The sequence below is a fragment of the Streptomyces sp. NPDC005303 genome (assembly GCF_040607335.1).
In the GTDB taxonomy this organism is placed as follows: domain Bacteria; phylum Actinomycetota; class Actinomycetes; order Streptomycetales; family Streptomycetaceae; genus Streptomyces.
This window is the reverse complement of the sequence record NZ_JBEXGM010000024.1, coordinates 1-55,303: the sequence shown is the minus strand read 5'-3', so window position 1 is coordinate 55,303 and position 55,303 is coordinate 1. Positions and strand designations below refer to the sequence as shown.

Sequence of the window (55,303 nt, the reverse complement as noted above, 5' to 3'; positions counted from 1 at the left end):
AAGGAGGAAGCCGCGGCGCGTGCAGTGGTCGATCTGGCGCGGAACCCGGGCCTCGGCCAGGCGGTCAAAGACGCCGCGTCGAAACAACTCGACCAGGACGTGCGGATCGCCGGAGAGATCCTTGCCATCGCGAGAGACGTGCTCGCGACCCACGAGGAGGCCGAGGCGAAGGTCAGCAGGGCCAAGGATCTCGCCGCCATCGCCAGGGCGGGAGGAAGGGCCCCGGCACTCTCCGAGATGAGAGAATTGATCGATCTCCTGGACATCACGGTGGAGCCTCTGGGCGAGGTACGGAAGCGCTCCGGCGTCGCATGCAAAGTGACGGAGTGGCATGAGCGCACCGGTACCCCGGTTCCTGCCGCGGTGTTCGAGTCGGAGTGGGACGCCGTAGAAGAGCTGGTAGGCGACTTCTTCGGGTATCGCCCCTTTGTGCGTGGCGCTGTTGATCTGCGGACACAGCTCAACGGCATTCTTCATCGGCTACGCACAGGGTGTCTTTGGGACGAACTTCCCGAACGTTACGGGCCATGGGCAGCGGTCAAGGATCGTCAGAACGCATGGTTCAGGAGGGGCTTCTGGCCCACTCTGATGCTTCGCCTCAACCGCCTTGGCGGAGGTACACCTGTCAGGCGTGAGCTGCGGGTTCCTCCTCTTCAGGTGTCCAGGCGCGGCTTGGGTGCGGGTTAAACATGACGCGCCCTCAAGTCTGTGATCTTCACGTGATCTACGCGGCATTAACTTGTGACAAGTGATCGAATCCCTATACGTTCACGGACCAGCGCGGTGCCCCGCAGTACCCACCGCGCGGGTACTTGCTGTCTCGGGAAAGGTCCCTCCATGCTCTCCGGGAACGGTCGTCACCGTCGCCCCCGTCAGGCTCCGGCTCTCCTCGTAGCGGCCGGTGTGACGGGATCAGCCATCGCGATCCCACTGCTCGGAGCGACCGGGGCGAGCGCCGCCACCGGCACCACCTGGGACCGTGTCGCGGAGTGCGAGAGCGGCGGTTCCTGGAGTGAGAACGACGGCAACGGCTACTACGGCGGCCTCCAGATGTCCCAGGAGAACTGGGAGAAGTACGGCGGCCTCGAATACGCCGAGACGGCCGACCTGGCCAGCCGCAACCAGCAGATAGCCGTGGCCGAGAAGCTCCTCGCGGACCAGGGCATCGCCGCGTGGCCGACCTGTGGTCTGCTCGGCGGTCTCAGCAAGGACTCGAGCTCGGCGGACGTCGACACGGGCGTGGGGAGCGGTACCCCCTCGACCTCGGCGTCCGGTTCGTCGAACTCGTCCGGCTCGTCGGGTTCGTCCGGCTCCTCCAACTCGTCGGACTCCGGGGATTCTTCCGGCGGTCTGCTCGACGCGCTGGACGGTTCGTCCGCGACGCCTTCGCCGTCGGCCACCCCCTCCAGTGGCGATTCCGCCAAGCCGGACAAAAAGAACTCTTCGGAATCCAAGGACTCCGCCGCAAAGGACGCACAGCCTTCCGACAGCTCACCCGTCGTGAGCCCAGAAGAGGACGAAGCGGACAAGTCGTGGCAGGAGGGCGGCTCTTCGGCCCTCGTGGACGTCGGCGCCCTCGGCTCCGGCAAGCACCGCGGTGGCAGTGCCGAGGAGGTTGCGACGAAGAGCACGGCCTCCGCCCCGGCCGGCCGGCACGCCGCCGCGACCTACGTCGTCCGGGAAGGTGACTCTCTCGTCTCCATCGCCGACTCCCTTGGCCTCGACGGCGGATGGCGCGCCCTCTACGCCGAGAACAAGGACCGCATCGGGGCCGACCCGAGCAACATCGTCGCCGGTCAGACGCCGACACAGGGGCTGAATAGGGCTGAAAAGCCCAGAAAAACAGCGGGAGTTCACGTCACACTTCACACCGAATGTCCACTTTGGTGAAAGTGTGGGATGAGTCTCAGAAGCCCTGATCGTCTTTGAAATTCCGCCGAGCGCGTGTCTACGGTCGTCACCGCTCGGCAACCCGAGCCCCGTCTGTCGCAACGCCGAATCCTGCCAGCGGCCGTACGGGAACAGTCGTCGCGTCAAGCGCCGTAGGCAGGAGCGGGGGACCCAGGTAAGTGCCGGGCCCAGCAGTTCACGCTGGACCGGCTTGGGGTTAAGTCGCGCACCGCGAGGTGGGCGACCGGGCAACTCAACCGGCCCGAACCCGACAGCTCACCTCGCAGGCGTCGGTGAGGGGATCCACCATGCTGTTTTCCGGCAAGGGCAAGCACCGTCGTCCGTCCAAGGCCACCCGGGCCGCCGCGCTCGCCGGTGTCACCGGTGTCGCCATCGCCGCCCCGCTGATGGCGGCCGGCAACGCCTCCGCCGCCACCGCCTCCGAGTGGGACGCCGTCGCCCAGTGCGAGTCCGGCGGCAACTGGTCCATCAACACCGGCAACGGCTACTACGGCGGCCTGCAGTTCTCGGCCTCCACCTGGGCCGCGTACGGCGGTACGCAGTACGCCGCGCAGGCCAACCAGGCCAGCAAGTCGCAGCAGATCTCCGTCGCCGAGAAGGTCCTCGCCTCCCAGGGCAAGGGCGCCTGGCCGGTCTGCGGCACGGGCCTGTCCAGCGCCTCCTACAACGGCGGCAGCAGCTCGTCCTCCTCCGGCTCCTCGAACTCGGGCACCAGCACCCGTTCGACCGACGAGCAGAGCGCCTCCCGCTCCTCCGAGCGTCCGGCCGCCAAGAAGACCGTCACCACCCCGACCGGCAAGAAGGTCAAGAAGGGCGACGGCGAGTACAAGGTCGTCAAGGGTGACACCCTCAGCTCGATCGCCGAGAAGCACAAGGTCAAGGGCGGCTGGCAGAAGCTGTTCAAGCTGAACAAGGACATCATCGACGATGCCGACTTCATCTTCCCGGGCCAGCAGCTCCACCTGAAGTAAGACCCAGCTGAACCACAGGGCCCTCACAGCCGTGTCCTTCAGGATGAAGGCCTCGTGAGGGTCACCCCCCGTCCCCACGGGCTCCCCGCTCCGGTGCGTGTTCCCCCGTACGCACCGGGGCGGGGTTTTTTCTTGCCCTGCTGTCGGGACGTCTTTGTTCAGTTCAGAAACAATTTACTCTCGGTTCTGTCCATGGGTCGGTCCACACGGTGGCCGATCCCCCGGAGCCGGTTAGGCTCGGACTCGCAGAACCCACCGCGGTCCCGGCGGACCGTGTCACATCCCAAGAAGGAGATGCTCGTGCCGTCCATCGACGTCGTCGTAGCCCGGGAAATCCTGGACTCCCGAGGCAACCCCACGGTCGAGGTCGAGGTCGGCCTCGACGACGGCAGCACCGGTCGTGCCGCCGTCCCCTCCGGCGCCTCCACGGGCGCCTTCGAGGCCATCGAGCTTCGCGACGGTGACCCGAACCGCTACCAGGGCAAGGGTGTCGAGAAGGCCGTCCTGGCCGTCATCGAGCAGATCGGCCCGGAGCTGGTCGGCTACGACGCCACCGAGCAGCGCCTGATCGACCAGGCGATGTTCGACCTGGACGCCACCGACAACAAGGGCTCGCTCGGCGCCAACGCCATCCTCGGCGTCTCCCTGGCCGTCGCCCACGCCGCCTCCGAGGCCAGCGACCTCCCGCTCTTCCGCTACCTGGGCGGTCCGAACGCGCACCTGCTGCCGGTGCCGATGATGAACATCCTGAACGGCGGCTCGCACGCCGACTCCAACGTGGACATCCAGGAGTTCATGATCGCCCCGATCGGCGCGGAGTCCTTCTCCGAGGCGCTGCGCTGGGGCACCGAGGTCTACCACACCCTCAAGAAGGTCCTGAAGAGCAAGGGCCTGTCCACCGGCCTCGGCGACGAGGGCGGCTTCGCGCCGAACCTGGAGTCCAACCGCGCCGCCCTGGACCTCATCCTCGAGGCGATCAAGGAAGCCGGTTACATCCCCGGCGAGCAGGTCGCCCTGGCGCTCGACGTCGCCGCCTCCGAGTTCTACAAGGACGGCAAGTACCAGTTCGAGGGCAAGGACCGCTCCGCCGCCGAGATGACGGAGTACTACGAGGAGCTCGTGGCGGCCTACCCGCTCGTCTCCATCGAGGACCCGCTGTTCGAGGACGACTGGGCCGGCTGGAAGGTCCTCACCGACAAGCTGGGCGACAAGGTCCAGATCGTCGGCGACGACCTGTTCGTCACCAACCCCGAGCGCCTGGCCCGCGGCATCGAGGACGGCGCCGCCAACGCGCTGCTCGTCAAGGTGAACCAGATCGGCTCGCTCACCGAGACCCTCGACGCCGTCGAGCTCGCCCAGCGCAGCGGCTTCAAGTGCATGATGTCCCACCGCTCCGGCGAGACCGAGGACGTCACCATCGCCGACCTGGCCGTCGCCACCAACTGCGGCCAGATCAAGACCGGCGCCCCGGCCCGCTCCGAGCGTGTCGCCAAGTACAACCAGCTGCTGCGCATCGAGGAGATCCTCGACGACGCCGCGGTGTACGCGGGCCGCTCGGCCTTCCCCCGCTTCAAGGGCTGACCTCACCAGGTCAATCCTCAGCCAGTCGTACGTACGTCCCCGTACCGGTCCCGTACCGTGTGCGGGGACGTACGCACGTAGAAGGGGAGGCGGAGAGCCGATGGCCGTGAAGGACCGGGACCGTTTCTCCACCGCGACCAGGATCAGAATCCTCGGTGAGCAGACCGCGGCCCGTGTCTACCGCTCCCAGAGCAAACGGCAGGCCCGCCGCTCCCGGCTGACCGGGCGGGCCGCGCTGCTCGCCCTGGTGCTGTGCACCCTGGTGGTGGCGCTGGCGTACCCGATAAGGCAGTACGTCTCCCAGCGTGCCGAGATCGCCGATCTCCAGCGGGAGAAGGCGCGGGCCGCCGAGCGGGTCGAGAAGCTGCGCGACCTCAAGGCGCGCTGGCAGGACGACGCCTACGCTGAGCAGCAGATCCGGCAGCGGCTGCACTATGTGATGCCGGGGGAGACGGGCTTCATCGTCGTCGACCCGGACGCGGCGAAGCGGTCCCGTACCGATCTCGGGGCCGCCGACCGCCCCTGGTACTCCAACGTCTGGGACGGCGTCGACAAGTCCGACGCCTCCGACCAGTGAGACCGTGAGACCTAGAGAAAGACAGGCATGGAAACGCCCCCGCCGACCACCCCGCGCACCGAGCCCACCGACGCCGACGTCGAGGCCTTCAAGCAGCAGCTCGGGCGGCCGCCGCGCGGACTGCGCGCGATCGCGCACCGCTGCCCCTGCGGACAGCCGGACGTGGTGGAGACGGCCCCTCGCCTCCCCGACGGCACGCCCTTCCCGACGACGTACTACCTGACGTGCCCGCGCGCCGCCTCGGCGATCGGCACGCTGGAGGCGAACGGCGTCATGAAGGAGATGACGGAGCGGCTCCAGACTGATCCGGAGCTCGCGAAGGCGTACCGGGCCGCGCACGAGGACTACCTCGCCCGCCGGGACGCCATCGAGGTCCTGGAGGGCTTCCCGAGCGCGGGAGGTATGCCGGACCGGGTGAAGTGCCTGCACGTCCTGGTCGGCCACTCGCTGGCCGCCGGACCGGGCGTCAACCCGCTGGGCGACGAGGCGATCGCGATGCTGCCGGAGTGGTGGCGCAAGGGCGCCTGTGTGACCCTCGCCGGGACCGAGGAGAACGACCAGTGACCCGCGTCGCCGCCATCGACTGCGGTACGAACTCCATCCGCCTCCTCGTGGCGGACTGCGACCCGGCGACCGGCGAACTGGTCGACCTGGACCGGCGTATGACCATCGTGCGGCTCGGGCAGGGCGTCGACCGGACCGGGCGGCTCGCGCCCGAGGCGCTGGAGCGAACCTTCGCGGCCTGCCGGGAGTACGCGGCGGTCGTCAAGGAGCACGGCGCCGAACGGCTGCGGTTCGTCGCCACCTCCGCCTCCCGGGACGCCGAGAACCGGGACGAGTTCGTGCGCGGCGTCATGGACATCCTCGGAGTGGAGCCCGAGGTCATCTCCGGGGACCAGGAGGCCGAGTTCTCCTTCACCGGGGCGACCAGGGAACTCACCGGCAGCGACCACCTCGCCAAGCCGTATCTCGTGGTGGACATCGGCGGCGGTTCGACGGAGTTCGTCGTGGGCGACGACCATGTGCGCGCCGCACGCTCCGTGGATGTGGGGTGTGTGCGGATGACCGAGCGGCACCTGGTGCGGGACGGGGCCGTCAGCGACCCGCCCACCGACGCCCAGATCGCCGCGATGCGGGCCGACATCGAGGCCGCCCTCGACCTCGCCGAGGAGACCGTGCCGCTGCGCGAGGCGCGCACCCTGGTGGGTCTCGCCGGGTCCGTCACCACCGTCTCGGCGATCGCGCAGGAGCTGCCGGAGTACGACTCGCAGGCCATCCACCACTCCCGGGTCTCCCACGACCGCGTTCGCGAGATCACCGACTGGCTGCTGCGCTCCACCCACGCCGAGCGCGCGGCCGTGCCCTCCATGCATCCGGGGCGGGTGGACGTGATCGGGGCCGGGGCCCTCGTCCTGCTCACGATCATGGAACGGATCGGTGCCGAGGAGGTCGTCGTGAGCGAGCACGACATCCTCGACGGCATCGCGTGGTCCATCGCGTAGGCCCTGCGGGCACCTCTGCTGAGCAGGTAGAACAACGTATGAGCGCGTCCGGGGGGCCCTTCGGGGCCCCTCTTCGACGTGGCGCCGAGAAACTTCGTGAAGTTCTTCACAAGGAATTTGGTCCGGCCGGACGACGAATGTGCTCCGGTTGACCCTTCCGGGGGCTCAACACCCGTGTGAACACGTTCAAAACGGTGAGTTGCGGACCTCGGGCGAGGGGTGGGGGAGGTGGCTGCGAGGACCCCTCACAGGGCGGCTTTCGGCGCAGAGAGGCAGCTCACGCGGCATTGACAACGGGTCGCCTTACACGCTGGTTCCCGTTCCGCGCCATGACTTGGATCACGCGAGTCGCGGAGGATAACACACACCTTCCAAGAGCTTGTGAAGGGGCGCACGAGCGACCCCCCTGGGGCAGGTGGATACTCGATGCCATGAGCACCACGGAGCGTCCCAGGATCCTCGTAGTAGGCGGTGGGTACGTAGGCCTGTACGCAGCTCGGCGCATTCTCAAGAAGATGCGCTACGGCGAGGCGACCGTCACGGTCGTCGACCCCCGGTCGTACATGACCTACCAGCCCTTCCTCCCCGAAACCGCCGCCGGCAACATCTCCCCGCGCCACGTCGTCGTCCCGCTGCGACGCGTGCTGCCGAAGGCGGAGGTGCTCACCGGCCGGGTCACCACCATCGACCAGGACCGCAAGGTCGCCACGATCGCCCCGCTGGTCGGCGAGGCGTACGAGCTGCCCTTCGACTACCTGGTGATCGCGCTCGGCGCGGTCTCCCGCACCTTCCCGATCCCCGGCCTCGCCGAGCAGGGCATCGGCATGAAGGGCGTCGAGGAGGCCATCGGCCTGCGCAACCACGTGCTGGAGCAGCTCGACAAGGCCGACTCCACGAAGGACGAGGAGATCCGCCGCAAGGCGCTCACCTTCGTCTTCGTCGGCGGCGGTTTCGCGGGTGCGGAGACCATCGGCGAGGTCGAGGACATGGCCCGCGACGCGGCCAAGTACTACACCAACGTCTCGCGCGAGGACATGCGGTTCATCCTCGTCGACGCCGCCGACAAGATCCTTCCCGAGGTCGGCCCCAAGCTGGGCGCCTACGGCAAGGAGCACCTGGAGAGCCGGGGCGTGGAGATCTACCTCTCCACCTCGATGGACTCCTGCGTCGACGGCCACGTGGTCCTCAAGAACGGCCTGGAGGTCGACTCCAGCACCGTCGTGTGGACCGCCGGCGTCAAGCCGAACCCGGTCCTCTCGCGCTACGGCCTTCCGCTGGGCCCGCGCGGTCACGTGGACACCGCCCCGACCCTCCAGGTCCAGGGCACCGACTACATCTGGGCCGCCGGCGACAACGCCCAGGTCCCGGACGTCGCCGCCCGCAAGGCCGGGGTCGAGAACGCCTGGTGCCCGCCGAACGCCCAGCACGCGCTGCGCCAGGCTCGGGTCCTCGGTGACAACGTGATCTCCGGGATGCGGGGCTTCCCGCAGAAGGAGTACAGCCACTCCAACAAGGGTGCTGTCGCGGGTCTCGGCCTGCACAAGGGCGTGGCGATGATCGTCATGGGCAAGATGAAGATCAAGCTCAAGGGCCGTCTCGCCTGGTACATGCACCGCGGCTACCACGGTCTGGCCATGCCGACCTGGAACCGCAAGATCCGCGTCTTCGCCGACTGGACCCTCGGCATGTTCCTCAAGCGCGAGGTCGTCTCCCTCGGCGCCATGGAGAACCCGCGCGAGGAGTTCTACGAGGCCGCGCGTCCCGTGCCGGCCGCCGAGCCGAAGAAGACCGAGGCGAAGGCCTCCTGACCCGCTCCGGTCACCTGACCGGCTCCGGTCGTCATCCGACCGGTTCCGGTCGCTGATCCACCCCGAAGGACCTCCCGCCATCCGTGGTGCGGGAGGTCCTTCGGCGTTCCCGCACCCGGCGGGTGTACATGGTTGCTACATGTGTTTTGCTCAGCCGTAACCCGACGAAGGGACTGCTCACCGGCATGCCGCTGTTTACCACGGTGGACAATTCCGGGATCCTCGTCACGGAGGTGTGCGTCATGGCAGATGCCGCGCTGCGGCTCAGGGACCTCTTCGCACAGTTGCTGGGAGTTCCGCTACCGGTGCGGATCCGGGCCTGGGACGGCTCGGAGGCCGGGCCGCCCGACGCGCCCGCGCTGGTCGTGCGCAACCGGCGTGCCGTGCGCCGGCTGCTGTTCAAGCCGGGCGAACTGGGGCTGGCCCGCGCCTGGGTCGCGGGAGACCTGGACATCGACGGCGACCTCTACACCGCCCTCGACCTGATCTCGGGGCTCGTCTGGGAGCGCGGCGAGGACGACAGGACCCTGTTCCAGGCCCTGCGCGAACCCGGGGTGCGCTCCGCCGTACGCGGACTCGTCGCCCTCGCGGGGCCGCCGCTGCCGCCCGCCCCGCCGCCCGAGGAGGTCCGCCGGGTCCGCGGCCATCTGCACACCAGACGCAGCGACAAGCGAGCCATCAGCCACCACTACGACGTCGGCAACGGCTTCTACGAGATCGTCCTCGGTCCGGCGATGGTGTACTCCTGCGCCTACTGGCAGGCCCCCGAACCCGAGGGCACCCTGGAGCACGCCCAGCGCGACAAGCTCGACCTCGTCTGCCGCAAGCTCGGCCTGACGGCCGGGCAGCGGCTCCTCGACGTCGGTTGCGGCTGGGGCTCGATGGCCATCCACGCCGCGCGCGAGTACGGCGTGAGCGTCGTCGGCATCACCCTCTCCCAGGAGCAGGCGGCCTACGCCCGCAAGCGCGTCGCCGACGCGGGGCTCACCGACCGTGTCGAGATCCGGGTGCAGGACTACCGGGACGTCACCGACGGGCCGTACGACGCCGTCTCCTCCATCGGCATGGCCGAACATGTCGGCGGCGAGCGGTACCTGGAGTACGCCGAGGCCCTGTCGGGGCTCCTGAGGCCCGGCGGGCGGCTGCTCAACCACCAGATCGCCCGGCGCCCGCAGCGCGACGAGTCGGCGTACCACCTCGACGGGTTCATCGACGCCTATGTCTTCCCCGACGGCGAACTGGCCCCCCTCGGCACCACCGTGACCATGCTGGAGCGGGCCGGGTTCGAGGTGCGGGACGTCGAGTCGATCCGCGAGCACTACGCCCACACCCTGCGCCGCTGGGTCACCAACCTGGAGGCCCAGTGGCAGCGCGCGGTGCGGATCGCGGGCCCCGGGCGGGCCCGCGTGTGGCTGCTGTACATGGCCGCCTGCGCCCTCGCCTTCGAACGCAACCGCATCGGCGTCAACCAGGTCCTCGCCGTCAGGACCCCCGAATCCGGCGCCTCCGGGCTGCCGTTGCGCGCCCGCACCTGGAACTGAGCGGCAACAGGGGCCCGTTGCTCGGCAACGGGCCCCGACTGTCGTACGACTGAGCGGACTTGCTCGGTGCTACTCGGTGCTACTCGGCCTTGATCGCCGCCAGCATGTTCATGCGGGCCGCCCGGCGGGCCGGCCACAGCGCGGCCAGGATGCCGACCGTCGCCGCCAGCAGCAGGAACACCGCCATCCGGGCCCAGGGCAGGACGAGTTCGTACGTCGCCATCTTCGTGCCGAGGAGCTCACCGGCCGCCCAGCCGAAGAAGACGCCCAGGCCGATGCCGAGGACTCCTCCGAACAGGGAGATGACCAGGGACTCCAGACGGACCATCCGCTTGATGCCCTTGCGGTCCAGTCCGATCGCGCGGAGCATGCCGATCTCCTGGGAGCGCTCGAACACCGACATGGCCAGGGTGTTGATGACCCCGAGGACCGCGACGATCACCGCCATGGCCAGCAGGCCGTAGAGCATGTTCAGCATCAGCGTGAACATCTGCGCGATGGACTCCGAGAGGTCCTTCTTGTCCTGGACCTTGATGGCCGGATTGGTGCCGAGGGCCTTCTCCAGCCTGTCCTTGGTCGCGTCCGAGGCGCCGTCGGACGTCTTCAGCATGACCTGCATGTCGGACAGCTCGCTCAGGTGCGGGTCGAGAGTCGCGGTGTCGAGCATGATGCCGTTGATCAGGTCGTTGCCCTCGTAGACCCCGGCGACCGTGAGCCGCTGCGCCTTGCCGTCCTCGAAGTGCGCGGTGAAGGCCGAACCGGCCTTCCAGCCACGGGACTTGGCGGTGTCCTTGTCCACCACGACCCGCGTGCCGCCGACCTCGAAGGTGCCGCTGTCGACCTTCAGGTCGGTCAGCTTCCCGATCGCCGGGCCGTTGACGCCGGTCAGGTACTCGGTCTGGCCGTCGATGCGGGAGGGCGCGTTGCGCAGCGGGCTGACGGCGGTGACGTCGTCGACCTTCGCCAGTTTCCTCTCGACGTCCGGCGAGAGCTCGTTGCCGTTCGCCATGGAGACGACGTAGTCCGCCTTGACGGCCGCCGACGCCATCTTGTCGATCGACTTCTGGAGACTGCCCGCCATCACCGTCATGCCGGTGATCAGGGTGAGGCCGATCATCAGCGCGGAGGCGGTGGCGGCCGTACGGCGCGGGTTGCGCACCGAGTTCTGGCGGGCCAGCTTCCCGGAGACGCCGAAGACCCGCAGGAGGGGGGCCGCCGCCGCGATCAGCGGACGGGACAGGAGGGGGGTGAGGATGAACACGCCGATGATCAGCAGGACCGCGCCCAGGCCCATCGGGGCCTGGCCGTCCGAGCCGTCCATGGTCGTGGCCGCCAGGATGACGGCGACACCCGCCCCGCTGAACAGCGCGCCCAGCGTGTTGCGCAGCACCAGCGACCTGGTCGTCGCCTTCGCGTGCACGCTGCTCATCGCCGCGACCGGCGGGATCTTCGCCGCCCTGCGGCCCGGCAGCCAGGCTGCCAGCATGGTGATCAGGACACCGACCGCGAGGGCCACGCCGACCGTGCCCGGCGTGATGATCAGCGGCCCGTCCGGGACGGTCGCGCCGAGCGTGCCCATGAGGGACCTGAGCCCGGCACCGATGCCGATACCGGCCACGAGACCCGTCACGGCGGCGACCAGGCCGACCACGAACGCCTCGACCAGCACCGACCGCGTGACCTGCCTGCGGGACGCACCGACGGCCCTGAGCAGCGCCAGCTCCTTGGTGCGCTGGGCGACCAGCATGGTGAAGGTGTTGGCGATGATGAAGGTGCCGACGAACAGCGCGATGCCGGCGAAGACCAGCAGCCCCTGCTTCAGTCCGCTCATCGAGGCCGAGATCATCTCGGCCTGCTCGTCGGCGAGTTCCTTGCCGGTCTCGGTCTCCACCAGGTGTGCGGGCAGGGCCTTGTCCAGCGCGGCCCGCAGCGCGGTCTGGGAGGTGCCGGAGGCCGCCTTCACGTCGATCTCGTCGTACGTCCCCGGCTTGCCGAACAGCTTCTGGGCGGTGGCCGTGTCGAACAGCGCGAGGCTGCCGCCGGCCGCGACATTGCCGTCGTCGGTGGTGAAGATCCCGGTGACGACGGGCTTCAGGACCGGGCCGTCGACCGAGAGGCGCACGGTGTCGCCGACCTTGTAGCCGGCCCGCTTCGCGGTCTCGGAGTCGATGGCGACCTGGTTCGCACCGTGCGGCGCGGCGCCCTCGGCGAGCGGGTACCGGGGGTCCTTGGTCCCGTAGTAGTTGCCGCCCTGCGACTGGAAGCCGCCGCCGATGAGCTTGCCGTCCTTGTCGGCGATGGCGGTGAAGCCGTTGACGACGCCGATGGCGTTCGAGGCGCCCTGGACCCTGGCGCTCTTGTCGAGCAGAGCCTGGGTCAGCTCGTGGCGCTTGCCGATCGTGTTGCCCTTGTCCTCGTCCCAAGTGGCGGTGACGGCGACGTCGACCTGGCCGAAGCCCTTGGCCGAACTCTTCTGGTAGGCCTCGGAGATGGTGTTGGTGAAGACCAGCGTGCCGGACACGAACGCCACACCGAGCATCACGGCGAGCACGGTCATGAGCAGTCTGGCCTTGTGCGCGAGTACGTTGCGCAGGGCGGTGCGGAACATCAGGAGGTACGGCCCTTCGCGTCGGACTCGGGGGTCTGGGGGTTTCCCCCAGGAAGGAGGCGCATGAAGTCGAGGACGTTCTCGGCCGTGGGCTTGTACAACTCGTCCACGATCCGCCCGTCCGCGAGGAAGACCACCCGGTCCGCGTACGCCGCGGCCACCGGGTCGTGGGTCACCATGACGACCGTCTGCCCCAGCTCCCGTACGGAGTTGCGAAGGAAGCCCAGGACCTCGGCGCCGGAGCGTGAGTCGAGGTTTCCGGTCGGCTCGTCACCGAAGATGATGTCGGGCTTGGACGCGAGGGCCCGGGCGACGGCGACGCGCTGCTGCTGGCCGCCGGAGAGCTGGGCGGGGCGGTGGCTGAGCCGGTCCCGCAGCCCGACCATCCGGATGACCGAGTCCAGCCACTCCTGGTCCGGCTTGCGGCCCGCGATGTCCATCGGGAGGGTGATGTTCTCCAGGGCCGTCAGGGTCGGCAGCAGGTTGAACGCCTGGAAGATGAAGCCGATCTTGTCCCGCCGCAGCTTGGTCAGCTGCTTGTCCTTCAGGGAGCCCAGCTCGGTGTCGCCGATGCGCACCGAACCGGAGGAGAAGGTGTCGAGGCCGGCCACGCAGTGCATCAGCGTGGACTTGCCGGAGCCGGAGGGGCCCATGATCGCGGTGAACTCGGCCTGCCGGAACTCGACGGTGACCCGGTCCAGGGCGACCACCTGGGTCTCGCCCTGTCCGTAGATCTTCGACAGATCCGTGGCGCGTGCGGCCACGGTGGTGGCCCGGCCGGCGACGGGTGTGGTGGTCACGGATGGAACTCCTAGCGGGACGACGTCGTTGAGGGACGTCTTCCATCGTGGTGGCCGGGCCCCGCCGTGTAGTCAGCCGCAGTTCTGGTTCCGAAGGCAGACTTCGGAGGGACTGCGCCGCTCGGTGTCATACCTGGGGATGACGGCTGCCCCTGATCCGGGCAAGTGCAGAGAACAGGTGGAGCGTCCTCGTTCGGGCGGTGAAATTCCGTCATTCCGCATGCGCGGCCGGGTGTCGCACGTAACGCTATTGGCAAGTGCGGATGGCGTGTTCCGCGGTCTGATGCACCCTCAGACATTAATAAAATAAGACAACATCGGTCCGCCCGTCCGCTGTCCGGGGGATGCATCCCGATAGGCTCGGGACCTCGACGCGGAGCCCATGGCCTGCCCGGATGGTGGAATGCAGACACGGCGAGCTTAAACCTCGCTGCCCCTTCGCGGGCGTGCCGGTTCAAGTCCGGCTCCGGGCACTTTTCCGCCCACGCGATGACTTCTCACGCGTGGGCCGGCGCTCTCTCGTCATCCCTCGTAGACGGTCAGTACGGCACCGTCGATCTCGATCCGGCGCCCGGCTCGCAAGCCGTCGCGGCGCAGTGTTCTCAGACAGGTGTGGAACAGGGGCAGCTCGTCCGCGTCCAGGACGGCGGCGGCCAGTTCCACGAGTTCGGTCACTGACTGATCGGTCAGTACCTCGGGCAGCTCACCGGAGAGCAGAACGACCGATTCTCCGGCGGGCCCGCGGACCACGGCAGTGGCCGGTCCGCCATGCACGAACAACACATTCCCCCCTGGGAGCCCGGGGTCGTGCGGCTCTCGCTCCTCGGGCAGGACGAGAGACTAGCGGGGGAGTCCGGTGCTGTCGGGCACAGTCGAATTCTTTTCCCGACACCACGGAAGAGTGAACATCCGCGATCGCAGACCGCCGAGACCCAGCTTCCGGACGGTCACTTCTTTGGCCAGCGGTGGGGTCTGGGGGTGGCCTGGGTGGTCGGGTGGTGCGGGTTGGGTCACCGAGGGCGCTCGCGGGCCGAGGGTTGGCTGTTTTGCCTGGTGAGGGGCCTGTTCCGGGGTGGCCGTCCGGGCGGTGCGAGGTCGGCTTCCGCGGGCCGGTGTGGTGGCGCCTGGGCGGGGCCTGCCGGAGTCGATTCCTCGCGGCTCGGATTCCGGAAGGTGAGCCCTTCGGGTGGACCGCCGCGAGTGGCCGTTTGCGTGGCGTGGGGGGCGGGTGCGGTGCTCGCCGGGGGCGGTGGCGGGGCCGGGAGGCGCGACTCGACTGTGCCGGTCCGCTCGGTTGCTCTCGTGGTGCTGGGGCCGGTGGGCGGTCGGCGGTTTTGTGGCCCGGGTGCGGGCGGTTGGGGTGCTCGCCAGGGGCGGCGGCGGGGCCGGGAGGGGTGTGAGCCGGGCGGCCGGGCGGTCGCGCGTGTGGTCCCCGGCCGTGCCGGTCCGCGCTCGGTCGCTCTCGTGGTCTGGGCCGGTCGGCGGTTTCGTGGCCCGGGTGCGGGTGGTTGGGGTGCTCTCCGGGGTGGTGGCGGGGCCGGGAGGTGTGATCCGGGCGGCCGGTCGCGCGTGTGGTCCCCGGCCGGGCCGGTCCGCGCTCGGTCGCTCTCGTGGTCTGGGCCGGTCGGCGGTTTCGTGGCCCGCGTGCGGGTGGTTGGGGTGCTCGCCAGGGGCGGTGGCGGGGCCGGGAGGTGTGATCCGGGCGGCCGGTCGCGCGTGTGGTCCCCGGCCGTGCCGGTCCGCTCGGTCGGTCTCGTGCGTGCTGGAGCCGGTTTCGGGGCGCCCCGGTCGCTGGGAGGGTGCTCGTGGACCGGGCGTCGGGGGGTTACTTCTTCGGGGTGCGGTCCAGCAGGGATTCCACGAGGGCGGTCACGTGGCGGCGGTCGTCGGCCGAGAGTTTCTGGAGGCTGGCGATGAGGAGGTCCACCTCGGGGTCGGCCGGGCGGGCGGTGCCCTCGGGGTCCTGGCCGGCCGGTGAGCCGTACACATGGATGCCGCAGGCCTCCGCGGCGGCGCGGCGGACGGTGTCCAACGGGAGTTCCAGGCCCTTGGACAGTCCCTCCAGGGTCGTCGACTGGGGCATCCGGACGACACGGTCGGTGGTCGCCAGGTGGTGGACGGTGGAGCGCGGGACGCCACCGCGGCGCGCCACCTCGCCGTAGGACCAGCCCTTGAGGTCCAGGCGCTCACGGATCAACTGCTGGAGTGCGTTGGCCACGGGTGGGTCACTTCCTGCTCGCCGCTCGGCGGAACCGTCCATGTCGGGGCCGATTCTACGGGCGGCCCCACCCGCCGCCGAAAGGGTGATTCCCCGAACGGGTTGCGCGGTGCCCCCGCAAGGCCCTAGTGTCCAATCTCGTTGGACAGAACGTCCGACCAAGTTGGACAGAGTCTGGGGGGAACCTGACTCGGTCCGACCGGAAATGCCCATCCCTGAGGGGGAATTGATCATGATGGACGCTCACGAGCTCGAGGCCGAGTCCGCGGAACTGCTGCCGGGTCGCGAGGCCCTCGGTCGTCTGAAGTTCAGCTTCAACAAGACGACCAACGTCACCAAGCACATCGCCAACGTCGAGGCCCACAACTCGTCCCTGGCCGTCAACGACCACTCCCTGGCGTCGGCCGCCGCCTCCCAGGCCGGCCAGAACATCACCGTCACCCAGTAGCACCCGCGCACCACCTCGAACCCGATCCACACCACCTGAAAGGACGTCCGTCATGAGCATGGACATGCACGAGCTGGAGACCGAGTCCGCCGAGCTGCTGCCGGGTCGCGAGGCCCTCGGTCGTCTGAAGTTCAGCTTCAACAAGACGACCAACGTCACCAAGCACATCGCCAACATCCAGGCGGACAACCAGTCCGCGGCGCTCAACGACCACTCCTCGTACTCGGTCGCCGAGTCGCAGGCGTCGCAGTCGATCGTCGTCAAGCAGTAGCACCGGCGTGACCACGGTCGTCGGGGTGGGCCGCCCGCACCAGCGGTGCGGTCCACCCCGACGGCCGTGCCAGGGGGGAAACGGGGAGGACGTGGGGGGAGACCACATATGACAGTGCTCGGAGACGGGCCCCCGACGCTGTACGACTCCGGGCCGGTTCCGGGGCCGGGCGGCTGGCCGGTGACGTACGAGCAGGTGGCGACGGGCAGCCTGCCCGTCGTCGAACAGCGACTCGTGCCACGGCTGAGCGCGGGACTGCGACTGCACGGCGAGTACCAGGGGTCGGGCTTCACCGAGCCCAAGTACATCGCCCGTCGGGGGGACGGGCAGGTCGTCCAGCTGTCGCGGCTGCTGTACCTCGTGGCGTCGTCCGTCGACGGCGTACGCGACACCGAGTCGATCGCCCACCGGGTGAGCGCGCGATTCGGCCGCGAGGTCAGCGGCGACAACATCCGCTTCCTGGTGGAGAAGAAGCTCGAACCCCTCGGGGTGACGGTCCCCGAGGGCCAGGAGGGCGACGAGGTCGACGCACCGCGCTCCGACCTGCTGCTCGCCCTCAAGGGCCATCGGATCATCTTCGACGAGCGGCGCACGGCACGGATCGCGCGGATGTTCGCGTGGCTGCACCGGCCGGTCGTCGTCGCGGTCGTGCTGGCGGCGACCGTGGCCATGGACGTATGGCTGTTCGGCTTCTTCGGGGCGATCGAGCCGGTCCTGGAGGTCCTCGACCAGCCGGTGCTGATCCTGATCGTCTTCGGCCTGACCGTGGCCTCGCTCGTCTTCCACGAGTTCGGCCATGCCTCCGCGTGCAGATACGGCGGCGCCCGGCCCGGGTGCATCGGCTGCGGGATCTTCCTGATCTGGCCGTCGATGTACACCGACGTCACCGACGTGTACCGGATCGGACGCGGCGGCCGGATCAGGACCGACCTGGGCGGGGTCTACTTCAACGTGGTGTTCATGCTCGGCATGGCCGGGCTGTACTTCGCCACGGGGCAGCAGTTCTTCCTGGCCGCGGTGTATCTCGGGCACTTCGAGATCCTCGAACAGCTGATGCCCGCGGTGCGGCTCGACGGCTACTACATCCTGGGCGACCTCGCCGGCGTCCCGGACCTCTACGGCAAGATCAAGCCGATCCTGCTCGGTCTGGTGCCGGGGCGGAAGGGACGGGCCGCGCGCAAAGAGGTCGCCGGGCTGAAGAAGTCGGCGCGGACCATCGTGGCCGCGTGGGTGCTCACCATGGTGCCGTTGATCATCGGTGAGATGGGTTACGGGCTGTGGAACCTGCCCAGGATCATCGCCACGATGACCCGGTCCATGGTCGAGCAGTTCTCCGGCACCGGGTCGGCCTTCGCGGACGGCGAGGTAGTCGAGGGGCTCGTCGGGGTGCTCGGCTGTCTGATGCTGCTGATCCCGATGGGCGGGGTCGTCTATCTCACGGTGAAGATCGGCGGACGGATCCTGCGGGCCGCGAAGCGGGCCACGGCCGGGCGGCCGCGGTTGCGGGTGGCGCTGTGTGCGGTGGTCCTCGCCGGGCTGACGGGCCTCAGTTACGCGTGGACGTCCGGGCTGACGCCCCAGCCGCTCCCGAAGAAGCCCCCCATCGCGCCGATCCTCCAGCCCGGGGTGTCGACGGAGGAACCAGAGCCCCGGCAGGCCACGACTCCCGACGGCGACGCGTCCACCTCGGACGACGGCCCGGCGGACGACCCGTCAGGCACCGGCCCCGGGGCGGTCCCACCGTCGGCGGCGGGCGCTTCCCGAGGGTCCGGCGCCCCGTCCGCGGGCACCTCCGCCGCCCCGGCGTCCGCCTCTCCGGCCGCGTCGGTGGCATCGCCGGGCGCGGCCGAGGGCACCTCCCGGGGACCGGCGTCCCCGGCCCAGGGCACCACGGCGGGCCCGGAACCGTCCTCTCCGGGCACGGGCGAGGGCCCGTCGAGCCCGCCCCCGCCCCCGTCTCCGACCCCGTCGGAGAGCATCCCGCCGTCCCCGGCGGACACCACCTCCCCGGCACCGGCCAGCGGATCACCTGGGGCGTCCTGAGGGGACGGCGGCGGCGACCGTACGGGCCGAAGGGTCCGGCGGCTTTCCGCTCGGGTGGGCGTGCGGCGGGGAGGAACGGCCCATCACGGCCGCCCTCTTCCGCTGTCCTCCCCGTCACCCCCCACATCCGTACCCATCCATCCACCCAAGGAGATCCCTTGAGCAGCCATCGAAAACCCCGTACCTCAACTCCCTTCACCCGACGTGCCGTTCGTGTCGGGCTGTTCGCCGCCGGTGTCGCCGGTGTGGCCACCGCCGTGCCGGCGCAGGCCGCCACCGGCGGGCCCCCCAAGGTCGCCGTCGCGTCGGACCATGTCTTCAGCCACGCCGACCGCCTCGACCACACGGAGGAGAGGGACTCGTTCACCATCCGGCAGTACGGAAAGGTGACCGCCGCCTCCGTGCGCAACCAGGCCAACGCGGTCTCGTCGGGCTGCACCGCCGACGACGACTGCCGTTCGGTCGCGCTGTCGTTCCAGATCGTCACCGTCGCGGGCGAGCACACCCGCCTGAACGCCGTGAACCTCAGCGACGCCGCCAACAAGAGCTGCACCGGCTGCCAGACCCTGGCCGGCGCCTACCAGTTCGTGGTCTCCACGCCCACCCCGCTCACCCTGGACTCCGCTCACCGCCGCCAACTCGCCGACATCCACCGCCGGCTGGACGCCCTGACCCGCTCCACGGTGTCCGCGACCGATCTGCGCACCCGGGCCGACGCCCTCGCCGCCGAGGTCAACACCGTCCTCCAGGACGCCGTGGCCGACGCCCCGAAGGGTGACGCGCAGGACGACGTCACCATGCACCGCCACCTGGACGGCTGGCCCAGCCGCTGACCCGGTCGTCCGTCCGGTCCGCGGCAACCACCCGCGGACCGGACGGACGCGCAGACCGTTGACATCGGCAGACCCTGGGCGCAAACTCGGCTCGTTCAAGTGAAAAAAACTTCACCTTGCGAACACGAACTATTGCGCGCACGCCAGCCACAAGGTCTCCGAAGGGAACGCCCGATGCGCACCACCGTCGGCATCATCGGAGCAGGCCCCGCCGGCCTCCTCCTCGCCCGGCTCCTCCACGACGCCGGCATCGACTCCGTCGTCCTGGAGAGCCGCGACCGCGCCTACGTCGAGCACCGCCAGCGCGCCGGCATCCTGGAGCAGGGCACGGTCGACGTACTGCGCGCGGTGGGCGCCGGCGAGCGCATGGACCGCGAGGGACTCCCGCACGACGGCATCGAACTGCGCTACGGCGGGAAGCGCCACCGCGTCGACTTCCCCGCCCTCACCGGCGGCCGGTCCGTGATGGTCTACGCCCAGACGGAGGTCTGCAAGGACCTCATCGCCCTCCAGCTCGAGGACGGCGGCCCGCTGCTGTTCGAGGCGGAGGCCCTGGCCGTCGAGGGGGCGGACGGAGACAGTCCGCGCGTCCGCTTCCGGCACGAAGGGCGCGAGGACGTCCTGGAGTGCGAGTACGTCGTCGGCTGCGACGGCTTCTGGGGGGTGGCGAGGAAGGCGATCCCCGCCGAACTGACCAAGGTGTTCGAGCGGACGTACCCCTTCGCCTGGCTCGGCATCCTCGCCGACGTCCCGCCCTCCCACGACGAACTCGTCTACGCCCGCCACGACCGCGGCTTCGCCCTGCTGTCCATGCGCTCCCCGTCCGTCTCCCGCCTCTACCTCCAGGTACCCGAGGGCACGGACGCCGAGAGCTGGGGCGACGAGGAGATCTGGGACGAGCTGGAGCGCCGCTTCGAGACGGACGACGACTGGAAGCTCGACAGGGGACCGATCACGCAGAAGTCCGTCACCCCCATGCGCTCCTACGTCCACGAGCCCATGCGCCACGGCCGTCTCTTCCTCGCCGGCGACGCGGCACACATCGTCCCGCCCACCGGGGCCAAGGGCCTCAACCTCGCCGTGGGGGACGTCGTGACCTTCGCGAGGGCGCTGGCGCACCGGAAGGAGACCGGTTCGGCCGAGCTCCTGGACGCCTACTCCGAGACCTGCCTGCGGCGGGTGTGGCAGGCCGAACGGTTCTCGTACGACATGACGAGCCTCCTGCACCGGGCACCCGACGCCACCGACTTCGAGGACCGGATGCAGCTGGCCCGGCTGGAACGGATAGCCGGTTCGCGGGCCGCCGAGACCGATCTCGCCGAGGGATACACCGGCTTCCCCTTCGGGTGAGGCCCCTCCGGTGCCGGGAATCACGCGTGCGCGTAGCGTGTTGGCCAGCACAACGAGGGAAGATCCTCCTCAAGCACTAGGGTCATTCCTTTGCCTACCCATTACTCTTGAGGGCAAGGTCCACACACGGTGGCCATGGAGGAGTGAAATGAGGAGCAGCAACCCGGTCTTCTCGCGACGGGGGTTCAGCCGCGACAACGGCTACGCGGGCTTCAACACCGCGCCGCAGGCCGGGGGAGCAGCCGTGGGCACGCAGGGCAACCCCTATGCGCAGCCGCAGGGCAACCCGTACGCGACCAACCCCTACGCCCAGCAGGGCCTGCAGCAGGGCGCACCGCCGCAGACCCCGGTGACCACCGGCCGGATGACGATGGACGACGTCGTCCTGCGCACCGGCACCACCCTCGGCATCCTGATCGTCACCGCCGCCCTCGCCTGGGCGCTGCTGCCCGTCGACGACGCCAACATCGGCCGCTCGTACGGCATCGGCATCGGCGCCGCGGTGATCGGCATGGTCCTGGCGCTCGTGCAGTCCTTCAAGCGCACGGCCACGCCCGCGCTGATCGTGTCGTACGCCGCGTTCGAGGGCGTGTTCCTCGGCGTGATCTCCAGCATCGTCGACAACCGCATCGCGAGCGGCGCGGCCATGCAGGCCGTGATCGGCACCCTGGCGGTCTTCGCCGCGGTACTGGTGGCGTACAAGGCCGGCTGGATCCGCGTCAACCGGCGGTTCTACGGCTTCGTCATGGCGGCCGCGCTCGGCTTCATGCTGCTGATGGTGGTGAACCTGCTGTTCGCCGTCTTCGGCGGCGGTGACGGCCTCGGCTTCCGCAGCGGCGGCCTCGGCATCCTGTTCGGCATCATCGGCGTGCTCCTCGGCGCCTGCTTCCTCGCCCTCGACTTCAAGCAGGTCGAGGACGGCATCGCCTACGGCGCCCCGCGCGAGGAGGCGTGGCTGGCCGCGTTCGGTCTCACGCTGACCCTGGTGTGGATCTACATGGAGTTCCTGCGACTCGTCGCGATCCTCAACAGCAGCGACTAGCCTCCGACGGTCGTACGGCGAAGGGCCTCCGGTTCCGACCGGGGGCCCTTCGGCATGTGCGCAGCTCAGAAGTACCTGCGCGCGGCCCTCCTCAGGTCGTACTCGTGGATGATCGCTTTGGCGTGGCCGTACGCGAGGTTGTGTTCGTGGCGGAGCCAGCTGACCTTTTCCTCGAAGCGGAAGAGGGCCGGGCCTTCGTCGACGGTGCGCAGCCAGTCGGACACTTCACGACCGGTGCAGTGGGGGATGCGGGCGAGCATGTTGCGGTGGGTCTCCTCGGAGAGGACGTGGGACATCGGCGCCTCCGGACGCAAAGGGGATGTAAGCCGGTCCTTCAGGTCACCGTGCCTGAGCGTTCGCCTGTTGGCAACAGTCCCGGTGGGACGCGTACGGTTGCCGGGTGGCTGATACTTCGCGTCTGACCCGGGCTGTGGATCACTTCGCCGACCGGCTCCGGGCCGCACCGCAGAGTCGTCTGCAGCGGGGAGCCGCTGCTGAGGCACTCGGTCTGGCCCGCGAACTGGCCCGCCGGACACAGCTCTTGGAGGAGCCCGGCACCGAGCTGCGGGAGATGCCCGACGCGGGGATGTTCGCGGCCGCCGACCAGATCACCGTGGCCGTGCACGACTTGGCCCTCGTCCTGACGGACGAGGGCCAAGTGGAAGAAGCGCTGGAACTCGTGGCACAGGCCCAGCAGCGCGCCGGAGTGTGACTCCCGGACTCCGGGACTCCCGGACTCCGTGACTGTGTGTCTCCGTGACTCCGGGACTTCTACAGGGACGCTATGACCCGGTCCGCCAGGATGTAGACGTTCTCCTCGCCGCAGGCGAACGTCAGCGTGTACGCGCCCGAGACACCCGAACCGCCCAGCAGGACCGGCGTCTCGCCCGCGCGCAGGGCCGCCGCGAGGCGCTCGGCCGTCTCGCGGTGGCCGGGGGTCATGCACAGGGTCGTGCCGTCGGCGAAGACGTAGACGTCGAGGGTGCCGAGGGGGCCGGGGCGGACGTCGGCCAGTTCGGTACCGGAGGCGGCCAGGTCCTCCAGCGTCGCCACCGTGCGTTCGTGGTCGCCCACCACCGGTGAACCGACCGGCACGAAGTCCGGGTGGGAGGGGTGGCGGCGGCGGGCCGCGGCCAGTTCGGGGCTGTCGCCGGCGAACTCGTCCGCGTCGGCCGAGGACTCCGACACCGGCTCCAGCGGCTCCAGACCCACGAAATCGGCCTGCCGGGGCAGGAACAGCTCGCTGTCGGGCAGCCCGAGCAGCGAGGGCGCGTCGGAGGCGTCACGGGCCTCCTGGGCGGCCCAGAAGGCCCGCGCCTCGGCCAGCTCGCGCTCACGCTCCTCGGCGAGGGCCTCGGCCACGGCGGCGCGTATCTCGTCGTCAGCGGCGGGGCGCGCGGCCGGCACGAGACCCCGTACCGACGTGGTGTTGTTCCTGGCGAGCTCGGCGTGCAGGGCGGCGACCTGCCGGCGCAGCACCATGAGGGTGCGCAGGACGGCGACGCCCACGGCGCCCGTGGCGGCCGTGGTGACCAGCAAGGCGATCGGCATGGCGCTCACTGACGTACTCCCGGTTCAAAGTCGACCCCCGACTTCCTACATCAGCTTGAAGGGCGGACTATCCAACTGTCAGTGCGTAACATCACGAAACGGACAGGTATGTGGGCCCGGGGTTTGGTGGCGAAACGGCTCTGAGCTGCGCAAATCCCTGTGCGAAGGGAGATAGGTCACATCCTGAGGGAGATTGGATCACAAATCGGCCCAGAACCTTGGAGTTTCCACGATTCTGGGCCGAAGAGTGACGCCGAGTCCCCGTACGGACACGGAGAGTTGAGGATCAGCTGAGGCGCTCGATGACCATCGCCATGCCCTGGCCGCCACCCACGCACATGGTCTCCAGACCGAACTGCTTGTCGTGGAACTGGAGGGAGTTGATGAGCGTGCCGGTGATGCGGGCGCCGGTCATGCCGAACGGGTGGCCGACGGCGATCGCGCCGCCGTTGACGTTCAGCTTCTCCAGCGGGATGTTCAGGTCGCGGTAGGAGGGGATCACCTGGGCGGCGAACGCCTCGTTGATCTCGACCAGGTCGATGTCGTCGATCGTGAGACCGGCACGGCGCAGCGCCTGGTTGCTCGCGTCCACCGGACCCAGGCCCATGATCTCGGGAGAGAGGCCGGAGACGCCGGTCGACACGATGCGGGCGAGCGGGGTGAGGCCGAGCTCGCGGGCCTTGGTGTCGCTCATGATGACGACCGCGGCGGCACCGTCGTTGAGCGGGCAGCAGTTGCCGGCGGTGACCATGCCGTCGGGGCGGAAGACCGGCTTCAGGCCCTGCACGCCTTCGAGCGTGACGCCGGCGCGGGGACCGTCGTCCTTGGAGACGACCGTGCCGTCGGGGAGCGTGACCGGGGTGATCTCGCGCTCCCAGAAGCCGTTCTTGATGGCTTCCTCGGCGAGGTTCTGCGAGCGCACGCCGAACTCGTCCATGTCCTGGCGGGTGACGCCCTTTACGCGCGCCAGGTTCTCCGCGGTCTGGCCCATCGCGATGTAGGGGTCGGGGAGCAGGCCGTCCTCGCGCGGGTCGTGCCAACTCGTGCCCTCCTGGGCGGCGGTGGCGGCGGTGCGGGCCTGGGCCTCGTCGAAGATCGGGTTGGTGGTGTCCGGGAGGCCGTCCGAGCTGCCCTTGGCGTAGCGGGAGACCGTCTCGACGCCGGCCGAGATGAAGACGTCACCCTCACCGGCCTTGATGGCGTGCAGGGCCATGCGGCTCGTCTGCAGCGAGGAGGAACAGTAGCGGGTGATCGTGCAGCCCGGCAGGTGGTCCATGCCCATCTGCACGGCGACGATACGGCCCAGGTTGTAGCCCTGCTCACCGCCGGGGAGGCCGCAGCCGAGCATCAGGTCGTCGATGTCGCGCGGGTCCAGCTCGGGGACCTTGGCGAGGGCGGCCTGGATGATCGTGGCGGTGAGGTCGTCGGGGCGCAGGTCCTTGAGGGAGCCCTTGAAGGCGCGGCCGATGGGGGAGCGGGCGGTCGAGACGATCACGGCTTCGGGCATCACGGCTCCATTGGCATACGGGATTTTCGTTCCGGACGGGGCTCCCACGGAAGTTACCCGTACGTATGGCCTGGGTCACGGGGGTGACGGTGTGACCTATGTCTAAGCGCTTGCTTTCCTGGGCATTCTCAGACCTCGGACACACTCGTGGGGGACGGCTCCGTCGCCCGCACCCGCCGCCTCCGCCTGCGCTTGAGCAGGGCCCAGGGCCCCGTCGGACCGGTCGGCATCGCCGCCGCGACCTCCGTGCCCGCCTCCGACGCCGCTTCCGCCGCGGCACGGGCCACCGGCAGGAAACCCTCGCGGCGCGAGACGTCCGGACGGTCCTCGTCGGCCGGCCACAGGCTCAGGGCCGCGCAGACCGTCGGCAGCACCGCCATCGCCGCCGTCGCGTACCCCTCCGCCGAGGGGTGGTAGTTGTCGGGCCCGAACAGCTCACGCGGATTCGCCTCGAACTCCGGACCCAGCAGATCGCCCAGCGACACCGTGCGCCCGCCCTGCTCCACCGCGCCGATCGTCTGCGCCGCCGCCAGCTGACGCGAGGCCCGCCGCGCCAGCCACCGCAGCGGCTGCTGGACCGGCTCGATCGTGCCCAGGTCGGGACAGGTACCGACCACGACCTCGGCACCGGCCGTGCGCAGCCGCCGTACCGCGGCCGACAGATGCCGCACGGAACGCGTCGCCGGCATCCGGTGCGTGACGTCGTTCGCACCGATCATGATCACGCAGACGTCCGGGACCCGCTCGGGGTCCGCCAGCGTCAGCGCCACCTGACGGTCCAGGTCGTCCGAGGTGGCCCCGGGCAGGGCGACGTTACGGAGCTCCACCGGGCGTTCCGCCACCGCCGCGAGCCCCGACGCCAGCAGCGCGCCCGGCGTCTGGGCCGCCCGGTGCACTCCCTGTCCCGCGGCCGTGGAGTCCCCCAGCATCGTCAGACGCAGGGGCGCGACTCCCACGGCGGTATAGACATGGCCGTACCGGCCCTCGGCCTGAGGGACGTGCGGCGTCGTGCCGTTGCCCACCTGCCGCCTGGCCAGCCGCACCTCCGCCAGCACCAGACCCATGGCCGCCGCGCCGACCAGACCGATCCCGCCGCCGCCGTATGCGGCGCCGGCCGCGATCCGCCGGGCCACCCTCGCCCTCGACATGCTCGTCATACGTCGCCGCCACCTCCGTCGTACCCGCTACACCCACTCCTTGCCCCGCACGGACCGTGGCCCAATCCCAACGCGCAGTGAACGACCGTCATGGCGCCCGATCAGGCCATAGGCTGGCCGGACCACTAGGACCACTTCTTTTGCAAGCATCCGGAGACAACGGTGCAATTCCACGACTCGATGATCAGCCTCGTCGGCAACACCCCGCTGGTGAGGCTCAACAGCGTGACCAAGGGCATCAAGGCGACCGTCCTGGCCAAGGTCGAGTACTTCAACCCCGGCGGCTCCGTGAAGGACCGCATCGCCCTACGCATGATCGAGGCGGCGGAGGAGAGCGGGGCGCTGAAGCCCGGGGGCACCATCGTCGAGCCGACCAGCGGCAACACCGGGGTCGGGCTCGCCATCGTGGCGCAGCAGAAGGGGTACAAGTGCATCTTCGTGTGCCCCGACAAGGTGTCGACGGACAAGATCAACGTCCTGCGCGCCTACGGTGCCGAGGTCGTCGTCTGCCCCACCGCCGTGGACCCCGAGCACCCGGACTCGTACTACAACGTCTCCGACCGGCTGGTGCGTGAGACGCCGGGCGCGTGGAAGCCCGACCAGTACTCCAACCCCAACAACCCGCTCTCCCACTATCACTCCACCGGCCCCGAGCTGTGGGAGCAGACGGAGGGGAAGATCACCCACTTCGTGGCGGGCGTCGGCACCGGCGGCACCATCTCCGGCACCGGCCGCTACCTGAAGGACGCGAGCGACGGCGGGGTCCAGGTGATCGGAGCCGACCCCGAGGGGTCCGTGTACTCCGGCGGCTCGGGGCGGCCTTACCTCGTGGAGGGCGTGGGCGAGGACTTCTGGCCGACCGCCTACGACCGGACCGTCGCCGACGAGATCGTCGCCGTCTCCGACAAGGACTCCTTCCAGATGACCCGCCGCCTCGCCAAGGAGGAGGGCCTCCTGGTCGGCGGCTCCTGCGGCATGGCCGTCGTCGCGGCCCTGCGCGTCGCCGAGCGCCTGGACGAGAACGGCGTCGTGGTCGTCCTGCTCCCGGACAGCGGACGCGGCTACCTCTCGAAGATCTTCAACGACGAGTGGCTGGCGTCCTACGGGTTCCTCGAGGAGACGGGTCCGACCGCGCGCGTCGGGGACGTCCTGAAGTACAAGGAAGGCGTGATCCCCCACCTGGTCCACATGCATCCGGACGAGACGGTCGGCCAGGCCATCGAGGTGCTGCACGAGTACGGCGTCTCGCAGATGCCGGTGGTGAAGCCGGGCGCCGGGCATCCTGACGTGATGGCGGCCGAGGTGGTCGGCTCCATCGTCGAACGAGACCTCCTGGACGCGCTGTTCACCCAGCGTGCCAACCTCACCGACCCGCTGGAGAAGCACATGTCGGCCCCGCTGCCGCTGGTGGGTTCCGGTGAGCCGGTGGTGGATCTGATGTCGATCCTGGGCCGCGCGGATGCGGCGATGGTGCTGGTCGAGGGCAAGCCGACCGGAGTCGTGACCCGTCAGGACCTTCTGGCGTACATGGCACGCGCGGCGGAGTGAAGCGCCGAGGTGTGCGCCGTCCTCACCGTCTCGCACACGAGGACGGCGACACCCGTCGTGACGCGTCAGCTCATGTCGCGTACCTGATCTGCAGCAGTTGAGGATCGAACGGGGCGCGGCGCGACCGCCCGGTCGGGAGCGGAAGGACGGTCACCGATTCCAGGACGTCGGCTATCGCTGCCCGCCGCTGGGGGAGGCTCATCAGGGGCCATCGACTCGGATCCTTGCCGACCCAAGTGGCCTGCCCGTGCCTGAGGTACTCCTCCTGAGCCGTTTCCAGACCGGAGACACGGGTCTCGAGGTCGGCTGCCCTGCGCGCGAAGTCCGCATCACTGAGCACGCCCTCGCGCAACTGCTCCGCGAGTAACTCGCGCTGCCCGAAGAGGAGTTGCAGCAACGCGGTACCGGCCCACTCCGGCTGCCGGGCATCGCCGGTGCCGCGCTGCTCCTGCAGCAGGGAGAGAACGATCTCCTCCAGGTGTCCGTCGACGTCATGGACGTTGCGAGCGGTGCCCCCGCAGTCCAGGGCAGTGCACAGATACACGGCGTTGTCGGGGTTCCTCGCGGTCGGCCGGGCGCTGCCACCCATCTTGGCGCCGCAGGCGGTGCCGTCCTTGCGGCGGGCACCGCAGCGCAGGTATCCGCTGAACAGGTACTTGCGGAAACTTCGAGGCTCACTTCCCGGAGACGGACTGCCGTTCGTCAGGCGGGTGCCCCGGTTCGCGCCACGCTGCCGGGAGAGTTCCACCAGTGCCTGCTACTCCTCGGCAGCCGCGGGGGCGTCCCACTGGCCCACGACCGGCAGGCCGGTGGCGGGGTCATGGACGAGATTTCCATGGATGGCCCGGTATCCGCACATCACGGGGTTGGTGAGCGCCTGGCGGACAGTGGCTCCACTCCACCGGTTGCCTGACGCGGTTCGGATCTCTCGCGCGTTCAGCCTTCGGGCGATCTCGTTCCAGCTGGTTCCACGCAGCGCCGCTTCGATCATCTCTCGCAGGACGGGCCATTCCTCGGGATCTCTGCGCATGTTGATCTTGCGTCCCGATCGTGGATCCGGGCAGAGCCAGCCGAAGCGTCTGCGCCCTCCCGGGGTCCCGCCGTCGATGGCACGTCGGCGGATGTGGCGTTCGATGCGCTCCTTGGTCCGCCCGACCTCTGCGTCGCCGGCGGCCGCGTCACTCGCGCTGTCCGTCGAGGCGAGGTCGAACACCGCTCGACGTTCCACGAACAGCCCTCCTCGGTGACGGTGAGAGCCTGACGCACTCGGGCGAAGTCCGCAGCCGAGCGCCACACGCGTTCGCGCTCCGTCGCGATGAGGGCCTGGACCGGATGGCCCTCGCTCGTTCTACGGCAGTGCAGGGTGGCGACCATCTCGACGAACGCCGGTCGCACGACAGCCGGGTGTGCCGCCGTCAGGCCGTTGTCCTCGTGGAACCGCACGATGGCCACCCCCAACGCGGCGGCGGTCTCGATGTTCTCCTCGTGCTGATGACGAATGCCCGTCCCGGCCTCGCGTCCCCTGGCCAGCACGGCGGATCGGGTGCTCTGGTCGGCACTGATCCGGGCGTAGTCGACTCCGGGTATCCGGCCGCCGAGCCACTCCTCGAAGGTGCGTCCGGCTTCCAGAGCCGCGACGAGTGAGGGATTGAGGAAGCTCCTGGACCAGCCGGGCATACGAGTGCCTCTTCGAGGTGGGACGAACAGTTCGGGCACCTCGAAATATGCAGGTGGGCGGCGCGGCCGGTGAATGGATGGCCGACTGAGTCAACAAAACGAGTGATCAGCCGTGCTGCGGCTTGACGTCTGAATCGATGAGCGACCGGACTTCGCGGAACTGGTACGAGCGTGTCACGTCCGCGCAGCACACGCTTAACACGCGTCCGGCACATTGGTGGATGTCGGCAGGGCGGGAGCGGCTCCCCGCCCCAGCCGGCGCCGAACGTCCAAGGACCTCCGGAGCGGCTCCCGGACCTCCATGGACGCCGGACGTGAGACCTGGCCTGACCCGGTCGACGTCCTTCGCGGGGACCGCCGTCGTCCCGCCCCCCGGTATCGGGGGTGCGGCGGTCCCCGCGCATTACTTTCTCAGCGCGCGGGGCTGGATGCCCAGCTTCCCAGCAGCGCCAGCCTCTCCGCCGTCTCCGACCCCGGTTCCGGTGTGTAGACGAGCAGGGTCTGGTCGCCGTCTCCCGGGATCGTGAGGGTCTCGTAGGGGAAGACGAGCAGGCCCGCCACCGGGTGCTGGAGCCGCTTCACGCCGTAGGCGCACTCCTTGACCTGGTGGTCGGCCCACAGGCGGCGGAAGTCCTGGCTCTTGAGGGAGAGTTCACCGACGAGCGAGGTCAGCTCGCGGTCGTCCTGGTGGTGGCCCGCCAGGACCCGCAGATGGGCCACGCTCTGGGCGGCCACCGCCTGCCAGTCCGGGTAGAAGTCGCGGGCGGCGGGGTCGAGGAAGACGTGCCGCGGGATGCTGCGGGCCTTGGCCGTCGTACCGCTGTAGCCGAACACCGCGTCGGCCAGGGGGTTCCAGGCCAGGACGGTCATGTGGCGGTCCAGGACGAAGGCCGGGGTGCGGTCCATGGCGTCGATCATGAGCTGGACGGCCGGGCGGACGCGGGGCCGCGTCGGACGGTCGGTCCGTCTGCGGGGGTGGGCCACGGCGTGGAGGTAGGCGCGCTCGGTCTCGTCCAGGCGCAGGACGCGCGCGACGGCGTCCAGGACGGCCTCGGAGACGCTAGAACCTCTGCCCTGCTCCAGCCGGATGTAGTAGTCGACGCTCACTCCGGCAAGCTGTGCCACCTCCTCCCGGCGCAGGCCGGGCACGCGGCGCCGGCCGTACGAGGGCAGCCCCACCTCCTCGGGCTGTAAGCGGGCGCGGCGTGAGCGCAGGAAGTCTCCGAGGTCCCCGTTCATGGGTTCGATCGTAGAGGAGGCCGGGGTCCGGAACCTGGTACTGGCAGACCCAGGAAAAGCGCATCCCTGGGTAAGGCGGCCCGGGCGCCGCAGGGTGGTGGGCGAGGCCGGGGAGTCACCCCGGCGGACATCCCACCGAGGAGCACTTCGATGTCGTACGAGAATCTGGCCGGACGTACCGCTGTCGTCACCGGGGCCGCGAGCGGGATCGGTGAGGCGGTCGCCGTGCTGCTGGCCGCGCAGGGGGCACGGGTCGCGCTGCTCGCGCGGCGCGGTGAGCGGCTGGCGGAGGTCGTGGGGAAGATCCGGGCCGGCGGCGGGCAGGCGCTGGCCGTGGTCGCGGACGTCACCGACGAGGCGTCGGTGGCGGCGGCCGTGGAGAGCGTCCACGCGGCCTACGGGGCGGTCGACCTGGTGGTGAACAACGCGGGCGTGATGCTGCCGAACCCGATCGTCGACGCCCGCATCGATGAGTGGCAGCGGATGATCGACACCAATGTGACCGGTGTCCTGCGCGTCATCGGCGCCTTCGCCCAGGACCTGAACGAGGCGGCCGCGCAGGGGCGCAGCGCGGACCTGGTGAACGTCTCGTCCATCGGCGCCCACGTCACGGGCTTCACGAACTACGCCGTGTACGGGGCGACGAAGGCCGCGGTCACGCATCTCTCGGCGCTGCTGAGGAGCGAGTTCGGGCCGCGGGGCGTGCGGGTCACCAACATCGAGCCGGGGCTGACGGAGAGCGAGCTGGCCACGCACATCGACAACGACGGGCTGCGGGAGCAGATCGGTGGGATGGTCGAGGCGATGGGCACGCTGGCGGCCGCCGAGCTCGCCGACGTCGTCGCCTACGTCACCAGCCGGCCCCGCCACGTCAACCTGCGCCAGGTCGTGGTGCTGCCCACCGCGCAGGTGTGAGCGCGGGGTCAGTTCTCCCAGTCGCTGCCGTGGGGGGACGGCTTCGCGCGCCGGCCCCGGAAGAGGTCCGGGTTGACGCGGAGCGCCTGGAAGGCGTTGACGCCGACGATGCCGACCCAGGCGACCAGGAGGCCGGGGAGGTTGGCCAGGGCGCCGCCGATCGCGGAGAGCGGGATCGCCAGGACCAGGGAGACGATGGCGAAGCCGAAGCGTTCGCCGAAGGAGTCGGTGGGCTTGGGCGAGCGGGCGCCCCGGGCCGACACCATCTGCTGCTCGGCGAGCTGCCGGCGCAGGCGTCGGTCCACGGCGCCGTCGATCCGCTGGTCGACCTTCTCCAAAAACGAGTCGACCAGCGCGGACTCGTACTCCTCGCCCAGTTCCCTGCGGGCCTGCAGGGTGGCGTTGAGTTCCTTCTTGAGTTCGGGGTCCCGCGCATCCATTCCGGTCATGGGGTCCACGGTATGCAGCGGGAACATCCGCTGCACTGGGGTTAGCCCCCCTGTTGCGGCGGGGGTCCTTCCTAGGTCAGCCCGTGCTGCCTGGCGTACGCGTCCGCCACGTCCTCGGGGTCCTTCTTGTCGTTGTCGACCTGGCTGTTGAGCTGGGTGAGCTGGGCGGTGGTGAGGGTGTTGCCCAGGCGGGCGAGGGCCTTGCGGACGGTGTCGTCGGCCTTGCGGTCGGCTATGAGGGGGACGATGTGCTGGCTGGGGATGAGGTTCTTGGGGTCGGTCAGTACGACCCAGTCGTGGGCGGCGATGTCGGTGTCGGTGGTGAAGAGGTTCGCGACGTCGACGTCCCCCTTCTTCAGGGCGCCCTTGACCAGTGGGCCGTCCGAGTCGAGTGACTTGAACTCCTTGAACTCGACGCCGTAGACGTCCTTGAGGCCGACCGCGCCCACTTGGCGCTTCTTCACCTCGGGTGCGGCGCCGATGACCAGTCGGCCGTTCTGCTTGGCGAGGTCGGCGAGGGAGGTCAGGCCGTATTTGCGTGCGGTCGCCCGGGTGACGACGAAGCAGTCGGAGTCGGCGGCCTGGCCGTACGGGAGGACCTGGAGGCCGGCGGGCATCGCCAGGGTGAGCGCGTTCTGCATGGTGCCCGGTTCCGCGGAGGTGTCCTTGGGGGCGAGGTAGTTGAGGAGGGCGCCCTGGTACTCGGGCAGCAGGTCGATGTCGCCCGCCTTGAGGGCGGGGATCACGATCTCGCGGGTGCCGAGGTTGGGGCGGACCTTCACCTTCACGCCGGCCTGTCGCAGCACCGCCGCGTACAGGTAGCCGAGGACCTGGTTCTCGGTGAAGTTGGCGGTGCCGATGGTGAGTCCGCCCTTGCTGGAGCCGCTGCCGCCGGAGACCGTGCCACCGCCGTCGAGGGAGGTGATGCCGCTGGAGCAGGCGGAGAGGGCGGGGACGGAGGCCGCCGCGAGGAGGCCGCCGAGGAGGGTGCGTCGGTTCATCGGAGGGGTCCTTACGCGGTGCGGTGGCGGAAGAGGAAGCGCTGGAGGGCGGAGAGGAGAAGGTCGAGGGCAACGGCGATCACGGCGACCAGCACCGCCCCGCCGAGCACCTGTACGAGGTCGCGCTGGGCGAGGCCGTCGAAGACGTAGCGGCCCAGGCCGCCGAAGGAGACGTACGCCGCGATGGTCGCGGTGGCGACGACCTGGATCAGTGCCAGCCGCAGGCCGGTCATGATCAGGGGGAGCGCGAGGGGCAGTTCGACCTGGAACAGGACCTGGTGGCCGCGCATGCCCTGGCCGCGGGCGGCGTCGCGCACGTCCGGGTCGACGGCCGTCATGCCGGCGTAGGTGTTGGTGACGATCGCCGGGACCGCGAGGGCGACCAGGGCGACGTAGACCGGGAGCATGGACAGGCCGCCGGCCAGGAAGACCAGCACGACCAGGCCGACGGTGGGCAGGGCGCGGCCGAAGGACGCGAGGTTGATCGCGAGGAAGGCGCCCTTGCCGGTGTGGCCGATCAGCAGTCCGAGGGGGAGGCCGATCGCGGCCGCGACAAGGGTCGCGAGGAGCGAGTACTGCAGGTGCTCGGCGAGGCGGTGGGCGATGCCGTCCGTGCCGGTCCACTGGGAGCCGCTGGTCAGCCAGGTGCCGAGGTTCTTGAGGAGTTCGTACATGTCAGGCTCGCCTCCGCCGCCATGGGGTCAGGACGTACTGGAGGGCCACCAGCAGGGCGTCCGCGACCACGGCGAGCAGCAGCGTGAGGATCACGCCCACGATCACCGGGGTCGGGAAGTCGCGCTGGAAGCCGTCGGTGAAGAGCTGGCCGAGTCCGCCGTCGCCGATGTAGGTGGCGACCGAGACCAGGGAGATGGACATGACGGTCGCGATGCGGACGCCAGCCATGATCACGGGGAGCGCGAGGGGGAGTTCGACGGTGAGGAGCGTGCGCAGGGGGCGGGTGCCCATCGCCTTCGCGGCCTCCTTGGTCTTCGCGGGGACCGAGTCGAGGCCCTCTACGGTGTTCCGCAGCAGGACGACCAGCGTGTAGACGGTCAGGCCGATCACGGTCGTGGTGCGGGTCAGGCCGCTGATCGGCAGCAGGAGCACGAAGATCGCGATCGACGGGATCGTGAACAGGACGTTCGAGAGCCCGAGCAGGAAGCCGCGCAGGGGGCGGACGCGGTGCGCGACCACGGCGAGGGGGAGGCTGATCAGCAGGCCGAAGAAGACGGCGCTGAGGGCTGCCTGGAGGTGGGAGACGGTGAGGGTGGTCAGGTCGTCGGTGTGGCCGGATATCCACGACCAGTCGATGGTCATGCGGCCACCCGGGCTTCCGTGTGGGCCCGGCCGGCGTGCTGGTGGATGTCGTCGCGGGAGGTGACGCCGGTGAGGACGCCCTCGGCGTCGACGCGGGCGACCAGGCCGGTGGGGGAGGCGACGGACTCGTCGAGGGCGGCGAGCAGGGAGTCGCCGTCCTTGAGCGGTCGTACGGGGACCTCGGCGTCCCCGGCCGCCCAGTGCAGGGGCCTGCCCGCCGCGTCGCACACGAGGGACCAGGCGGTCCCTTCCGGTGCGGGGCCCTGCGGGAGCTCGGCCAGGGTCTTCAGCGAGAGCAGCTTCAGGCCGCGTTCGGCGCCGAGGAAGTCGGCCACGAAGTCGTCGGCGGGGCGGGCGAGGAGTTCGGCGGGCGGGGCGCACTGGACGAGGTGGCCGCCGGTGCGGAAGATCGCGATGCGGTCGCCGAGGCGGACGGCCTCGTCGACGTCGTGCGTGACGAAGACGATGGTCTTGTTCAACTCCTTCTGGAGCCTGAGCAGTTCGTCCTGGAGCTGGGTGCGCACGACCGGGTCGACCGCGCCGAACGGCTCGTCCATGAGCAGGACCGGCGGGTCGGCGGCGAGGGCGCGGGCGACGCCGACGCGCTGCTGCTGGCCGCCGGAGAGCTGGTGCGGGTACCGCTTGCCGGACTCGGGGGTGAGGCCGACGGTCTCCAGGAGTTCCGCCGCTCTGGCGCGGGCCTTCTTGCGGCCGTGGCCGAGCAGGAGCGGGACGGTGGCGATGTTGTCCAGCACCGTGCGGTGCGGGAAGAGGCCGGACTGCTGGATGACGTAACCGATGGAGCGGCGCAGCTGAGCCGCGTCCTGGCGGGTGACGTCCTTGCCGCCGACCTTGATGGTGCCGGAGGTCGGTTCGACCATCCGGTTGATCATCCTCAGAGTGGTCGTCTTGCCGCAACCGGAGGATCCGACGAGGACGGTCACGCCGCCTTCCGGCATGTCGAGGGTGAGATCGTGCACTGCTGTCGTGCCGTTGGGGAAGCGCTTGTGGACCGCGTCGAACTGGATCATGAGTTGTCCCTTGCCCGGCTGTATAACGTCATGCAGAGTTCTTGGTAGCTGAATAGGTTGTCAACGGTTCGGTGTTAATCCGAGGTAACGGATGACCGTCAGGCAAGATCAGTTGTCCGCTTTGAGGGGAGTTTGGGCTAGATGTCGTCTCGGATCGTGGACGCGCCGGATCCCGTCGCGGTCGGGCACACCGGGCTGGTGATCCTCGACGGGATCGCGCTCGGCGTCGCGGACGTCGCCCGCCTCGCCGACGGGAGCGCCCGGCCGGTGCCCGGGACCGACGCGATGAAGCGGGTCACCGAGTCCTGGGACGCCGCCCGGCAGATCGCCGCGACGGGACGCGTCTACGGCCGCTCGACCGGCGTCGGCGCCAACCGGAACGAGGACGTGCCCACCGAGGCGGCCGCCGAACACGGGCTGCGGCTGCTGCGCAGCCACGCCGGCGCGATCGGCGAGGAACTCCCCGCCCGGCAGGTCCGCGCGATGCTCGCGGTCCGCGCCAACCAGCTCCTGGCAGGCGGTGCGGGACTGCGGCCGACCGTCGTCACGGCCCTGTGCGAGGCACTGGAGAGCGGCGCGTACCCGGTCGTCAACGAGTTCGGCTCGGTGGGGACCGGCGACATCGCGGCCCTTGCCCAGGTGGGGCTGGCGCTGGCGGGGGAGCATCCCTGGCGAGGGACGGACAGTGCCGCGGGGGGTGCGCCCGAACCCCAGCTCCTCGACAACAACGACGCCCTCGCCTTCATCAGCAGCAACGCCCTCACACTCGGGCAAGCCGCCCTCGCGCTGCACGAGTTGCGCGGGCTGATCGAGGCCACGCAGGTCGTCGGGGCACTGTCCCTGCTGGCCGTGGACGGGTCCCACGAGGCGTACGCCGCTCCCGTGCACGCGGCCCGGCCGCACCGCGGGTCCGCCGAAGTGGCGCGGCGGATGCGGCAGTTGATCGGGGCCGAGGACCGGCCCACCCCTCCGCTCGGGCGCATCCAGGACCCCTACGGCTTCCGGTGTCTCCCGCAGATCCATGGTCCCGCCCACGACGCCGCCGACGCCCTGGAGGAGGTCCTCGCCATCGAGATCAACGCGGCCGCCGAGAACCCCCTCATCTCCCCCGAGGACATGGCCGCCTACCACCACGGCGGCTTCTACCAGGCCCAACTCGCCCTCGCCCTGGACCACTTCAGGCTGGCCCTCACCCAGGTCGCCCGCCTGTCCACGTCCCGGCTCTCCACGCTCAACGAGCCCGCCTTCACCCGGCTGCGGCCCTTCCTCGCCGACCAGGAGCCCGCCTCCTCCGGCGTGATGATCCTGGAGTACGCCGCCGGGGCCGCCCTCGGCGACCTGCGGGCCTTCTCCGCGCCCGCCTCGCTCGGGCACGCTGTACTCTCCCGAGGCGTCGAGGAACAGGCCAGCTTCGCCTCGCTCGCCGCACGCCAGACACTGCGCGTGTGCGGCGCGTACCGTCTCGTCGTCGGCTGCGAACTCGTCGCCGCCGTAAGGGCGCTGCGCCAGCGTGACCTCAGGCCCGACCCGGACCTCCCGGTGGGCCGCGCGCTGGAGCTCGCCGAGGCGGTGCTGGCGGAGGACCCGGCCGACCGGCCGCTCACGGGCGACGTGACGGCGGCGGCCGCACTGCTCGACCGGTTCACGGAGATCTGGAGGGGGATCGAGGCATGAGCGACATGGGCGGCGCGGGTGTGGTGGACACTCCCGCGGGACGGCTTCAGACACTGTTCGAGGGGCACCGGCTCACACCGACCCAGCGGCGCATCGCGCACAGCATGGTGCGGCGGGCCGCCGACGTGCCGTTCCTGTCCAGCGTGGAGCTGGCCGAACTGGCCGGGGTCAGCCAGCCCTCCGTCACCCGCTTCGCCGTGGCCCTCGGCTTCGACGGCTACCCCGCCCTGCGCAGACACCTGCGCGAGGTCGCGCCCGCCGAACAGACGGCGGCCTCCGCGTCGTACAACGAGTACCAGCAGGCCGTCGAGGCCGAGATCGAGAACCTCAGGCACCTGGCGGAGGTCCTCGCCGACCCACGCCCCGTGCAGAAGGCCGGGCGGCTGCTCGCCGCCTCCCGCCCGCTGCCGGTGCTCGGGCTGCGGGCCGCCGCCTCCCAGGCCTACGGCTTCGCGTACTTCGCCGCCAAGGTCCACCCGGACGTACGGCTGCTCAACGAGGGCGGCACGATGATCCACGACCGCATCGACGCCGCCGTCCGCGCGGGCGCCTCCACCCTGCTGTGCTTCGCCCTGCCCCGGCATCCGCGCGAGGTCGTCGACACCCTCGCCTACGCCAAGGAGGCGGGCCTGAGCGTGGTCACCGTCGCCGACTCCGCCTTCGCGCCGGTCGCCAAGGTCTCCGACCTGCTGCTGCCCGCCGCCGTCGGCACCGGCCTCGCCTTCGACACCGCCTGCGCGCCGATGCTGCTCGGCCGGGTGCTGCTGGAGGCGATGTGCGACGACCTGCCGGAGGCGCAGGCCCGCCTGGAGGAGTTCGACGCGCGGGCCGCGGCGCGCGGACTCTTCGTCGAGTAGGGCGTTTTTTCAGGCTCGTCTCACGTTCGCCCGCTAGCCTCCCCGACCGGCAGGACTGTGCCAGGACGACGAGGAGGCGGGACGTGGCACGCGCAGATCGCAGGGTTCAGGGGCTGGCTCGGGTGGCCGTCGTCGTGCGCGCCGGGGCCGCACCCCTGTGGTGGCTCGGGGTGTTCGCGGCGGGCGTCGGGCTGCTGATCCCGGGGCTGACCGGGCGGCGGATCGGGGTGATGGCGGGCGCGGCGCTGTTCATCGTGGCGGCGGCCGTGGTGTCGTACGGCCGCCGCAAGCGGTACACGGCGCTGGGGCGGGCGGCCGTCCGCGCCGGGAAGCACGACGTGCTCCAGGACCGTGCGGTCAGTGTGCGCAACTGGCGCCGGGGACACCGCTGGTGGCTGCTGCTGGCCTGGCTGGTCGCGCTGCTGAGTTCGTTCGCGGTGCCCGTGGCGGGCGGCATGCTGCTCGCCGGGTGCGGTACGGGCCTCAGGCTCAAGGCCGCCTGGCTCGGGCGGCGCGAGCGGGACGGGGACGCGCTGCTGTGGGTGCGGGTCGACTGGCTCGCCGCGAACGGCGGCCGCCCGGCCGGCAAGGCGGTCAGGGCGTACCGCAGCACGGGTATCGCGGCGGGCGACGCGGCCCCGGGAGGAGCGCGCCGCCGCACCGCGGCACTCGTCTAGTTCCGGTGGAACCGGGTCACACCTCCAGGTCGTTCTCGATCTGCCTCAGCTGGTGGCGGGCCATCGCGAGGTTGGACCGCTTGGCGTCCAGGACCAGGTAGAGGAAGAGGCCGTTGCCACCGCGTCCGCTGATCAGGCGGATCAGGTGGTACTGGTCGGACAGGGTGATCAGGATGTCCTCGATCTGGCCCTTGAGCCCGAGGTGCTCCATCGTGCGCATCTTCGCGCGGACCACGTCGGTGTTGCCGGCGGCGGCCACGTTCAGGTCGAAGCCCTTGCTGCCGCCCATGGTGCCGAGCGCCATGCCGCTGGTGTAGTCGACGAGCGCGACGCCGGTCGCGCCCTCGATGGAGGCGAGGGCTTCCTTCAACGCGGTTTCGGTGTTGGTCATGACTGTGTCTCCTCGGTTCTCTCAACTTTCGGTGGTGGTGCGGGCCGCCGTCGGTGCGGTGGCCGCGGCGCGGGTGTCCACGGGCTTGGCCCGGGACGTGCGGGCCGCTCTGGCACGTGCCGGAGCGGGCTTCGCGGGCGCCTTCGCGATGGCTTCTGTGGGTTCGGCGACCACGCCGTCGACGAGCTCGGCGATCCGGGCGCCCGCCCGACGGCCCTCCAGATGGAGGCGGCCGACGTTGACCCGGTCCTGCGCGAGCAGCGTCACGACGGCCCCGGCGCCCGCCGCGTAGGTGGCGACGTAGCCGTACACGCCTCGCACGAGCAGTTCGCGCAGGTCCCCCTGGCCGGTCGCGTCGGCCAGCTGGGCGGCGAGCGCGCGGGTGGTCCCGGTGAGCTCGGCCACGGCCTGCGGATCGACGCCCGGGGTGTCCTGGGCCAGGACGAGCCCGTCGCTGTCGGCCGCGAGGGCGCCGGTGAGCTGCGGCACCCGGGCTCTGAGCCGGCGCAGCTCCTCCAGGATCTCGTCCTGAGCTGCTGCCATCACATCTCTCCTCTCGGCGCGGATCCGCTGCCTCTCAAAGGGCCTCCAGCGCATCCCTGAGCCTCTTCAGCAAGGTGATGTGGGGATCGACGGACTCGACGGGGTCGACGAAGACACCGGCGCCCGGTGGGCCCGGCGGACCGAGCGGGCCCGGCGGACCGAGCGGGCCGGGCCCGGGCCTGGGTTCGGTGAAGGTCAGCGGTGGGCAGGGCGAGACCACTCCGGCCGCCACCAGCCGCCGTACGTCCATCAGGGTGTGGAAGGCCGGGCGGCCCAGCTCGCGGGCGATCTCCGACGCCGTGCGGATGCCGTCGACGCGGGCCAGCACCGCCTGCCGCCGGGCCGGGAGCGGCGGGGGCGCGGGGCGGTGTTCCCGGATCAGCGGGACCTCGTCCGGCAGGGCGTCGGGCCAGACGCGGTGCAGCAGGTCGCGGCGGCGCAGGGTCTCGCGCTCCAGGTCGGCGACCGGGATGGGGCGCGGGACGCCGGGGGTGCCGTCGGGCTCCAGGGGCGCGGCGGGTACGTCGGGCACGGCGGGCGCGTCCGGTCCGTCCTCGGTGCCGTAGCGGAAGCGGCCCGGGGTACTGCTCGGGGCGAGGGCGAAGTACGCCGCGTCGTACAGCGCGGTCAGCCGGCACATCTCCAGGGCGCCCGCCGAGAGCAGTCCGCCCGCGACCAGCCGGCGGCCCGCCCCGTGCACGGCCTCGGCGCCGGTGAGGCGGCGGGCCCCGGTGCCGGCGCTCCCGGTGCTCGCGATGCTCTCGGCCAGGGCCTGCCGCCAGACCTCCGCGTCCAGCGTGCCGTGGGCGGCGAGGAGGACGTCGGCGCCGGGGGCGGCCGGGCTCTCGGCGTGCACCACCTTGCCGTCGGCGAGGTGCAGGGTGCCGCGCTCGCGCACCAGGATGCCCGTGGCGCGCTCGGCGGCCAGCCGGGTCAGCATCGGCGAGACACCGCCCCAGCCGCGGCCCAGGGCGCCCGCCTTGTCGCGCACCGGCAGCCGGGGCGGCGGGGTGGCGGGCGTGGTGCGGAGCGTCGTCATTCGAGCTCCAGCCGTCCGGCCATCTCACCGAGCCGGATCCGGGCCAGCGCGAGGTTGCCCTCCGCGCGGGCCAGCCACAGGTGCAGGAACACGCTGCTGTCGAAGGACGTCGGCACGAACCGCAGGACGTGGTAGCTGTCCCGGTTGCTGAGGATGAGGTCCTCGACCGGCGGGTCCGGCTGCTGTCCGGCAGGCCCCGCCTCGGCGGTCCCGGAGCTACCGGAGGGCTCGACCGCCCCGGGACTCTCGGATGCGAAGGCGCGCTGCTCGGCGGCGAGCCGGGCGAGCTCGGCGGCCTCCGCGGCGGCCGCCTCCTGGTCGCCGCCGGGGGCTTCCCCGACGGCGCCCAGGGCCAGCCCGCTCGTCCAGTCGACCAGCGCGGCTCCCCGCGCGCCCGGCAACCGCATGGCTTCCAGCAGGCACTCGTCGATTCCCTGCACCGTGGCTCCCCTCCCGCCTGGGGTTCGGCTGAGTGACGCCGAAACTACGCAACGTGTGCGCGAGGGGTGAGGGATCTGGCATTTTCCGGTGGAACATGCTCGGGATGACTAAGGTGGGTCAACTTGCCTTGTTCACGGGCCCATTGATCAACGGTCTCACCGGTGTGCGTCAACCGCTCTCGGGCGCCTGGAGGGTGGTGAGCGCACCGGCGTGCGCCCCCCCGGATTCGGCCACGATCGAGGCGAGTGTCTGCGGGTCCCGTACGGTCGCGAAGCGGACGCCTCCCGCGTGGTCGGGGGCGAAGCCGTAAATACCCGGCCGGGCCAGCGAGTTGTACGCGTAGTGGTGCGCGAAGTAGTACGCGCCCGTGTCCGGCGCCGCCGCGTAGTCCCCCTGCTCCAGCAGCGGCAGCGCGCGCCCCTCGGCCAGCAGGTCGCCCGCGAAACAGGCCGGACCGGCGACGTCCTGCACCACCTCGGGCCCGCTCTTGGGCCGCCCCTTGCCGTCGTACGCCGCGATCCGCAGCGGCCACGACCCCGGCACGTACACCGTCCGCGTCGCCACCTGCACGCCCGCGTGCGTCACCGCGACCGGCCGCCCGCCCGCGCTCTTGGTGTACTCCACCCGCGCCACGATCGTGCCGTGCTTGGCCAGCAGTGACCGCCCGAACTCGGTGACCAGTCCGTACCGCCCGTCGAACAGCCCCGGCACCGCCTGCCTGAGCGCCCGCGCGTACTCGGTGTACGTCGGAGTGGTCACGTCCGAGGCGAAGTTCACCGGCAGTCCGCCGCCGATGTCGATCGTGTCGATCTGCGGCCGCCCGATCCGCCGGTTGATCTCCTCGGCGAGTGCGTAAGTCTCCGCGATCCCCTGGGTCATCAGGGACAGCGGGATGCCCTGCGAGCCGGTGTGCGCGTGCAGCCGGGAGAGCCAGGGCCGGTCGAGGTAGGCGCGTACGACCCACTCGCGCGCCCCCTCGTCCCGTAGCGCCACCCCGAACTTCGAAGTGGCCGTGGCCGTGGAGGTCGCCCCGATGGAGCCGCCGCCGACCTGCGGGTTGACCCGGATGCCGAGCGGTGAACGGCTGGCCGCCGACCGCATGAGGCCGTCGATGCGGTCCAGCTCCTGCGGGTTGTCCGCGTTGACGGCGATCCCCAGCGCCAGCGCCTCCCTGAGCTCGGCCGGCGTCTTGGCGGGCGAGTCCAGGACGGTCCGGGCCGGTGAGAGCCCCGCCGCCCGCGCCAGCGCCAGTTCGCCCGGGCTCGCCACCTCCGCGCCGATGCCCTCCTCGCGCAGCAGCCGCAGCACCGGAACCAGCGGGGTCGCCTTCACCGCGAACGCGTGCAGCACCGGTGTGCCGGGCGCGGTGACCTCGTCGAAGGCCGCGCGGAGCTCCGCCGCCGACTCCCGGATGCCGGTGACGTCGAGAAGCCCGGCGATGGGGGAGTCCGGCCCCAGCAGGCCCTGCTCCACGGCCGCCCGCACCGCCTCGTCCCGACGGGCGGCCCGTCGTTCGCCGCCGGTGGTGCCGTACTCGTCCATCACGTCCCCGTCCTGCTCGTCGCCCGCGTCCGGGAGGTCCGGCCGGACATCGCCGGCCGACCATCGCTGTCCTGAGACATCCCTGTCCTGAAACATCACTTCCTACCGATGCTGACGCGAGAACGTATTGACTAGTTCTATTCAGAAAGCCAGGATGTGAATATCGACAGCAACACTCCAGAGCAGAGCCCCAGGAGGCAGACCATGTCAGGACCCCGCCCCGTCCGAGCGCCGCGCGGTACGGAACTGAGCGCCCTGGGATGGCAGCAGGAGGCCGCCCTGCGGATGCTGCAGAACAACCTCGACCCCGAGGTCGCCGAGCACCCCGACAAGCTCGTCGTCTACGGCGGCACCGGCAAGGCCGCCCGTGACTGGCGCTCCTTCGACGCCATGGTCCGCACGCTGCGCACCCTCAAGCAGGACGAGACCATGCTGGTCCAGTCCGGCCGCCCCGTCGGTGTCATGCAGACCCATGAGTGGGCCCCGCGTGTCCTGATCGCCAACTCCAACCTCGTCGGCGACTGGGCCAACTGGGAGGAGTTCCGCCGCCTGGAGGCCCTCGGCCTGACCATGTACGGCCAGATGACCGCCGGCTCCTGGATCTACATCGGCACCCAGGGCATCCTCCAGGGCACCTACGAGACCTTCTCCGCGGTCGCCGCGAAGAAGTTCGGCGGCACCCTGGCCGGGACGATCACCCTCACCGCCGGACTGGGCGGCATGGGCGGCGCCCAGCCCCTCGCGGTCACCATGAACGACGGCGTCGCCATCTGCATCGACTGCGACCCGCGCGCCATCGAGCGGCGCATCGAGCACCGCTACCTGGACGTGAGGGCCGACAGCCTGGAGCACGCCCTCCAGCTCGCGGTCGAGGCCCGGGACGCCCGCCGCCCGCTCTCCATCGGTCTGCTGGGCAACGCCGCCGAACTGCTGCCGCGCATGCTCGCCGAGGGCGCGCCCATCGACATCGTCACCGACCAGACCTCCGCGCACGACCCGCTGGCGTACCTCCCGGTGGGCGTCGACTTCGACGACATGGCGTCCGCCGCGGCCAAGGACCCGGCCGGGTTCACCGTGCGCGCCCGTGAGTCGATGGCCCGCCATGTCGAGGCCATGGTCGGCTTCATGGACGCCGGTGCCGAGGTCTTCGACTACGGCAACTCCATCCGGGGCGAGGCCCGACTCGCCGGGTACGACCGGGCGTTCGCCTTCCCCGGGTTCGTCCCCGCCTACATCCGCCCGCTGTTCTGCGAGGGCAAGGGCCCCTTCCGCTGGGCCGCGCTGTCGGGTGAGGCGTCCGACATCGCCAAGACCGACAAGGCGATCCTGGACCTGTTCCCCGAGAACGAGTCCCTCGCCCGCTGGATCAAGATGGCCGGGGAGCGGGTCCACTTCCAGGGCCTGCCCGCGCGCATCTGCTGGCTCGGCTACGGCGAGCGCGACAAGGCCGGTGAGCGGTTCAACGACATGGTGGCGAGCGGTGAGCTGGCGGCACCGCTGGCGATCGGGCGGGACCACCTGGACGCCGGGTCCGTCGCCTCCCCCTACCGGGAGACCGAGGGCATGCTCGACGGGTCCGACGCGATCGCCGACTGGCCGCTGCTGAACGCCATGGTCAACGTGGCTTCGGGCGCGTCCTGGGTCTCGATCCACCACGGAGGCGGCGTCGGTATGGGCCGGTCCATCCACGCCGGGCAGGTGACGGTGGCCGACGGTACGAAGCTGGGCGGCGAGAAGGTCCGGCGGGTGCTGACGAACGACCCTGGCATGGGCGTCATCCGGCACGTGGACGCCGGCTACGACATCGCGGAGTCCGTCGCCGACGAGCGGGGCGTGCGGGTCCCGATGCGCGAGGGTGACTCGGCGTGACGCAGCGCGGTACCTCCGGAACGGTCCAGAGCCACGGCACCGCCTCCTTCCACGAGATGTGGCGCGAGCTGCTCCCGATCGGCCGGCACCCCGACTCCCACGGCTACCGGCGCTTCGCCTGGACCGGGGCCGACACCGAATGCCGGGCCTGGTTCAAGGAGCAGGCCGAAGCCCGCGGACTCACCTACGAGGTCGACCGGAACGGCAACCAGTGGGCCTGGCTCGGGGACCCCGCTCAGGGGGACGCCGTCGTCACCGGGTCGCACCTCGACTCCGTACCCGACGGGGGCGCCTTCGACGGGCCCCTTGGAGTCGTGTCCTCCTTCGCCGCCCTCGACGAACTCCGGGCGCGGCAGGCCGAGTTCACCAAGCCGCTCGCCCTCGTCAACTTCGGTGACGAGGAGGGCGCCCGCTTCGGGCTCGCCTGCGTCGGATCGCGGCTCACCGCCGGGCAGCTCACCGTCGAGCAGGCGCACCGGCTGACCGACGGCGAGGGCGTCACGCTCCCGCGGGCCATGGAGGCCGCCGGACACGACCCCGACGGCATCGGCGCGGACCCGGAGCGGCTCGCCCGTATCGGCGCCTTCGTCGAGCTGCACGTCGAGCAGGGCAGGGCACTGGACCTCTCCGGCGACCGGGTCGGCATCGCCAGTGCCATCTGGCCGCACGGCCGCTGGCGGTTCGACTTCCGGGGCGAGGCCAACCACGCCGGCACCACCCGCCTCGTGGACCGGCGCGACCCCATGCTGTCGTACGCCGAGACCGTGCTCGCCGCCCGCCGCGAGGCCGAACTCGCCGGTGCCGTCGCCACCTTCGGCAAGATCGCCGTCGAGCCGAACGGTGTCAACGCCATCCCCTCCCTGGTGCGCGGCTGGCTCGACTCCCGCGCCGCCGACCAGGAGAGCCTCGACCAGGTGGTCGGCGGCATCGAGAAGGCGGCCAGGCAGTACGCGCAGGCCCACGGAGTCGACCTCGACGTGGTCCGGGAGTCCTTCACCCCCGTCGTCGAGTTCGACCACGCCCTGCGCGACGAACTCGCCCGCATCCTGGGCACCGGCACCGATCTCAAGGTGCCCGTCCTGGGAACCGGCGCGGGACACGACGCCGGGATCCTCTCCGGGAACATCCCGACCGCCATGCTGTTCGTGCGCAACCCCACCGGCGTCTCGCACTCCCCGGCGGAGTTCGCCGCCGAGGACGACTGCGTGGCCGGAGTCCTCGCGCTCGCCGACGTACTGGAAGGGCTGGCCTGCAGGTGACAGCGAAGACGTACTGGCTGGAGCACGCCTGGCTCGACACGCACGTCGAGCCGGGCGTGGCCGTGACGGTGTCGACCAGCGGCTCCGCCGCGGGGACGGACGGCCGCGTCACCGCCGTCCGCACCGGCACCGACACCCCGCCCCCCGGCGCCGAGATCCTGCGCGGACTGACCCTCCCGGGGCTGGCGAACACCCACTCGCACGCCTTCCACCGGGCCCTGCGCTCCACCGTCCAGGTCGGCTCCGGGACCTTCTGGACCTGGCGCGAGGTCATGTACGCCACCGCCGACCGGCTCACCCCGGACACCTACCGCGACCTCGCCCGCGCCGTGTACGCGGAGATGGCGCTGGCGGGCGTGACGGCGGTGGGTGAGTTCCACTACCTGCACCACGCCCGCGGCGGCACCCCCTACGCCGACCCCAACGCCATGGGCGAGGCACTGATCGAGGCCGCCGCCGACGCCGGCATCCGCGTCACCCTCCTCGACACCGCCTATCTCTCCTCCGGCTTCGGACAGCCGCCCGACGCCCACCAGCTCCGCTTCTCCGACGGCAGCGCGGACGCCTGGGCCGAACGCTGTTCAGTTCTCAAGGACCGGGATCACGCGAGGATCGGCGCGGCGATCCACTCCGTACGGGCCGTGCCCGCCGACCAGTTGGCGACCGTGGCGCGCTGGGCCGAGGAGCGGCGGGCCCCGCTCCACGTCCACCTGTCCGAGCAGACCGCCGAGAACGACGCGTGCCGTGCCGCCCACGGGTGCACACCGACCGAACTGCTCGCCGCGCACGGGGTCCTCGGGCCGCGCACCACCGGCGTCCACAACACCCACCTCACCGACGAGGACATCGCCCTGATCGGCGGCAGCGGCACCGGCACCTGCATGTGCCCGACGACCGAGCGGGACCTCGCCGACGGCATCGGACCGGCCGTGGCCCTCCAGCGGGCGGGCTCGCCGCTGTCCCTCGGCTCAGACAGCCACGCCGTCATCGACCTGCTCGAAGAGGCACGCGCGATGGAGCTCAACGAGCGTCTGCGCACCCGCACACGAGGTCACTGGACGGCGGCGGCCCTGCTGCGGGCGGCCTCCGCCGACGGCCACGCCGCCCTCGGCTGGGACCGCGCGGGCACCCTGGAGCCCGGCGCGCTCGCCGACTTCACCACCATCGCCCTCGACTCGGTCAGGACGGCAGGGCCGCCTCCGCGGCTCGGAGCCGAGACGGCCGTATTCGCCGCGTCGGCAGCAGACGTGTCGCACACGGTCGTGGGAGGCCGGCACGTCGTGCGGGACGGGGTCCACACGCTGGTGCCGGATGTGCCGAAAGCCCTCGCGGACGCCGTCGCCGCGCTGCACGGATGACTCCGCGCAGCACACCCCCACGGCCCGCCCCCGAACCCGCCCCCACCGCCGACCAGGCCACCGAGGACGCCATGAGCAACGCGACGACCGTCAGCCCCGCCCACTCCGCGAGCACCGCGAGCACGCTCATCACCAACATCGCCGCCCTGGTCACCAACGACCCCTCCCTCGGTGACGGATCCCCCCTCGGACTGATCCAGCACGCCGCCGTCGTCATCGAGGGCGACCGCGTCGTGTGGACCGGTGATCAAAGCAAAGCACCCGCCACTGACAATCGGGTCGACGCGGGCGGCCGGGCGGTCCTGCCCGGCTTCGTCGACTCCCACAGCCACCTCGTCTTCGCGGGCGACCGCACCCAGGAGTTCAACGCCCGTATGTCGGGGCGGCCCTACAGCGCGGGCGGCATCCGTACGACGGTCGCGGCGACCCGGGCGGCGAGCGACGAGGAACTCGAACGCAACCTCACCCACTACCTCGCCGAGGCCCTCCGCCAGGGCACGACGACCTTCGAGACCAAGTCCGGCTACGGCCTGACCGTCGAGGACGAGGCGAGGGCCCTGCGCATCGCCGCCGCCCACACCGACGAGGTCACCTACCTCGGCGCCCACATCGTGTCCCCCGACCACGCGGACGACCCGGCGGGCTACGTCTCCCTCGTCACCGGCGAGATGCTCGACGCCTGCGCCCCGCACGCCCGTTGGATCGACGTCTTCTGCGAGAAGGGCGCCTTCGACGGCGACCAGGCCCGCGCGATCCTCACCGCCGGCAAGGCCAAGGGCCTGCACCCCCGCATCCACGCCAACCAGCTCTCCTACGGCCCCGGCGTCCAGCTGGCCGTCGAGCTGGACGCCGCCAGCGCCGACCACTGCACGCACCTCACCGCCGAGGACGTGGACGCCCTGGCGAACAGCCGTACGGTCGCCACGCTGCTGCCCGGCGCGGAGTTCTCCACGCGCGCCGAGTGGCCGAACGCCCGCCGCCTGCTGGACGCCGGCGTCACCGTCGCCCTGTCCACGGACTGCAACCCGGGCTCCTCCTTCACCTCCTCGGTCCCCTTCTGCATCGCCCTCGCGGTACGCGACATGCGGATGACCCCCGACGAGGCCCTCTGGTCGGCCACGGCGGGCGGAGCGGCCGCCCTCCGCCGCGACGACATCGGCCGCCTCACCCCGGGCGCCGTCGCCGACCTGATCCTCCTGGACGCCCCCAGCCATGTGCATCTGGCGTACCGGCCGGGGGTTCCGCTGGTCAGCGGGGTGTGGCGGCGCGGGGAGCGCGTGGTCTGAGCCTCAGGACGCCCCTGCCCGCCACCGCTGCTCCGCTCCCCCCGTCAGCGGCTCCAGCGAGACCCCGTCCCCGCTCCCCGGCGTCACCCCCGTCGCGATGGCGATCGCCGGGCGGATCACCCCGTCGGGGTCGACCGTGAAGCGCAGGTTGTCGCCGTTGTGGCCCTCGACCGAGTCGCAGGACCAGATGCCGAGGCCCTTGTCGACGTCGCCGCGGCTGTCGAGACAGAAGTCGGGGTCGGCGTAGGACTGCAGGACACCGCGACCGGTGTCGACGCGCCAGCGCTGGGAGCCGGCCGAGGTGCAGGGGGCCGTGACGACGTCCGTGCCCTCGGAGAAGTCGCCCACGACGTCCAGGCAGCGGGCCGTGGAGAGGTTGACCACCTGGGCGTAGGCGCCGCTCGGCGCGCGGAAGGGAGGAGCCGTCTTCCGGGGCGGCGCCGAACTCCGCGTCGGGGAGGGCGAGGGCGGCCTGCTCGTGGAAGACGTGGACGGGGAGGGGGACGGGGAGACCGTCGTCGTCACCGTCACCTGCGGTGTGCTCGGCAGCCCCCCGCCCACCGAGGCCGAAGCCGGGGCCGAGGCCGACGCGTCGGCCGGAGGGCCGTCCTCCTGTGACACCAGGAACAGCAGCAGGGGCACCACGGCCACCCCCAGCGCCGCCGAGGCCAGGACGAGCCGGCGCGGTCGCGGCCAGGTACCGGACGGCGTACGGGACCCTGTCCGTGGTCGCGACTGCGGCTCGGCAGGGCCGCGCCCCGCGTACGCCGTCCCGCCCCACGGCAGCAGCCCCTCCGCCAGTGCCGCCCGCGGGGTGTCCCGCACCGCGCACAGCTCCTCGTGGGCCGCCGTGCAGTGCGGGCAGTGCGCCATGTGGGCGTGCAGGTCGGTGCTGGGGCGAGGGTTGTCCGGTCGTACGGACTCCTCCATGAGGCGGCGGAAGTCCGCGCACCGGGAGTCGTCCGAGGCGGCGAGGCGGAACCTCAGAGACGTCCGGGCCAGGGCCTGCAGGGCCCCCTCCGTGCCGTAGACGACGTCCTCGCGGGTCAGGCCCAGGTGTTCGGCGGTGCGGTGTTCCGGTTCGCCCTCCACCAGGCCGTACCAGACGAGGCCCTGGGTACGGGCCGGCAGGGACTCGAAGGCGGCGAGCATGGGCGGCACCGGGCCGCCGGGCCCCGCCGTGTTCAGGAGCAGCAGGACACCCGGGTCCAGGCCGGCCGCCCGGTCGTCCCCCGCCCACTCCGCCGCCGACCGGGCCGTCAGCAGCAGGAGCCGGTGGCGCCAGGGCACGCCGGGGTCGACCCCGCGGGCCGTCTCCCGGGCGGCGAGGGTGAAGGTCTGCGCGGCCAGCTGCCGGGCCGCGGACTCACCGGCCGTGCAGAGGCGGGCGTAGGCCAGCACCGAGGGCTGGTGGCGGGCGCGGAGCTCCAGCAGGGCCGCGTACGCCGTGGCCGTGTCGGCGCGCAGCAGCTCCGTGAGCCGGGCGTCGGACGCCCCGTCGGGGCGAGTCATGCGCACCCTCCTCCTGACGTACCGGCCAGTCTGTGAGGGACCATAGTGAGGGAAGCGAACCCTTGGGGAAAGGGTTTCGCCGGGTAATCAGGAGGAGCCGTGGACGCACGGTGCCCGGTGTCCCACCGGACACCGGGCACACGCGCAGGTCAGCAGCGCCGACGCGTCACTCCTCGACGGTCAGGGCCTTCCGCAGTCGCACCAGGGTCCGCGACAGCAGCCGCGAGACATGCATCTGCGAGATCCCGAGCTCGTCGCCGATCTCCGACTGGGTCATGCCCGCGACGAAGCGCAGCGAGAGGATCTGGCGGTCCCGGGAGGGGAGTTCGGCGATGAGCGGCTTGAGGGACTCGACGTACTCGATGCCCTCGAGCCCGTGGTCCTCGTAGCCGATCCGGTCGGCCAGCGCGCCCTCGGAGTCGTCCTCCTCGGGCTGGGCGTCCAGTGAGGCGGCGGTGTACGCGTTGGACGCCGCCATGCCCTCGACGACCTCCTCCTTCGACAGTCCGAGGCGTTCGGCGAGCTCGCCCACGGTGGGGGCGCGGTCGAGCTTCTGGGCCAGCTCGTCGCCGGCCTTGGCCAGGTCGAGCCGGAGCTCCTGGAGACGGCGCGGCACCCGCACCGACCAGGACGTGTCGCGGAAGAAGCGCTTGATCTCACCCACGATGGTTGGCATCGCGAAGGTGGGGAACTCCACACCCCTGCTGAGTTCGAAGCGGTCGATCGCCTTGATCAGGCCGATGGTGCCGACCTGGATGATGTCCTCCATCGGCTCACTACGAGAGCGGAAACGGGAGGCGGCGAACTTGACCAGGGCGAGGTTCAGTTCGACGAGCGTGTTGCGGACGTACGAATATGCGTGCGTGCCCTCTTCCAGCGACTCCAGCCGCGCGAAGAGGGTCTTGGAGAGAGCACGCGCGTCCACGGCCCCCACCTCTTCGAAGGGCGGGATGTCCGGAAGCCCGGCGAGCACATCGCCTTCGCTGTCCTGCTCGATGGGATTCAGATGTTCCGGGGGGGATGTCGACGTCGCCTGATGGGTATGCGGGGCGTCGAGCCGGGGTGACATGATGTCCTCCATCGTTCTCGGCATAAGGCTGCCGAAGCCAGTTCGTGCACTGCGGTGTGCGGCGCCTCCAAAGCCGGCCGTGTCGAGTTCGTGTCTCTACTAGCCCTACCCGGTTTCCCGACACGACCGCAAGTGTGTTATGTGCGGTTATGTCCGTTTGCGTGTGATTGTTCGGGTGTCGGAGGGTGTGGAGAAGGCGTAGTGTTCGAGGGCGTCATCAGCAGCCACGACGTCGGGAGAGAGAGACGGCATGGACCGCGGGACGGTCGGCAGCGCACAGTCTGGCCGGCTTCTGGTTGAGGTGCGGCAAGAGGGCTCCAGCGCCGTCGTGACTCCAGCAGGTGAGTTGGATCACCACACGGCCGATTTGTTGCGTGAGCCACTCGAGGAGTGTCTCGCCAAGGGCAAGAGCCGGCTTGTCGTCGACTGCACACGGCTGGAGTTCTGTGACTCCACCGGACTGAATGTGCTGCTGGGAGCACGGCTGAAAGCCGAGGCGGCGGGGGGTGGCGTACACCTTGCGGGCATGCTGCCGGTCGTGGCACGGGTCTTCGAGATCACGGGGGCCGACGCGGTCTTCACCGTGCACGACACGCTGGAGGAGGCCCTGGCCGGCGAGCCCGGCGACTGAGGCGGCGGAGCCGGGCGGCGGCCCTGGTGGCCCCGCTCATGTCCCGTTCGTCTCCTCCGGCCGGTGCCTACCCGGTGTCACACCTCCCGCTGTGGACATAAGTCCCGAATGGAGGGGTGTTCTACCGGTCCGCTCGGGCAGGAGACATCCGTAACGACTGTTCGGTGAGCGACCATGCAGTGACCTTGTGAATCGTGAACCGGTGAATCGGTGAGGTGAAGCGCTGATGAGCACCACCCGGCCCTACTCGCCGGGCGACCGTGACCCGGAGCCCGGCGTGGAGCCTGGCGGCGAGGCAGAGGTGCCGACGGGACGGCAGGTCCGCCGGCTGAGCTTCGAGGGGGAGAGCGGGGTCGTCCCGCTCGCGCGCGACTTCACCCGGCAGGCGTTGCAGGCGTGGGGGTGGCTTCCGGCGGCGTCCGCGGACCGGCGGGCCGTGACGGAGGACGTGCTCCTCGTCGTCTCCGAGCTGGTGACGAACGCGTGTCTCCATGCGGAGGGCCCGGACCAGATGCGGATCTCCAGTGACAACAAGGTGATCCGGGTCGAGGTCTCGGACCGGGGGACCGGACAGCCGGCCCCGCGCACTCCGCACCAGGCCGGGCGGCCCGGCGGGCACGGCATGTTCATCGTGCAGCGGCTCTCCCTGGACTGGGGGGTCGTACGGGCTCCCGGGGTGTCCGGCAAGACCGTGTGGGCGGAGCTCGGAGCACCCGCCTAGCCCGTCCGGCGCTCTCCTGCCGTGTCCCCACAGTTCCGACACTTCCTTATCTCTTCCTTCCTCCGGTGCCCCGGCGTACCTTGACGGCCGATCTGATGTGCCGTCAGGAACGAGTAAGGGGAGCGGAACCGTGTCGTACCCGAAACGAACCGCCGCGCTCGCGTCCGTCGCGGCTCTGGCCGGCTCGGCGGTGCTGATGGCCGCCCCCGCTGCCCTTGCCGAGGTCGTGAACGTCAACTACCAGTGCAAGACGCCCATCGGTGACAAGAGCGCCGTCTCGCCCATCGACATCAAGGGCGTCAAGAGCGGCAGCGGCTACCGGATCACCATGTCCTGGCAGAAGGGCGTCTCCTCCAGCCCGGTCGACCTCGGCAAGGGCGCGATGAACCCGAGCGCCACCATCAGGCTGGGCGGCGCGGACAGCGGGACGATGAACGTGACCGGTCCCGCCAACCAGGCGGTCGTCCCCGCCAACACCCCCATCAAGATCAACGACCTGACCGGGACGTACACCCCGAAGCGGTCCGGCAAGGTCACCTTCACCCCGGGCGTCCTCACCATCAAGGCGCTCGGCACCACCACCACCTGCACGCCGACCAACAGCCCCGGCGCCGCACTGACCCTGGACGTCACCGCGGCCTCCGGCTCCTCCGGCGGCGGCACCCGGAGCGACGGCGACAGCGGCTCCGGCGCCGCACTCCCGCAGACCGGCCCAGAGGACTCGGCGATCGCCCTCGGCACGCTCGGCGGCACGGTGCTGCTCGCCGGTGCCGCGGGCACGCTGTGGCTGACCCGGCGCAACCAGACGGCCCGCGCACACCGCTGAGCGACCCGGTCCGCTCTCCTGTGACAGCCGAGGCGTGCCTGTCCCGACCACGGCACGGCGGCCGGGGGCGGCCGGTTCGCCGTACGGCGGCCAACGCGTCGTACGACCGGACCCCCTACGAATCCTCACCCGAATCTCCGCCCCAACCCCCGTGTAAGCAAGCCGAGTTGACGGGAGCGATGACGTGAGCCCGAGCGGCAAGGTGCGGTGGGCGGCGATGCTGGCGGTGCTCGCGCTGTTGCTCGCGCCCCTGGCGGGGACGGCGGCCGCGTCGGACGGTCCGCGTGTGCAGCTTTCCAAGTCCCAGGCGGGGACCGGCGGTTCGATCACCGTGAGCGGCAGCGGATGGCGTGCGCGGGCGCTGCTGATGATCCTGGTCTGCGGACAGGCGGTGCCCTCGCGCGGGGTGCCGGGCGGCACCAACTCCTGCGCCAACGCGGACGGCCGGGCCGTCACCACCGACGCGAAAGGGCGCTTCAGCAGGAAGCTGCCCGTCGCCGAGCCGCCGGTGCCCTGTCCTTGCGTGGTGCACGTGGCCACGGTGACCGGGGCGAAGGCCGAGGCCGACGCGATCTTCCAGGTGGCCGGCCACGCCGTGGAACCGCTGCCCGCCCAGACCGACGGCGGGCGGTTGTCCGTCCTCACCGACACCCGGCTCGACGGCTCCGGCTCCCTGCTGACCTGGTTCGGCGCGCCCGCGGCCCGCACCCTCGTCTTCACCGTCGGCAACGTCGGCACCTCCGACGTCAAGAACCCCGTCTTCCAGGTCGGCACCGCCCATGGCGTGTTCGCCCCGCAGTGGGACGAACAGCAGTGGCGCGGCACGATCCGGCCGGGCGGCAAGGCGCGGATCGAACTGCCCGTCGAACTCACGGGCGGCGCACACGGTGACTACACCGTGTCGCTGAAGTACGGCGGCAAGGTGCTGGCCGAGCAGCCCTGGGGCGTGGGCCGGCCCTGGGGCGTGACCCTGTTCTGGCTCCTGGTCTGCCTGGTCGTGCCCGCGGCGCTGTTCCGCATCGGCATGGCGGTGGTGGACCGGGTACGGCCCCGGCCCGCCGGAGGCCTCCGGCACCGTGGCCTGCGACTGCCCGAAGTCGCCCTGCGCCTGCCGGGGTTGAAGCCCTCCACGGCCGCGCACGCGGCCACCCCCACGTCCACCCTGCCGTGGTTCACCCCGGACGCCGATCCGGGCGCGGCCGGTGGCCGGCTCTCCGCACCGCACGACGACAACCCGACGAGTCCCACGACTCCCACCAGAGAGGGTTCCACGTGAGCAAGCGAAGGAGAGTCACACCGGCCGGCGGGCCGAGAAGAGCGGGCGCGGCCGGTGCGGCGCTGGTGCTGGCCGGAGCCGGCGCGGTGCTCGGCCTGGCCGCCGCGCCCGCCCAGGCCGCCGAGGTGTCGTTCGCGACCCGGTGCGTACCGCCCGCGGGCGTCGGACTCGACCCCGTCGACGGCACCACCAAGGTCGAGATCACCGCTCCGGCCACCGCGAAGGTCGGCGACGAGATCGACGTGGTGTGGAAGTTCACGCAGGCCGCCTCGAAGAACCCGAACATCATCGATCTGCCGGCGAACTCGGTCCAGCCGACCGGCACGTTGAAGGCGTCCGGCGCGCAGAGCACCGACCTCGCGATGACCGGCCCGCGCGAGAACCCGGCCATCCCCAAGGGCGGCGACATGGTGCTGTCCGACATGAAGGGCACGTTGAAGCTGACGGCGGCCGGGAAGGTGACGCTGACGCCGGGCGCCTACACGGTGAACGCGATGGGGACGAACACGGTGTGCACACCGACGCAGACGGTGCCGGGGGCGGGGACGATCGACGTGGCCGCGGACGACGCGACACCGACACCGACACCGACGCCCACTCCGGATCCGACGGACACGGCCACCCCCACCCCGACGCCGACCGACACGGCCACGGCGACCCCGAGCACCTCCCCCTCCTCCGACGACGGCCGGACCGACTTCACCGGCAAGGCCGTCGACATCCCCTACACCTGCCAGTCACCCCTCGGGGAGAAGAAGGCCACCTCCACGATCCAGAGCAACGCCAGGAAGAGCGGCGGCAGTTACGGCCTGACCGTGCAGTTCAAGAACTCCCCGATGGACAGCCCCGCCGACATCCCCGCGGACTCGGTCAAGCCCTCCATGGACGTGCTCGTGGGCGGCGCCGACACGGGCGCGGTCCATGTCGAGGGCCCCACCAACGCCGCGGCCATCAAGTCCGGCGACCCGATAGAGATCCCGGACATGACGGGCACGTACAAGCCGGGCGCGACGGGTGAGTCGACGCTGGCCCCGGGTGTCCTGACGATCAAGGCCCTGGGCACGACCACGACCTGCAAGCCGGACAGCACGGCGGTCTCCCTGACCCTGACCACCGAGGAGCAGGAGGGTGGTGTCTCGGGCGGTTCCTCGTCCTCCGGCGGTACGTCGTCGGGCGGGTCGACGAGCGGCGGTCTGGCCGCGACCGGCGCGGACGACCACGCCGCGTTGAAGGCGCTGGGCCTGGTGGCGGGGACGGCGGTGCTGCTGGGCGGCGCGATCTTCACGTTCATGCCCGGGCGCAGGAGGCTCTGAGGGGCGCTGGGGACCGCGCACAGCACGGAAACCGACGGGGCGTCGAGACCCAGCGGGGTCTCTGGCAACGGGCCCGTCCCGACTTCGTAGCCGCACCCACCCCGGGGGCGCGGGGCCGCGTCC

54 protein-coding genes, 1 tRNA gene and 1 riboswitch are annotated in these 55,303 nt (G+C 70.8%); of the genes, 32 read left to right on the top strand and 23 right to left on the bottom strand.

Going from position 1 to position 55,303, the window contains the following annotated elements:
• Positions 1–237 precede the first annotated feature (237 nt).
• The 9 genes from ABZT93_RS28575 (at position 238) to ABZT93_RS28535 (ending at position 9,891) form a co-directional block, all read left to right on the top strand.
• A complete protein-coding gene (locus ABZT93_RS28575; protein ID WP_356110157.1) occupies positions 238–687 on the top strand; it encodes a transposase in 450 nt (149 codons plus the stop codon).
• Between the two features lie 150 nt (positions 688–837).
• The gene (locus ABZT93_RS28570) at positions 838–1,890 is read left to right on the top strand and encodes a transglycosylase family protein (RefSeq protein WP_356110035.1); all 1,053 of its coding nucleotides are present in this window, start codon (positions 838–840) and stop codon (positions 1,888–1,890) included.
• A gap of 138 nt (positions 1,891–2,028) precedes the next feature.
• Positions 2,029–2,195: riboswitch (cyclic di-AMP (ydaO/yuaA leader) on the top strand.
• 3 nt (positions 2,196–2,198) lie between these two features.
• On the top strand, positions 2,199–2,882 hold the full coding sequence (locus ABZT93_RS28565) for a transglycosylase family protein (protein ID WP_356110032.1): 684 nt from the start codon (positions 2,199–2,201) through the stop codon (positions 2,880–2,882).
• A gap of 294 nt (positions 2,883–3,176) precedes the next feature.
• Complete coding sequence (eno, locus tag ABZT93_RS28560; protein WP_007382562.1) at positions 3,177–4,463, top strand: phosphopyruvate hydratase; 1,287 nt, start codon at positions 3,177–3,179, stop codon at positions 4,461–4,463.
• Between the two features lie 100 nt (positions 4,464–4,563).
• The gene (locus ABZT93_RS28555) at positions 4,564–5,040 is read left to right on the top strand and encodes a septum formation initiator family protein (RefSeq protein ID WP_356110030.1); all 477 of its coding nucleotides are present in this window, start codon (positions 4,564–4,566) and stop codon (positions 5,038–5,040) included.
• A gap of 27 nt (positions 5,041–5,067) precedes the next feature.
• Positions 5,068–5,604, top strand: a complete 537-nt coding sequence (locus ABZT93_RS28550; protein ID WP_356110028.1) for a DUF501 domain-containing protein — start codon at positions 5,068–5,070, stop codon at positions 5,602–5,604.
• On the top strand, positions 5,601–6,542 hold the full coding sequence (locus ABZT93_RS28545; RefSeq protein WP_356110025.1) for a Ppx/GppA phosphatase family protein: 942 nt from the start codon (positions 5,601–5,603) through the stop codon (positions 6,540–6,542). The genes ABZT93_RS28550 and ABZT93_RS28545 overlap by 4 nt, the downstream gene beginning before the upstream one ends.
• Positions 6,543–6,973: 431 nt before the next feature.
• Positions 6,974–8,350, top strand: coding sequence for an NAD(P)/FAD-dependent oxidoreductase (locus ABZT93_RS28540; protein ID WP_356110023.1), 1,377 nt, complete (start codon positions 6,974–6,976; stop codon positions 8,348–8,350).
• Between the two features lie 242 nt (positions 8,351–8,592).
• Complete coding sequence (locus ABZT93_RS28535; protein WP_356110020.1) at positions 8,593–9,891, top strand: class I SAM-dependent methyltransferase; 1,299 nt, start codon at positions 8,593–8,595, stop codon at positions 9,889–9,891.
• Positions 9,892–9,970: 79 nt separating this feature from the next.
• On the opposite strand, the gene ABZT93_RS28530 is transcribed toward ABZT93_RS28535, so the two are convergent.
• The gene (locus tag ABZT93_RS28530) at positions 9,971–12,499 is read right to left on the bottom strand and encodes an FtsX-like permease family protein (RefSeq protein ID WP_356110017.1); all 2,529 of its coding nucleotides are present in this window, start codon (positions 12,497–12,499) and stop codon (positions 9,971–9,973) included.
• Positions 12,499–13,299 (bottom strand): ABC transporter ATP-binding protein, encoded by an 801-nt coding sequence (locus ABZT93_RS28525; RefSeq protein ID WP_356110014.1) that lies wholly within the window; start codon positions 13,297–13,299, stop codon positions 12,499–12,501. The genes ABZT93_RS28530 and ABZT93_RS28525 overlap by 1 nt, the downstream gene beginning before the upstream one ends.
• 389 nt (positions 13,300–13,688) lie before the next feature.
• On the opposite strand from ABZT93_RS28525, the gene ABZT93_RS28520 reads away from it, so the two are divergent.
• Positions 13,689–13,772, top strand: a tRNA-Leu gene (locus ABZT93_RS28520).
• A 49-nt stretch (positions 13,773–13,821) separates the two neighbouring features.
• Here ABZT93_RS28520 and ABZT93_RS28515 read toward each other — a convergent pair.
• Positions 13,822–14,082, bottom strand: a complete 261-nt coding sequence (locus tag ABZT93_RS28515) for a hypothetical protein (RefSeq protein ID WP_328782245.1) — start codon at positions 14,080–14,082, stop codon at positions 13,822–13,824.
• 1,042 nt (positions 14,083–15,124) lie between these two features.
• Positions 15,125–15,517, bottom strand: coding sequence for a transcriptional regulator (locus tag ABZT93_RS28510; protein WP_356110013.1), 393 nt, complete (start codon positions 15,515–15,517; stop codon positions 15,125–15,127).
• 232 nt (positions 15,518–15,749) lie between these two features.
• On the opposite strand from ABZT93_RS28510, the gene ABZT93_RS28505 reads away from it, so the two are divergent.
• The 6 genes from ABZT93_RS28505 (at position 15,750) to ABZT93_RS28480 (ending at position 21,504) form a co-directional block, all read left to right on the top strand.
• Positions 15,750–15,965: a hypothetical protein gene (locus tag ABZT93_RS28505; RefSeq protein WP_352388241.1), complete on the top strand. Its 216-nt coding sequence runs from the start codon at positions 15,750–15,752 to the stop codon at positions 15,963–15,965.
• A gap of 52 nt (positions 15,966–16,017) precedes the next feature.
• Positions 16,018–16,236, top strand: coding sequence for a hypothetical protein (locus ABZT93_RS28500; protein WP_007382551.1), 219 nt, complete (start codon positions 16,018–16,020; stop codon positions 16,234–16,236).
• A 108-nt stretch (positions 16,237–16,344) separates the two neighbouring features.
• Positions 16,345–18,279: a hypothetical protein gene (locus ABZT93_RS28495; protein ID WP_356110010.1), complete on the top strand. Its 1,935-nt coding sequence runs from the start codon at positions 16,345–16,347 to the stop codon at positions 18,277–18,279.
• A 158-nt stretch (positions 18,280–18,437) separates the two neighbouring features.
• Entirely contained in the window at positions 18,438–19,112 is a 675-nt protein-coding gene (locus tag ABZT93_RS28490) for a hypothetical protein (RefSeq protein WP_356110007.1), read from the top strand.
• A gap of 174 nt (positions 19,113–19,286) precedes the next feature.
• Positions 19,287–20,462 (top strand): 4-hydroxybenzoate 3-monooxygenase, encoded by a 1,176-nt coding sequence (locus ABZT93_RS28485; protein WP_356110005.1) that lies wholly within the window; start codon positions 19,287–19,289, stop codon positions 20,460–20,462.
• 148 nt (positions 20,463–20,610) lie between these two features.
• On the top strand, positions 20,611–21,504 hold the full coding sequence (locus ABZT93_RS28480; RefSeq protein WP_356110002.1) for a Bax inhibitor-1/YccA family protein: 894 nt from the start codon (positions 20,611–20,613) through the stop codon (positions 21,502–21,504).
• 65 nt (positions 21,505–21,569) lie between these two features.
• On the opposite strand, the gene ABZT93_RS28475 is transcribed toward ABZT93_RS28480, so the two are convergent.
• Positions 21,570–21,800, bottom strand: a complete 231-nt coding sequence (locus ABZT93_RS28475) for a DUF4287 domain-containing protein (RefSeq protein WP_020120819.1) — start codon at positions 21,798–21,800, stop codon at positions 21,570–21,572.
• Positions 21,801–21,904: 104 nt separating this feature from the next.
• Between ABZT93_RS28475 and ABZT93_RS28470 the strand changes: the two genes are divergently transcribed.
• Complete coding sequence (locus ABZT93_RS28470; protein ID WP_356110000.1) at positions 21,905–22,216, top strand: hypothetical protein; 312 nt, start codon at positions 21,905–21,907, stop codon at positions 22,214–22,216.
• Positions 22,217–22,275: 59 nt separating this feature from the next.
• Here ABZT93_RS28470 and ABZT93_RS28465 read toward each other — a convergent pair whose 3' ends face one another.
• The 3 genes from ABZT93_RS28465 to ABZT93_RS28455 form a co-directional block, all read right to left on the bottom strand.
• On the bottom strand, positions 22,276–23,055 hold the full coding sequence (locus ABZT93_RS28465; protein ID WP_356110155.1) for a hypothetical protein: 780 nt from the start codon (positions 23,053–23,055) through the stop codon (positions 22,276–22,278).
• A 286-nt stretch (positions 23,056–23,341) separates the two neighbouring features.
• Positions 23,342–24,562, bottom strand: a complete 1,221-nt coding sequence (locus ABZT93_RS28460) for an acetyl-CoA C-acetyltransferase (RefSeq protein ID WP_356109998.1) — start codon at positions 24,560–24,562, stop codon at positions 23,342–23,344.
• Positions 24,563–24,690: 128 nt separating this feature from the next.
• Entirely contained in the window at positions 24,691–25,719 is a 1,029-nt protein-coding gene (locus ABZT93_RS28455) for an SGNH/GDSL hydrolase family protein (RefSeq protein ID WP_356109995.1), read from the bottom strand.
• A 162-nt stretch (positions 25,720–25,881) separates the two neighbouring features.
• Here ABZT93_RS28455 and ABZT93_RS28450 point away from each other — a divergent pair, with 162 nt between their 5' ends.
• A complete protein-coding gene (locus ABZT93_RS28450) occupies positions 25,882–27,267 on the top strand; it encodes a cystathionine beta-synthase (protein WP_356109992.1) in 1,386 nt (461 codons plus the stop codon).
• 70 nt (positions 27,268–27,337) lie between these two features.
• Here ABZT93_RS28450 and ABZT93_RS28445 read toward each other — a convergent pair whose 3' ends face one another.
• Positions 27,338–28,015, bottom strand: a complete 678-nt coding sequence (locus tag ABZT93_RS28445) for a hypothetical protein (RefSeq protein WP_356109989.1) — start codon at positions 28,013–28,015, stop codon at positions 27,338–27,340.
• A gap of 9 nt (positions 28,016–28,024) precedes the next feature.
• A complete protein-coding gene (locus ABZT93_RS28440) occupies positions 28,025–28,495 on the bottom strand; it encodes a recombinase family protein (protein WP_356109987.1) in 471 nt (156 codons plus the stop codon).
• Between the two features lie 263 nt (positions 28,496–28,758).
• Between ABZT93_RS28440 and ABZT93_RS28435 the strand changes: the two genes are divergently transcribed.
• Positions 28,759–28,911 (top strand): hypothetical protein, encoded by a 153-nt coding sequence (locus tag ABZT93_RS28435; protein WP_356109985.1) that lies wholly within the window; start codon positions 28,759–28,761, stop codon positions 28,909–28,911.
• Between the two features lie 444 nt (positions 28,912–29,355).
• Here the strand turns inward: ABZT93_RS28435 and ABZT93_RS28430 are convergent, their stop codons facing one another.
• Entirely contained in the window at positions 29,356–30,183 is an 828-nt protein-coding gene (locus ABZT93_RS28430) for a helix-turn-helix transcriptional regulator (RefSeq protein WP_356109982.1), read from the bottom strand.
• Between the two features lie 150 nt (positions 30,184–30,333).
• On the opposite strand from ABZT93_RS28430, the gene ABZT93_RS28425 reads away from it, so the two are divergent.
• Positions 30,334–31,098 carry an SDR family oxidoreductase gene (locus ABZT93_RS28425; RefSeq protein ID WP_356109980.1) on the top strand — a complete coding sequence of 255 codons (765 nt, stop codon included), beginning with the start codon at positions 30,334–30,336 and terminating at the stop codon, positions 31,096–31,098.
• 8 nt (positions 31,099–31,106) lie between these two features.
• On the opposite strand, the gene ABZT93_RS28420 is transcribed toward ABZT93_RS28425, so the two are convergent.
• The 5 genes from ABZT93_RS28420 to ABZT93_RS28400 form a co-directional block, all read right to left on the bottom strand.
• A complete protein-coding gene (locus ABZT93_RS28420) occupies positions 31,107–31,547 on the bottom strand; it encodes a hypothetical protein (RefSeq protein ID WP_356109977.1) in 441 nt (146 codons plus the stop codon).
• Between the two features lie 71 nt (positions 31,548–31,618).
• The gene (locus ABZT93_RS28415; protein WP_356109975.1) at positions 31,619–32,548 is read right to left on the bottom strand and encodes an ABC transporter substrate-binding protein; all 930 of its coding nucleotides are present in this window, start codon (positions 32,546–32,548) and stop codon (positions 31,619–31,621) included.
• An 11-nt stretch (positions 32,549–32,559) separates the two neighbouring features.
• Positions 32,560–33,222 (bottom strand): ABC transporter permease, encoded by a 663-nt coding sequence (locus ABZT93_RS28410; protein WP_356109973.1) that lies wholly within the window; start codon positions 33,220–33,222, stop codon positions 32,560–32,562.
• Between the two features lies 1 nt (position 33,223).
• The gene (locus tag ABZT93_RS28405; protein ID WP_356109970.1) at positions 33,224–33,865 is read right to left on the bottom strand and encodes an ABC transporter permease; all 642 of its coding nucleotides are present in this window, start codon (positions 33,863–33,865) and stop codon (positions 33,224–33,226) included.
• A complete protein-coding gene (locus ABZT93_RS28400) occupies positions 33,862–34,896 on the bottom strand; it encodes an ATP-binding cassette domain-containing protein (RefSeq protein ID WP_356109968.1) in 1,035 nt (344 codons plus the stop codon). Before ABZT93_RS28400 ends, ABZT93_RS28405 begins: the two co-directional genes overlap by 4 nt.
• Before the next feature lie 141 nt (positions 34,897–35,037).
• On the opposite strand from ABZT93_RS28400, the gene ABZT93_RS28395 reads away from it, so the two are divergent.
• The 3 genes from ABZT93_RS28395 to ABZT93_RS28385 all read left to right on the top strand — a co-directional run bounded on the left by ABZT93_RS28395 (position 35,038) and on the right by ABZT93_RS28385 (position 38,104).
• Positions 35,038–36,570, top strand: coding sequence for an aromatic amino acid ammonia-lyase (locus tag ABZT93_RS28395; RefSeq protein WP_356109966.1), 1,533 nt, complete (start codon positions 35,038–35,040; stop codon positions 36,568–36,570).
• A 5-nt stretch (positions 36,571–36,575) separates the two neighbouring features.
• Positions 36,576–37,427 carry a MurR/RpiR family transcriptional regulator gene (locus tag ABZT93_RS28390; RefSeq protein ID WP_356110154.1) on the top strand — a complete coding sequence of 284 codons (852 nt, stop codon included), beginning with the start codon at positions 36,576–36,578 and terminating at the stop codon, positions 37,425–37,427.
• An 83-nt stretch (positions 37,428–37,510) separates the two neighbouring features.
• Positions 37,511–38,104, top strand: coding sequence for a hypothetical protein (locus ABZT93_RS28385; protein ID WP_356109964.1), 594 nt, complete (start codon positions 37,511–37,513; stop codon positions 38,102–38,104).
• A gap of 16 nt (positions 38,105–38,120) precedes the next feature.
• Here ABZT93_RS28385 and ABZT93_RS28380 read toward each other — a convergent pair whose 3' ends face one another.
• From ABZT93_RS28380 to ABZT93_RS28360, 5 genes are all read right to left on the bottom strand, one after another.
• Positions 38,121–38,495: a hypothetical protein gene (locus ABZT93_RS28380; RefSeq protein ID WP_356109963.1), complete on the bottom strand. Its 375-nt coding sequence runs from the start codon at positions 38,493–38,495 to the stop codon at positions 38,121–38,123.
• 21 nt (positions 38,496–38,516) lie between these two features.
• Positions 38,517–39,038 (bottom strand): roadblock/LC7 domain-containing protein, encoded by a 522-nt coding sequence (locus tag ABZT93_RS28375; protein ID WP_356109962.1) that lies wholly within the window; start codon positions 39,036–39,038, stop codon positions 38,517–38,519.
• A 34-nt stretch (positions 39,039–39,072) separates the two neighbouring features.
• Entirely contained in the window at positions 39,073–40,077 is a 1,005-nt protein-coding gene (locus ABZT93_RS28370) for a hypothetical protein (protein WP_356109960.1), read from the bottom strand.
• Positions 40,074–40,517 (bottom strand): hypothetical protein, encoded by a 444-nt coding sequence (locus tag ABZT93_RS28365; protein WP_356109957.1) that lies wholly within the window; start codon positions 40,515–40,517, stop codon positions 40,074–40,076. Before ABZT93_RS28365 ends, ABZT93_RS28370 begins: the two co-directional genes overlap by 4 nt.
• Before the next feature lie 169 nt (positions 40,518–40,686).
• On the bottom strand, positions 40,687–42,060 hold the full coding sequence (locus ABZT93_RS28360) for a diaminopimelate decarboxylase (protein WP_356110153.1): 1,374 nt from the start codon (positions 42,058–42,060) through the stop codon (positions 40,687–40,689).
• Between the two features lie 204 nt (positions 42,061–42,264).
• On the opposite strand from ABZT93_RS28360, the gene hutU reads away from it, so the two are divergent.
• From hutU to hutI, 4 genes are read left to right on the top strand one after another with little or no spacing between them, the layout of a single operon-like run.
• Positions 42,265–43,929 carry a urocanate hydratase gene (gene hutU / locus ABZT93_RS28355; RefSeq protein ID WP_356109955.1) on the top strand — a complete coding sequence of 555 codons (1,665 nt, stop codon included), beginning with the start codon at positions 42,265–42,267 and terminating at the stop codon, positions 43,927–43,929.
• Positions 43,930–43,985: 56 nt separating this feature from the next.
• Complete coding sequence (locus tag ABZT93_RS28350; protein WP_356110151.1) at positions 43,986–45,188, top strand: allantoate amidohydrolase; 1,203 nt, start codon at positions 43,986–43,988, stop codon at positions 45,186–45,188.
• Positions 45,185–46,546: a formimidoylglutamate deiminase gene (locus ABZT93_RS28345; protein WP_356109953.1), complete on the top strand. Its 1,362-nt coding sequence runs from the start codon at positions 45,185–45,187 to the stop codon at positions 46,544–46,546. Before ABZT93_RS28350 ends, ABZT93_RS28345 begins: the two co-directional genes overlap by 4 nt.
• Entirely contained in the window at positions 46,543–47,832 is a 1,290-nt protein-coding gene (gene hutI / locus ABZT93_RS28340) for an imidazolonepropionase (protein WP_356109950.1), read from the top strand. Before ABZT93_RS28345 ends, hutI begins: the two co-directional genes overlap by 4 nt.
• Positions 47,833–47,835: 3 nt before the next feature.
• Here the strand turns inward: hutI and ABZT93_RS28335 are convergent, their stop codons facing one another.
• Both ABZT93_RS28335 and ABZT93_RS28330 read right to left on the bottom strand, forming a co-directional pair.
• Positions 47,836–49,344, bottom strand: coding sequence for an RICIN domain-containing protein (locus tag ABZT93_RS28335; RefSeq protein ID WP_356109947.1), 1,509 nt, complete (start codon positions 49,342–49,344; stop codon positions 47,836–47,838).
• A gap of 166 nt (positions 49,345–49,510) precedes the next feature.
• Entirely contained in the window at positions 49,511–50,425 is a 915-nt protein-coding gene (locus tag ABZT93_RS28330; protein ID WP_356109944.1) for an RNA polymerase sigma factor SigF, read from the bottom strand.
• A gap of 238 nt (positions 50,426–50,663) precedes the next feature.
• Here ABZT93_RS28330 and ABZT93_RS28325 point away from each other — a divergent pair, with 238 nt between their 5' ends.
• The 5 genes from ABZT93_RS28325 to ABZT93_RS28305 all read left to right on the top strand — a co-directional run bounded on the left by ABZT93_RS28325 (position 50,664) and on the right by ABZT93_RS28305 (position 55,180).
• On the top strand, positions 50,664–51,044 hold the full coding sequence (locus ABZT93_RS28325) for an STAS domain-containing protein (protein ID WP_356109943.1): 381 nt from the start codon (positions 50,664–50,666) through the stop codon (positions 51,042–51,044).
• 226 nt (positions 51,045–51,270) lie between these two features.
• The gene (locus ABZT93_RS28320; protein ID WP_356109941.1) at positions 51,271–51,765 is read left to right on the top strand and encodes an ATP-binding protein; all 495 of its coding nucleotides are present in this window, start codon (positions 51,271–51,273) and stop codon (positions 51,763–51,765) included.
• Between the two features lie 130 nt (positions 51,766–51,895).
• Positions 51,896–52,591: an LPXTG cell wall anchor domain-containing protein gene (locus ABZT93_RS28315; RefSeq protein WP_356109939.1), complete on the top strand. Its 696-nt coding sequence runs from the start codon at positions 51,896–51,898 to the stop codon at positions 52,589–52,591.
• 217 nt (positions 52,592–52,808) lie between these two features.
• The gene (locus tag ABZT93_RS28310; RefSeq protein WP_356110149.1) at positions 52,809–53,867 is read left to right on the top strand and encodes a hypothetical protein; all 1,059 of its coding nucleotides are present in this window, start codon (positions 52,809–52,811) and stop codon (positions 53,865–53,867) included.
• Positions 53,868–53,932: 65 nt separating this feature from the next.
• Positions 53,933–55,180: a hypothetical protein gene (locus ABZT93_RS28305; protein ID WP_356110147.1), complete on the top strand. Its 1,248-nt coding sequence runs from the start codon at positions 53,933–53,935 to the stop codon at positions 55,178–55,180.
• The last annotated feature ends 123 nt before the right edge of the window (positions 55,181–55,303 follow it).

What these genes read in the sequence shown, in the direction of transcription:
- ABZT93_RS28575 (WP_356110157.1), top strand. Translation starts at nt 238, where the DNA reads ATGAGAGAATTGATCGATCTCCTGGACATCACGGTGGAGCCTCTGGGC.
- ABZT93_RS28570 (WP_356110035.1), top strand. Translation starts at nt 838, where the DNA reads ATGCTCTCCGGGAACGGTCGTCACCGTCGCCCCCGTCAGGCTCCGGCT.
- ABZT93_RS28565 (WP_356110032.1), top strand. Translation starts at nt 2,199, where the DNA reads ATGCTGTTTTCCGGCAAGGGCAAGCACCGTCGTCCGTCCAAGGCCACC.
- eno (WP_007382562.1), top strand. Translation starts at nt 3,177, where the DNA reads ATGCTCGTGCCGTCCATCGACGTCGTCGTAGCCCGGGAAATCCTGGAC.
- ABZT93_RS28555 (WP_356110030.1), top strand. Translation starts at nt 4,564, where the DNA reads ATGGCCGTGAAGGACCGGGACCGTTTCTCCACCGCGACCAGGATCAGA.
- ABZT93_RS28550 (WP_356110028.1), top strand. Translation starts at nt 5,068, where the DNA reads ATGGAAACGCCCCCGCCGACCACCCCGCGCACCGAGCCCACCGACGCC.
- ABZT93_RS28540 (WP_356110023.1), top strand. Translation starts at nt 6,974, where the DNA reads ATGAGCACCACGGAGCGTCCCAGGATCCTCGTAGTAGGCGGTGGGTAC.
- ABZT93_RS28535 (WP_356110020.1), top strand. Translation starts at nt 8,593, where the DNA reads ATGGCAGATGCCGCGCTGCGGCTCAGGGACCTCTTCGCACAGTTGCTG.
- ABZT93_RS28530 (WP_356110017.1), bottom strand. Translation starts at nt 12,499, where the DNA reads ATGTTCCGCACCGCCCTGCGCAACGTACTCGCGCACAAGGCCAGACTG.
- ABZT93_RS28505 (WP_352388241.1), top strand. Translation starts at nt 15,750, where the DNA reads ATGATGGACGCTCACGAGCTCGAGGCCGAGTCCGCGGAACTGCTGCCG.
- ABZT93_RS28500 (WP_007382551.1), top strand. Translation starts at nt 16,018, where the DNA reads ATGAGCATGGACATGCACGAGCTGGAGACCGAGTCCGCCGAGCTGCTG.
- ABZT93_RS28495 (WP_356110010.1), top strand. Translation starts at nt 16,345, where the DNA reads ATGACAGTGCTCGGAGACGGGCCCCCGACGCTGTACGACTCCGGGCCG.
- ABZT93_RS28485 (WP_356110005.1), top strand. Translation starts at nt 19,287, where the DNA reads ATGCGCACCACCGTCGGCATCATCGGAGCAGGCCCCGCCGGCCTCCTC.
- ABZT93_RS28480 (WP_356110002.1), top strand. Translation starts at nt 20,611, where the DNA reads ATGAGGAGCAGCAACCCGGTCTTCTCGCGACGGGGGTTCAGCCGCGAC.
- ABZT93_RS28475 (WP_020120819.1), bottom strand. Translation starts at nt 21,800, where the DNA reads ATGTCCCACGTCCTCTCCGAGGAGACCCACCGCAACATGCTCGCCCGC.
- ABZT93_RS28465 (WP_356110155.1), bottom strand. Translation starts at nt 23,055, where the DNA reads ATGCCGATCGCCTTGCTGGTCACCACGGCCGCCACGGGCGCCGTGGGC.
- ABZT93_RS28460 (WP_356109998.1), bottom strand. Translation starts at nt 24,562, where the DNA reads ATGCCCGAAGCCGTGATCGTCTCGACCGCCCGCTCCCCCATCGGCCGC.
- ABZT93_RS28455 (WP_356109995.1), bottom strand. Translation starts at nt 25,719, where the DNA reads ATGACGAGCATGTCGAGGGCGAGGGTGGCCCGGCGGATCGCGGCCGGC.
- ABZT93_RS28435 (WP_356109985.1), top strand. Translation starts at nt 28,759, where the DNA reads ATGACGAATGCCCGTCCCGGCCTCGCGTCCCCTGGCCAGCACGGCGGA.
- ABZT93_RS28430 (WP_356109982.1), bottom strand. Translation starts at nt 30,183, where the DNA reads ATGAACGGGGACCTCGGAGACTTCCTGCGCTCACGCCGCGCCCGCTTA.
- ABZT93_RS28425 (WP_356109980.1), top strand. Translation starts at nt 30,334, where the DNA reads ATGTCGTACGAGAATCTGGCCGGACGTACCGCTGTCGTCACCGGGGCC.
- ABZT93_RS28420 (WP_356109977.1), bottom strand. Translation starts at nt 31,547, where the DNA reads ATGACCGGAATGGATGCGCGGGACCCCGAACTCAAGAAGGAACTCAAC.
- ABZT93_RS28415 (WP_356109975.1), bottom strand. Translation starts at nt 32,548, where the DNA reads ATGAACCGACGCACCCTCCTCGGCGGCCTCCTCGCGGCGGCCTCCGTC.
- ABZT93_RS28410 (WP_356109973.1), bottom strand. Translation starts at nt 33,222, where the DNA reads ATGTACGAACTCCTCAAGAACCTCGGCACCTGGCTGACCAGCGGCTCC.
- ABZT93_RS28405 (WP_356109970.1), bottom strand. Translation starts at nt 33,865, where the DNA reads ATGACCATCGACTGGTCGTGGATATCCGGCCACACCGACGACCTGACC.
- ABZT93_RS28400 (WP_356109968.1), bottom strand. Translation starts at nt 34,896, where the DNA reads ATGATCCAGTTCGACGCGGTCCACAAGCGCTTCCCCAACGGCACGACA.
- ABZT93_RS28395 (WP_356109966.1), top strand. Translation starts at nt 35,038, where the DNA reads ATGTCGTCTCGGATCGTGGACGCGCCGGATCCCGTCGCGGTCGGGCAC.
- ABZT93_RS28390 (WP_356110154.1), top strand. Translation starts at nt 36,576, where the DNA reads ATGGGCGGCGCGGGTGTGGTGGACACTCCCGCGGGACGGCTTCAGACA.
- ABZT93_RS28380 (WP_356109963.1), bottom strand. Translation starts at nt 38,495, where the DNA reads ATGACCAACACCGAAACCGCGTTGAAGGAAGCCCTCGCCTCCATCGAG.
- ABZT93_RS28375 (WP_356109962.1), bottom strand. Translation starts at nt 39,038, where the DNA reads ATGGCAGCAGCTCAGGACGAGATCCTGGAGGAGCTGCGCCGGCTCAGA.
- ABZT93_RS28370 (WP_356109960.1), bottom strand. Translation starts at nt 40,077, where the DNA reads ATGACGACGCTCCGCACCACGCCCGCCACCCCGCCGCCCCGGCTGCCG.
- ABZT93_RS28360 (WP_356110153.1), bottom strand. Translation starts at nt 42,060, where the DNA reads ATGGACGAGTACGGCACCACCGGCGGCGAACGACGGGCCGCCCGTCGG.
- hutU (WP_356109955.1), top strand. Translation starts at nt 42,265, where the DNA reads ATGTCAGGACCCCGCCCCGTCCGAGCGCCGCGCGGTACGGAACTGAGC.
- ABZT93_RS28350 (WP_356110151.1), top strand. Translation starts at nt 43,986, where the DNA reads ATGTGGCGCGAGCTGCTCCCGATCGGCCGGCACCCCGACTCCCACGGC.
- hutI (WP_356109950.1), top strand. Translation starts at nt 46,543, where the DNA reads ATGACTCCGCGCAGCACACCCCCACGGCCCGCCCCCGAACCCGCCCCC.
- ABZT93_RS28335 (WP_356109947.1), bottom strand. Translation starts at nt 49,344, where the DNA reads ATGACTCGCCCCGACGGGGCGTCCGACGCCCGGCTCACGGAGCTGCTG.
- ABZT93_RS28330 (WP_356109944.1), bottom strand. Translation starts at nt 50,425, where the DNA reads ATGGAGGACATCATGTCACCCCGGCTCGACGCCCCGCATACCCATCAG.
- ABZT93_RS28325 (WP_356109943.1), top strand. Translation starts at nt 50,664, where the DNA reads ATGGACCGCGGGACGGTCGGCAGCGCACAGTCTGGCCGGCTTCTGGTT.
- ABZT93_RS28320 (WP_356109941.1), top strand. Translation starts at nt 51,271, where the DNA reads ATGAGCACCACCCGGCCCTACTCGCCGGGCGACCGTGACCCGGAGCCC.
- ABZT93_RS28310 (WP_356110149.1), top strand. Translation starts at nt 52,809, where the DNA reads ATGCTGGCGGTGCTCGCGCTGTTGCTCGCGCCCCTGGCGGGGACGGCG.